The 57671-nt window shown below is 66.1% G+C and carries 46 protein-coding genes and 1 tRNA gene (1 of these 47 running past the window's edge); 18 read left to right on the top strand and 29 right to left on the bottom strand.

The annotated features are described in order from the left end of the window. Window positions 1–473: the 5' portion of a DUF421 domain-containing protein gene (locus A7V84_RS09710; protein ID WP_063491828.1), read on the bottom strand. The gene continues 52 nt to the left of window position 1, outside the view; only the first 473 of its 525 coding nucleotides appear in the window; its start codon is at window positions 471–473; the stop codon falls past the left edge of the window. A 407-nt stretch (window positions 474–880) separates the two neighbouring features. Between A7V84_RS09710 and A7V84_RS09705 the strand changes: the two genes are divergently transcribed. Both A7V84_RS09705 and A7V84_RS09700 read left to right on the top strand, forming a co-directional pair. Next, a complete protein-coding gene (locus A7V84_RS09705) occupies window positions 881–1825 on the top strand; it encodes a helix-turn-helix transcriptional regulator (RefSeq protein ID WP_063491827.1) in 945 nt (314 codons plus the stop codon). A gap of 108 nt (window positions 1826–1933) precedes the next feature. Then, window positions 1934–4042, top strand: a complete 2109-nt coding sequence (locus A7V84_RS09700; RefSeq protein ID WP_025513066.1) for a TonB-dependent siderophore receptor — start codon at window positions 1934–1936, stop codon at window positions 4040–4042. Window positions 4043–4147: 105 nt separating this feature from the next. Here the strand turns inward: A7V84_RS09700 and ychF are convergent, their stop codons facing one another. From ychF to A7V84_RS09655, 9 genes are all read right to left on the bottom strand, one after another. Beyond that, complete coding sequence (gene ychF / locus A7V84_RS09695; protein WP_025513067.1) at window positions 4148–5239, bottom strand: redox-regulated ATPase YchF; 1092 nt, start codon at window positions 5237–5239, stop codon at window positions 4148–4150. Between the two features lie 85 nt (window positions 5240–5324). Continuing rightward, entirely contained in the window at window positions 5325–6071 is a 747-nt protein-coding gene (locus tag A7V84_RS09690) for a CPBP family glutamic-type intramembrane protease (protein WP_033535494.1), read from the bottom strand. Next, window positions 6071–6658: an aminoacyl-tRNA hydrolase gene (gene pth / locus A7V84_RS09685; protein WP_033535495.1), complete on the bottom strand. Its 588-nt coding sequence runs from the start codon at window positions 6656–6658 to the stop codon at window positions 6071–6073. The genes A7V84_RS09690 and pth overlap by 1 nt, the downstream gene beginning before the upstream one ends. An 87-nt stretch (window positions 6659–6745) precedes the next feature. Next, window positions 6746–7339 carry a 50S ribosomal protein L25/general stress protein Ctc gene (locus A7V84_RS09680; protein WP_025513070.1) on the bottom strand — a complete coding sequence of 198 codons (594 nt, stop codon included), beginning with the start codon at window positions 7337–7339 and terminating at the stop codon, window positions 6746–6748. 119 nt (window positions 7340–7458) lie between these two features. Further along, the gene (locus A7V84_RS09675; RefSeq protein WP_025513071.1) at window positions 7459–8409 is read right to left on the bottom strand and encodes a ribose-phosphate pyrophosphokinase; all 951 of its coding nucleotides are present in this window, start codon (window positions 8407–8409) and stop codon (window positions 7459–7461) included. 165 nt (window positions 8410–8574) lie between these two features. Beyond that, window positions 8575–8651 (bottom strand) — tRNA-Gln (locus A7V84_RS09670). A gap of 1 nt (window position 8652) precedes the next feature. Beyond that, window positions 8653–9579, bottom strand: a complete 927-nt coding sequence (gene ispE / locus A7V84_RS09665) for a 4-(cytidine 5'-diphospho)-2-C-methyl-D-erythritol kinase (protein ID WP_063491826.1) — start codon at window positions 9577–9579, stop codon at window positions 8653–8655. Window positions 9580–9609: 30 nt separating this feature from the next. Continuing rightward, window positions 9610–10194: a lipoprotein insertase outer membrane protein LolB gene (gene lolB / locus A7V84_RS09660; RefSeq protein ID WP_051348186.1), complete on the bottom strand. Its 585-nt coding sequence runs from the start codon at window positions 10192–10194 to the stop codon at window positions 9610–9612. Between the two features lie 5 nt (window positions 10195–10199). Then, window positions 10200–12089 carry a tetratricopeptide repeat protein gene (locus A7V84_RS09655; RefSeq protein WP_025513074.1) on the bottom strand — a complete coding sequence of 630 codons (1890 nt, stop codon included), beginning with the start codon at window positions 12087–12089 and terminating at the stop codon, window positions 10200–10202. Here A7V84_RS09655 and mutM point away from each other — a divergent pair. The 4 genes from mutM to A7V84_RS09635 all read left to right on the top strand — a co-directional run bounded on the left by mutM (window position 12088) and on the right by A7V84_RS09635 (window position 16015). Next, window positions 12088–12915 carry a bifunctional DNA-formamidopyrimidine glycosylase/DNA-(apurinic or apyrimidinic site) lyase gene (gene mutM, locus A7V84_RS09650; protein WP_025513075.1) on the top strand — a complete coding sequence of 276 codons (828 nt, stop codon included), beginning with the start codon at window positions 12088–12090 and terminating at the stop codon, window positions 12913–12915. The genes A7V84_RS09655 and mutM overlap by 2 nt on opposite strands. 136 nt (window positions 12916–13051) lie before the next feature. Further along, on the top strand, window positions 13052–14005 hold the full coding sequence (locus A7V84_RS09645) for an MBL fold metallo-hydrolase (protein ID WP_025513076.1): 954 nt from the start codon (window positions 13052–13054) through the stop codon (window positions 14003–14005). Between the two features lie 118 nt (window positions 14006–14123). Continuing rightward, window positions 14124–15800 (top strand): FAD-dependent oxidoreductase, encoded by a 1677-nt coding sequence (locus A7V84_RS09640; RefSeq protein ID WP_025513077.1) that lies wholly within the window; start codon window positions 14124–14126, stop codon window positions 15798–15800. Between the two features lie 11 nt (window positions 15801–15811). Beyond that, window positions 15812–16015, top strand: coding sequence for a DUF2783 domain-containing protein (locus A7V84_RS09635; protein ID WP_025513078.1), 204 nt, complete (start codon window positions 15812–15814; stop codon window positions 16013–16015). Between the two features lie 17 nt (window positions 16016–16032). Here A7V84_RS09635 and A7V84_RS09630 read toward each other — a convergent pair whose 3' ends face one another. Continuing rightward, window positions 16033–16941 carry a LysR family transcriptional regulator gene (locus tag A7V84_RS09630; RefSeq protein ID WP_025513079.1) on the bottom strand — a complete coding sequence of 303 codons (909 nt, stop codon included), beginning with the start codon at window positions 16939–16941 and terminating at the stop codon, window positions 16033–16035. Between the two features lie 159 nt (window positions 16942–17100). Here A7V84_RS09630 and hmgA point away from each other — a divergent pair, with 159 nt between their 5' ends. The 3 genes from hmgA to A7V84_RS09610 all read left to right on the top strand — a co-directional run bounded on the left by hmgA (window position 17101) and on the right by A7V84_RS09610 (window position 22275). After that, window positions 17101–18399 carry a homogentisate 1,2-dioxygenase gene (hmgA, locus tag A7V84_RS09625; protein WP_063491825.1) on the top strand — a complete coding sequence of 433 codons (1299 nt, stop codon included), beginning with the start codon at window positions 17101–17103 and terminating at the stop codon, window positions 18397–18399. Between the two features lie 60 nt (window positions 18400–18459). After that, window positions 18460–19773 (top strand): fumarylacetoacetase, encoded by a 1314-nt coding sequence (gene fahA, locus A7V84_RS09620; RefSeq protein WP_063491824.1) that lies wholly within the window; start codon window positions 18460–18462, stop codon window positions 19771–19773. Between the two features lie 255 nt (window positions 19774–20028). Further along, window positions 20029–22275, top strand: coding sequence for a TonB-dependent hemoglobin/transferrin/lactoferrin family receptor (locus A7V84_RS09610; protein ID WP_063491822.1), 2247 nt, complete (start codon window positions 20029–20031; stop codon window positions 22273–22275). Window positions 22276–22315: 40 nt separating this feature from the next. Here the strand turns inward: A7V84_RS09610 and A7V84_RS09605 are convergent, their stop codons facing one another. The 6 genes from A7V84_RS09605 to A7V84_RS09580 all read right to left on the bottom strand — a co-directional run bounded on the left by A7V84_RS09605 (window position 22316) and on the right by A7V84_RS09580 (window position 29311). Further along, a complete protein-coding gene (locus A7V84_RS09605) occupies window positions 22316–24190 on the bottom strand; it encodes an LTA synthase family protein (RefSeq protein ID WP_101604595.1) in 1875 nt (624 codons plus the stop codon). A 170-nt stretch (window positions 24191–24360) separates the two neighbouring features. After that, window positions 24361–25086, bottom strand: coding sequence for a FadR/GntR family transcriptional regulator (locus tag A7V84_RS09600; RefSeq protein WP_063491821.1), 726 nt, complete (start codon window positions 25084–25086; stop codon window positions 24361–24363). Between the two features lie 77 nt (window positions 25087–25163). Further along, on the bottom strand, window positions 25164–26474 hold the full coding sequence (locus A7V84_RS09595; protein WP_025513085.1) for a sensor histidine kinase: 1311 nt from the start codon (window positions 26472–26474) through the stop codon (window positions 25164–25166). Continuing rightward, a complete protein-coding gene (locus A7V84_RS09590) occupies window positions 26471–27160 on the bottom strand; it encodes a response regulator transcription factor (RefSeq protein WP_025513086.1) in 690 nt (229 codons plus the stop codon). The genes A7V84_RS09595 and A7V84_RS09590 overlap by 4 nt, the downstream gene beginning before the upstream one ends. Before the next feature lie 9 nt (window positions 27161–27169). Then, window positions 27170–28585 (bottom strand): FAD-binding oxidoreductase, encoded by a 1416-nt coding sequence (locus tag A7V84_RS09585; protein WP_025513087.1) that lies wholly within the window; start codon window positions 28583–28585, stop codon window positions 27170–27172. Between the two features lie 114 nt (window positions 28586–28699). Next, window positions 28700–29311 (bottom strand): BPTD_3102 family carboxylase-like protein, encoded by a 612-nt coding sequence (locus tag A7V84_RS09580; protein ID WP_025513088.1) that lies wholly within the window; start codon window positions 29309–29311, stop codon window positions 28700–28702. A 196-nt stretch (window positions 29312–29507) separates the two neighbouring features. On the opposite strand from A7V84_RS09580, the gene A7V84_RS09575 reads away from it, so the two are divergent. Together A7V84_RS09575 and pgi are read left to right on the top strand one after the other, a co-directional pair. Beyond that, on the top strand, window positions 29508–30893 hold the full coding sequence (locus tag A7V84_RS09575; protein ID WP_033535613.1) for a phosphomannomutase/phosphoglucomutase: 1386 nt from the start codon (window positions 29508–29510) through the stop codon (window positions 30891–30893). A gap of 15 nt (window positions 30894–30908) precedes the next feature. After that, window positions 30909–32477, top strand: a complete 1569-nt coding sequence (gene pgi / locus A7V84_RS09570) for a glucose-6-phosphate isomerase (protein WP_033535501.1) — start codon at window positions 30909–30911, stop codon at window positions 32475–32477. An 8-nt stretch (window positions 32478–32485) separates the two neighbouring features. On the opposite strand, the gene A7V84_RS09565 is transcribed toward pgi, so the two are convergent. The 10 genes from A7V84_RS09565 to coq7 form a co-directional block, all read right to left on the bottom strand. Next, on the bottom strand, window positions 32486–33625 hold the full coding sequence (locus A7V84_RS09565; protein WP_025513091.1) for a glycosyltransferase family 4 protein: 1140 nt from the start codon (window positions 33623–33625) through the stop codon (window positions 32486–32488). After that, the gene (locus tag A7V84_RS09560) at window positions 33622–34764 is read right to left on the bottom strand and encodes a glycosyltransferase family 4 protein (RefSeq protein ID WP_063491820.1); all 1143 of its coding nucleotides are present in this window, start codon (window positions 34762–34764) and stop codon (window positions 33622–33624) included. Before A7V84_RS09560 ends, A7V84_RS09565 begins: the two co-directional genes overlap by 4 nt. Then, a complete protein-coding gene (locus tag A7V84_RS09555) occupies window positions 34764–35876 on the bottom strand; it encodes a glycosyltransferase family 4 protein (RefSeq protein ID WP_063491819.1) in 1113 nt (370 codons plus the stop codon). Before A7V84_RS09555 ends, A7V84_RS09560 begins: the two co-directional genes overlap by 1 nt. After that, the gene (asnB, locus tag A7V84_RS09550) at window positions 35876–37798 is read right to left on the bottom strand and encodes an asparagine synthase (glutamine-hydrolyzing) (RefSeq protein ID WP_025513094.1); all 1923 of its coding nucleotides are present in this window, start codon (window positions 37796–37798) and stop codon (window positions 35876–35878) included. Before asnB ends, A7V84_RS09555 begins: the two co-directional genes overlap by 1 nt. 15 nt (window positions 37799–37813) lie before the next feature. Then, the gene (locus tag A7V84_RS09545; protein ID WP_025513095.1) at window positions 37814–38944 is read right to left on the bottom strand and encodes a glycosyltransferase family 4 protein; all 1131 of its coding nucleotides are present in this window, start codon (window positions 38942–38944) and stop codon (window positions 37814–37816) included. After that, window positions 38945–40306 (bottom strand): murein biosynthesis integral membrane protein MurJ, encoded by a 1362-nt coding sequence (murJ, locus tag A7V84_RS09540; RefSeq protein ID WP_025513096.1) that lies wholly within the window; start codon window positions 40304–40306, stop codon window positions 38945–38947. It lies immediately after the preceding gene. A gap of 1 nt (window position 40307) precedes the next feature. Further along, complete coding sequence (locus A7V84_RS09535) at window positions 40308–41333, bottom strand: SDR family oxidoreductase (protein ID WP_025513097.1); 1026 nt, start codon at window positions 41331–41333, stop codon at window positions 40308–40310. 17 nt (window positions 41334–41350) lie between these two features. Continuing rightward, window positions 41351–42625: a Vi polysaccharide biosynthesis UDP-N-acetylglucosamine C-6 dehydrogenase TviB gene (gene tviB, locus A7V84_RS09530; RefSeq protein WP_033535504.1), complete on the bottom strand. Its 1275-nt coding sequence runs from the start codon at window positions 42623–42625 to the stop codon at window positions 41351–41353. 97 nt (window positions 42626–42722) lie between these two features. Then, entirely contained in the window at window positions 42723–43826 is a 1104-nt protein-coding gene (locus tag A7V84_RS09525) for an MraY family glycosyltransferase (protein ID WP_025513099.1), read from the bottom strand. A gap of 803 nt (window positions 43827–44629) precedes the next feature. Then, on the bottom strand, window positions 44630–45289 hold the full coding sequence (gene coq7, locus A7V84_RS09520; protein WP_025513100.1) for a 2-polyprenyl-3-methyl-6-methoxy-1,4-benzoquinone monooxygenase: 660 nt from the start codon (window positions 45287–45289) through the stop codon (window positions 44630–44632). Between the two features lie 125 nt (window positions 45290–45414). Between coq7 and A7V84_RS09515 the strand changes: the two genes are divergently transcribed. From A7V84_RS09515 to A7V84_RS09505, 3 genes are read left to right on the top strand one after another with little or no spacing between them, the layout of a single operon-like run. Beyond that, window positions 45415–45843: an OsmC family protein gene (locus A7V84_RS09515; RefSeq protein ID WP_025513101.1), complete on the top strand. Its 429-nt coding sequence runs from the start codon at window positions 45415–45417 to the stop codon at window positions 45841–45843. A gap of 40 nt (window positions 45844–45883) precedes the next feature. Next, the gene (locus tag A7V84_RS09510) at window positions 45884–46855 is read left to right on the top strand and encodes a thymidylate synthase (RefSeq protein WP_025513102.1); all 972 of its coding nucleotides are present in this window, start codon (window positions 45884–45886) and stop codon (window positions 46853–46855) included. Window position 46856: 1 nt separating this feature from the next. Further along, a complete protein-coding gene (locus A7V84_RS09505) occupies window positions 46857–47345 on the top strand; it encodes a dihydrofolate reductase (protein ID WP_025513103.1) in 489 nt (162 codons plus the stop codon). Here A7V84_RS09505 and A7V84_RS09500 read toward each other — a convergent pair. Further along, complete coding sequence (locus A7V84_RS09500) at window positions 47333–48751, bottom strand: aminotransferase-like domain-containing protein (RefSeq protein ID WP_025513104.1); 1419 nt, start codon at window positions 48749–48751, stop codon at window positions 47333–47335. The two genes, A7V84_RS09505 and A7V84_RS09500, sit on opposite strands and share 13 nt — an antisense overlap. 149 nt (window positions 48752–48900) lie before the next feature. Between A7V84_RS09500 and aptA the strand changes: the two genes are divergently transcribed. The 4 genes from aptA to A7V84_RS09480 all read left to right on the top strand — a co-directional run bounded on the left by aptA (window position 48901) and on the right by A7V84_RS09480 (window position 55439). Continuing rightward, window positions 48901–50223, top strand: coding sequence for an omega-aminotransferase AptA (gene aptA, locus A7V84_RS09495; RefSeq protein ID WP_025513105.1), 1323 nt, complete (start codon window positions 48901–48903; stop codon window positions 50221–50223). 75 nt (window positions 50224–50298) lie between these two features. Continuing rightward, window positions 50299–51792, top strand: coding sequence for a CoA-acylating methylmalonate-semialdehyde dehydrogenase (locus tag A7V84_RS09490; RefSeq protein ID WP_025513106.1), 1494 nt, complete (start codon window positions 50299–50301; stop codon window positions 51790–51792). Window positions 51793–51948: 156 nt separating this feature from the next. Next, on the top strand, window positions 51949–53385 hold the full coding sequence (locus A7V84_RS09485; protein ID WP_025513107.1) for a YdgA family protein: 1437 nt from the start codon (window positions 51949–51951) through the stop codon (window positions 53383–53385). A gap of 173 nt (window positions 53386–53558) precedes the next feature. Beyond that, window positions 53559–55439: a DUF945 family protein gene (locus A7V84_RS09480; RefSeq protein ID WP_033535506.1), complete on the top strand. Its 1881-nt coding sequence runs from the start codon at window positions 53559–53561 to the stop codon at window positions 55437–55439. 54 nt (window positions 55440–55493) lie between these two features. Here the strand turns inward: A7V84_RS09480 and A7V84_RS21460 are convergent. Next, on the bottom strand, window positions 55494–57671 hold a 2178-nt coding region (locus tag A7V84_RS21460), incomplete at its 5' end, for an Ig-like domain-containing protein (protein WP_235815951.1).

The raw sequence follows: 57671 nt of genomic DNA, 5'->3' as shown, positions 1-57671 counted from the left end.
GGAATGACGCTGATTTCCCCTGTTGATTCGATATAGGCGCGCCTGACGCCTTTCAGTGAGCCTATTCCCTTCAGGCGCAACTGCTCCATCAATTCCTGCCGACTGACATGCTCACGCCGCATGCCCGCGACATCGATGCGGCCATCGCGCACCAGGCACACCCGGCGCGGCTCGATCCAGCGCTGCAGGGCGGGAAAGCGGTAACAGAGCCGGTCCAGCAACCAACTCCATGCCACGATCGTCGTCACCACGATCAGGCCGTCGCCCAAGGAGTCCGAACTGCCGGACATCGCGTTCCCGGCAGCATCGGCGACCAATACCAGGACCAGCAAGTCGGCCGCCCCGAGTGAACCAAGATCGCGTCGTCCGGCAAGCCGCAGCAGGAGAAACAGCGCCCAATAGATCGTCGATCCCCTCAGGATCATTTCTGCAGGCCCGACCTGCAAAGCAAAGACATCAGTGATCAATGCCATCGTTGCCTCCTTTTCTCGCCACGGCCCGTGCAATCGGCAAGCACGATCCCGACCGCCTGCCGCTCCCCGGCAGGCGCAAAACTTGCCAGACAGGGCATGGCATTAACAGATGCTGGAGCAACCCAATAAGCCCGCACCGCCCAGAAAGCCCGGCAGAGAAGCTCGCCACCTAGCCTCAATAACCCTCCAGGTAGCAGAAGCGGCAAAAGGACAATCCCGACCCGGACGGCAACTCCGGCCACCCCGCCGGCGACGGACATGAACGCCCCGCCCGCAACGCCTATGAGAAACCATGGGCGCGCGACACAAAATGACGACCGGATCCCGGCGGATGCCCCAGCGGTTTATCCTGTATTTTGAGCATAGCAACGATTATCATTACGATCCCGCTCAAAGTGTTGCGACCGATGGAGCTTTCCACATCACCCCCCTTGCCGGCGCAACTGTCCATCGCCGATCTGCACGGCTTCGGCGAACGCTTCGGCATTGACTACCATTTCCCGAGGCAATCGGCCGCAGCGCGCCACGCCGTCGTGCTGCGCGGCAGCGTCCAGGAATTGATGCTGCCGTCCGGACTGCACGCGACCCATTCCCGCCTGGACGTCCTGCGGCCCTACGAAACACGCTCGACCGGCCACACCAACTGCTTTCTCCTGGTAGTACTGCAAGGCAGCGTGCAACTGGAGATCGCTGCCCGCCAGTACCAGGCGCAGGCGGGCACGGCACTCATTGCCCGCCTGGACAGCGATACCGCGTTGCGCGCCTTCCATGGCTGCGGACAGCATCTGCAAACCCTGACCCTCGCCCTGGACAGCCGCCTGGGCGCGGACGCCGCCCGCTGGCATGACATTGCCCTGCCTGCGCGCCCCCTGTGCCATTGCTGGCCCGTTCCCGCCGCCCTGCTGCAGTCGCTGCGACACTGGCAGGCGCGCCAGACCTCTGGCGGCCCGGCGCAGCGGCTCATGCTCGAGGGCCTGGCCCTGCAACTGCTCGCTCACGGCCTGCAAGCGGCTTGGCCGGCCGAGCCGGCCAGCCTCTCCCCCGGCGAGCGCGAACGCCTGGAGGCAATCCGCTTCCAACTCGACCATGCCCCGGCCCAGGCTTACACCGTGGAACAGCTGGCCGATCTGGCGGCCATGAGCGTCAGCAGTTTTCGCAGCAAGTTCCGCGCTCTGTTCGGCGCGCCGGTGTTCCACTATCTGCGTGAGCAGCGCCTGACCCTGGCCAGCCATTACCTCCAGCAAGGCTATTCGGTCCAACAGGCGGCCCATCTGTCCGGGTATGGGCACGCCACCAATTTCGCCACGGCCTTTCGCAAGCGTTACGGCACCTCTCCCAGCCGGCATACCTGAATCACGCCTGCCTTGCCGGCTCGCATACGCAATACGCCAGCTTGCATAGCCATTGGGCAGCACGAGAAGCAATAATTCTCATTCGCATAAATTCAGAACCTGGAAACCATGATTGCGCAGCACCGCAGCCCGTTCCGCCTGGCCATCGCCTTCCTGGCCACGGGCCTGGGCACAGCCAGCCACGCCCAGCCGACGCCCAGCCCCACCGCGGATGAAGCGCCTACCCTGGGTGCCGTCCGCGTCAGCGCGCAGCAAAGCGCCACCAAGCTGCTGACACCCTTGGTCGAAACCCCTCAGGCGGTATCGGTCATTTCCCAATCGCAGATGCAGCAGCAGGGCGCCGTCAGCGTCCAACGGGCCGTCTCCTACACGCCTGGCGTATTCAGCAACCAGGTTGGCGCCTCGAACCGGTTCGACTATCTGGTGCTGCGCGGCTTCTCCGATGGCAGCCTGGGCAACACCTATCTCAACGGGCTGAAGATCCTGGGCGACACCAATTCGCACAGTTCGCTGGTGATCGACCCCTGGTTCCTGGAGAGCATCGAGGTCGTGCGGGGCCCGGCGGCCGTGCTCTACGGCCAATCGTCGCCGGGCGGCATCGTGGCATTGCAGACCCGCAGGCCCGAGTTCGACACCTTCGGCGAAGTGGAGATCGGTGTCGGCACCAACCGGCAGCGCTACAGCGCCTTGGACCTCAACGACACCGCCGCCGACGGACGGCTTGCCTGGCGCCTGGACGCCAAGGCGCGTCGCAGCGACACCCAGGTCGACAAGGTCAGGGAAGAGCGCTACGTACTGATGCCGTCGCTCACCTGGAATGTCACGCCGGATACCACGCTGGATCTCATGGCCTATCTGCAGCGCGAACCGGAGGGCGGCTACCATTCCGGCCTGCCCTATGAGGGCACGGTCGTGCCACGCAACGGCCGCAAACTCTCACGTTCTTTTTATGAAGGCGAACCCGGCCATGAAGGTTTTCGCCGCAACCAGACTCTGCTTGCCTATGCCCTGGAACATCGTTTCGGCGACACGGCCGCGTTTCGCCAGAACGCGCAGTACCTCCAGTCCACCGTCAAGCTGGACCAGGTCTATGCCTATGGCTGGGCCTCGCCTACCGAACTGACCCGCTATTACTCCGGCAGCGACGAAAGCCTGCACGCCTTCACCGTCGACAACCAGATCGAGCTGAGTTTCGACACCGGTTCGATCAGCCACCGTGTGCTCACCGGGCTGGACTATCAACAACGCAAAAACGACGTCGACTGGCCATCCGGCGCCTTTCCTGCCATCGACGCCTTCGATCCTGTCTATGGCAGCGGGCCGAGCGCCCGCTACCCATCCACGCGTGAGCGGCACAAACTCAAACAGACCGGCCTCTACATGCAGGATCTGATGTCCTGGAATCAATGGCGCCTGACTCTGGGCGGACGCTATGACAGCGTTGATATCCGCAGCACCAACCGCGACACCGGCCTGAGCAGCACCCTGAAAGACCACCAGTTCAGCGGCCGCGCCGCCCTGCTCTACCTGTTCGACAACGGCGTGGCGCCGTATGTCAGCTATTCGACCGCCTTCACCCCCACCAACTTTGTCGACGCCGGCGGCAAGCTGCTCAAACCCATGCAAGGCGAACAGTGGGAGGCGGGGCTCAAATACCAGCCCGCAGACAGCCGCGACCTGTACGCCCTGTCGGTATTCAGCATCGAGCAGAAAAACGTCGCCACCAAGGAGCAGCCCACCGACCCCTACCGGGCCGTGGGCAAGATTCGCTCACGCGGTCTGGAAGCGCAAGCCGACACCTGGCTCACCCGCCAGTTGCGCCTGCAGGCGAACTACAGCTACAACGACATCCGCTACACCCGCAGCGACGATGGCAACCAGGGCAAACGCGCCGTCTATGCGCCCCGGCACATGGCCAACCTGTGGGCCGACTATCACCACAATGGCCGGCTGCAAGGCCTGAGCACCGCCCTGGGCGTGCGCCATGTCGCAGGCATTCAATCCGACCGGGCCAACACCCACACGCTGCCCTCGTACACGCTCGTCGACCTGGCCGTGGGCTACGATTTCGCCAACCTCGGCGCCAAGGGCCTGAGCGCCCGCCTCAATGTTCTGAACCTGTTCGACAAGCAATACGTCGCGGCCTGCAACTCGCTGGAGTTCTGCTACTTCGGCGCCGAACGCAGCGTCACCCTGAATGTGAACTACAGATTCTGACGTCGCAGCCGGCCCACGACAACGCACCATGAAAAAGCCCGGCCCGGAATGACTCCGGGCCGGGCTTTTCCTTCTCTGCCACCAAGGTGGCAGAGAGCGGGAAGATCAGACGTTGAACAGGAAGTTCATCACGTCGCCGTCCTGGACGATGTATTCCTTGCCTTCGGCGCGCATCTTGCCGGCTTCCTTGGCGCCCTGCTCGCCCTTGAAGGCGATGAAGTCTTCGTAGGCGATGGTCTGGGCGCGGATGAAGCCGCGTTCGAAGTCTGTGTGGATGACGCCGGCGGCCTGCGGGGCGGTGGCGCCGATGGCGACCGTCCAGGCGCGCACTTCCTTGACGCCGGCCGTGAAGTAGGTCTGCAGGCCGAGCAGCTTGAAGGCGGCGCGGATCAGGCGATTCAGGCCCGGCTCTTCCATGCCCATGTCGGCCAGGAAGGCCTGACGGTCTTCGTCGGGCAGGTCCACGATCTCGGACTCGATGGAAGCGCAGATGGCCACCACCGGCGCGTTGCGCTGCTTGGCGAATTCGACCAGGCGGTCCAGCATGGGGTTGTTCTCGAAGCCGTCGTCGCTGACGTTGCCGACATACATGGCGCGCTTGGCGGTGATGAAGCACAGCGGCTTGATGAGGGCCATGTCTTCATCCGACAACCCCAGCGAGCGCACGGGCTTGGCTTCGTTCAGGTGGGCGATGACCTTCTCCAGCACGCTCACCAGACGCTGCGCTTCCTTGTCGCCCGAACGGGCCGTCTTGGCGTGGCGGTGCAGGGCCTTCTCGGCGGTCTGCAGGTCGGCCAGGGCCAGCTCGGTTTCGATGACTTCAATGTCGGCGATGGGGTCGACCTTGCCGGCCACGTGCACGACGTTGGGGTCTTCGAAGCAGCGCACCACATTGACGATGGCATCGGTTTCGCGAATGTGCGAGAGGAATTGGTTGCCCAGGCCTTCGCCCTGGCTGGCGCCGGCCACCAGGCCGGCGATGTCGACGAACTCAACCGTCGCCGGCAGCACGCGCTCGGGTTTGACGATCTCGGCCAGCTTTTCCAGGCGCGGGTCCGGCACTTCGACAACGCCCACGTTGGGCTCGATGGTGCAGAACGGGTAGTTCTCGGCCGCGATACCAGCGCGGGTCAGAGCATTGAAGAGCGTCGATTTGCCGACGTTGGGCAGGCCGACGATGCCGCATTGCAGAGCCATGGAATTCCTGTCTGAGAGCGAAGCCCGCCAGGGCAGGCGGACGGAGTGATAAAGGGATAGGCTGGAGTTTAACCGCTGGGCCGCCTCAGGGAGCCAGCGACGGCTGCAGCGTCAGCAGCAGGCTGATCAGCAGCATGGGGCCGGCGTTGAAAACGGCATGCAGGGCGAAGCAGGCGCCGATGCCGCGTCGCGTGCGCATCCAGCCCAGTACCAGCCCGGTGAGCCATTGCGGCAACACCAGCAAGGGCAGCAGCCACAGCGGCATCTGATTGAGCGCGAAATTATTCAGGTGCACGCCCGCAAAGGCCAGCGCAGCAAGGTGAAAGACCCAGCCGTAGTGCGCACAATACGATCGGCCCAACGTCATCGACCAGCGGGCGCGTCGCCCGCTCAGCCAGACGGCGGCGAGCACGACGATGGCGGCGATGAACAGGGTCCAGTCGCGCGGCCCCCAATAGACGGCCAGCGCCATCAATGGCACGACCCACAAGGCCTGCAGAGGACGGCGCAAGCCGTAGCGAAACAGCATTTCCTCGACGACCGGCGCCCAGAAAATGGCCGCGACCCAGGGCAGATCGCGCAAATCCATGCGATGCTGCGCGCCTCCGGCGCCCGCGGCGCTGATGGCGATCGGCCCCAGCACGAAAAGATTCACCAGCCACAGCAAACCGGCCCAGGCCATCAGACGGCCCAGACCGATGTGCGGATACCAGTCGGCCCAGCGTCCGCCTTCGCGCGGCCCGAAGCGGCCGGCAAGCGTGGGGCGGCGCAGGAAACGCCAGAAATCGGCGATCTCCTGGCGCAGCGTCAGGCGCCTGGCAAAGGCCGTCATCAGGCCTCGCGCAGCTGGCGCGTGGCCGCAGCGAAATCGCCTCGCAGCAAGGCAGGCGTGGCGACGCGGCAGCGGTCGATCACGCGATCGATCTCGGCCTGCTCTTCGCGCCGCGGAGCATGCAGCACGAAGTCGGCAACCTGCTGCGCCAGGTTGAGGCTGCGCGGATGGCCGATGCCGATGCGCAAACGCCAGAAATTGGGCGAGCCCAGGGCCGCCTGGATGTCTTTCAGGCCATTGTGGCCGGCGTGGCCGCCACCCTGCTTCATCTTGACCTGGCCGGGCAGCAGATCGAGTTCGTCATGCAGCACCAGCACCTGCTCCGGCGTCAGCTTGTAGAAGCGCGCCAGCGCGCCCACCGACTGGCCCGAGCGGTTCATATAGGTGGCCGGCTTGAGCAGCAGCACGTTCTCGCCTTCGAAGCGGGCTTTGGCAACCAGGCCGAAAAAACCTTTCTCCGGTGCGAAGGTCGCACGCAGGTCATCAGCCAGATGATCGGCCAGCCAGAAGCCGGCATTGTGGCGGGTGGTTTCGTATTCGGGGCCGGGATTGCCCAGCCCGACGATCAGGCGTATCGGTTCGGACATGATGGCGTGTTTAGAACATAAAAAACCCTGCGCATGCAAATCGCAGGCGCAGGGTTCGGGGCAGCGGGAGGCTATCCCGCCGTCCGATCACTCGGCAGCAGCTTCTTCAGCCGCTTCGCCGCCACCCTTGGTGACGGCCGAGACGATGACCAGCTCATCGTTCGGGTGCGTGAAGGTCACGCCCTTGGGCAGAACGATGTCCTTCTGGTGCAGCGAAGCGCCGCCCAGCAGGTTGCCCAGGTCCACTTCGATGAACTGCGGCAGGGCTTGCGGCAGGCAGGTCACTTCGACTTCGTTGATGATGTGCGAAATGATGGCGCCGCTCAGCTTGACGGCCGGCGAGGTCTCGGCGTTGATGAAGTGCAGCGGCACCTTGGTGTGCAGCGCCTGGTTGGCGCTCACGCGCTGGAAGTCGACGTGCAGCACCTGTTGCTTGTAGGGGTGCCATTGAACGGCGCGCAGCAGCACCGGTTCGGTCTTGCCGTCTTCCATCGCCATGGTCAGGATGGAAGCGTGGAACTGTTCCTTGCGCAGGGCATGGTAGATCTCGTTGTGATCCAGTTCGACGTTCAGCGGGGCACCTTCACCACCATAAACAATGGCGGGGACACGACCCGCGCGGCGCAGGCGGCGGCTCGCACTCGTACCCTGGACGCTACGCGCAGTGGCATTGAATTTCATGGATGACTCCAAACTTTCTGGCGAAGAATTCGCCGGTTAACGACATGCCGGGCGACATGCCCGGCATGGGTTTGCCCCCCACCGCGACCAGTGGCGGGCAAATTCAGAACGCCGCAGAATCAGTCCGCAAACAGCGAACTGACCGACTCGGCGTTGGAAATACGCAGAATGGTCTCGCCCAGCAGCGCCGCGCACGACAGCTGGCGGATCTTGCCGCAACCCTGGGCTTCTTCGGACAGCGGAATGGTGTCGGTGACGACCAGCTCATCCAGCGACGAGGCGGCGATGCGCTCGATCGCGCCGCCCGACAGCACCGGGTGCGTGCAATAGGCATACACCGCGCCCGCGCCACGATCCTTCAGCGCCTGGGCGGCCTTGCACAGCGTGCCGGCGGTATCGACCATGTCGTCCATGATGATACAGGTGCGTCCGTCGACTTCGCCGATGATGTTCATCACCTCGGAGACGTTGGCGCGCGGACGGCGCTTGTCGATGATGGCCAGGTCGGCCTCGAGCTGCTTGGCCAGGGCGCGCGCACGAACCACGCCGCCGATGTCAGGCGACACCACGACCAGGTTCGAGAAGTTGCGGCGCCAGATATCGCCCAGCAGGATGGGGCCGGCATAGATGTTGTCGACCGGGATATCGAAAAAGCCCTGGATCTGGTCGGCGTGCAGGTCCATGGTGAGGACGCGGTCCACGCCGGCGACCTGCAGCATGTTGGCAACGACCTTGGCCGAGATGGCCACGCGCGCCGAGCGCGGGCGGCGGTCCTGGCGGGCGTAGCCAAAATAGGGAATGGCGGCGGTGATGCGGCCGGCCGAAGCGCGACGCAGGGCATCGACCATCACCATGATTTCCATCAGGTTGTCGTTGGTCGGCGCGCAGGTCGGCTGGAGCACGAAGACGTCCTTGCCGCGGACATTCTCGTTGATCTCGACCATCACTTCGCCATCCGAGAAACGCCCGACGGTCATTTTCCCCAGGGACATGTCCAGATGGTTGACTACGTCCACGGCCAAGCGGGTGTTAGCCGTGCCCGTGAAAATCATGAAGCTGTCGTTTGCCATGATGCTGTGATGGTCGTTCGAAACTGTGCCGGGCCGGGGCCTGCAGTCCAAATATTGTCTGCCGCGCGACGACTCAGAGCCGCGCAAGCCCCCGAAAACAAAAAAGCCGCTGAACCTGAGCCAGTTTCCATCGGCGGAGTTCAACAGCTTTTTTATGAATTTGGTTGGCTGGGGAGGAAGGATTCGAACCTTCGCATGCCGGAATCAAAATCCGGTGCCTTAACCAGCTTGGCGACTCCCCAACTAGTTTGCAATCCAGTGTTTTAGTGGATGTTCATTTAATCCGGCGCATGCCTTGATCAAACGAAATTCCAGTTTAACGCCGGTTTGCGTGTCGCTGATTTTTCTATCAGCGCCGCGCATTATAGCGGTATTTTCTAACTTTGCCAAATCGGCTTCTGTTTTTTTCGCAGCGGACAAATCCGCAAACTCAGCAAAAAGACAGGCGCCTGAACCTGACATGCGCACCGGAATTCCCAGCGCCGCCAGCGTTTCTGCTGCATCCCGGATAAGCGGGTAGCGCTGAAAAACTGCCGCTTGCATGTCGTTCTGGCCGAAGCCAGAAGTAGGCAAAGCAAGAAAGTCCGTAATTCTGACGCGTTTTGAATCGCGTGTCAAATCCGGGGCTGAAAATATTTCAGCCGTCGGCACGCTGACCGGCGGTTGCAGGACCAGATAGGCCGCCGGCGGCAGCGTCAGTGGCTGCAGATCCTCGCCCACGCCCTCGGCGAAGGCCGCCTGGCCGAATACGAATACCGGCACATCGGCGCCCAGCGGCAGAGCCAGCGCCATCAGCTCGCGACGCGACAGTCCGCAGCCCCACAGGCGATTGAGCGCCACCAGCGTGGTCGCCGCGTCGCTGGAGCCGCCGCCCAGTCCGCCGCCCTGCGGGATGCGTTTGCGCAAGCCGATCCGCGCGCCTTGCGACGTGCCGGTGGCAGCCTGCAGGCTGCGCGCGGCGCGCACGATCAGATCTTGGTCGGGCGTGACCCCTTCCAGCGTGTAGTCCCGCTCGATGACGCCATCGCCACGCGCCTCGAAGGACAGCTCGTCGCACAGGTCGATGAAGCGGAAGGCGCTTTGCAACAGGTGATATCCGTCGGCGCGCCGGCCAACGATGTGCAGGAACAGATTCAGTTTGGCCGGAGCCGGAACGTCGTAAAGCGTCACGATGGCGTACTCGGTGGCAGATGGCGCCGCTCAGGGCTGATCGACGACCAGGCGCACCAGAATGCGCCGGCCGGCGTCCTGGCGCTCCAGCACCAGCAGCCGCGGCCCCGCCGCGTCATAGCGCGACAGCCGCGCATGCCAGCCGTTCTGCACGAACTGCACCGGCTGACCGGCCTCGTTTCGTTGCACATCCGATGTCTGCGGCGCCACGCGGCCGCGCAACCAGTAGCGCAGATCCGACACCGGCACCGGACTGCCAAGGGCGTCCTCCACCAGGCTGTCGGGGTCTGGGGCCTGCAGCGTCGAGCCGTTGGCGCGCGTGAGCAGCGCGTGCCCCGGAGCGCCCTCGACCCGCGCCTCGATTGAGCCCAGCGGATTGGTCAGGTCCAGCACATAATCGCGGCCATTGTCCTGCCAGCGAAACCCGCCCTGCACCGCTTGCTGGCGGCCATCGAACTCGGTGGCCGAGATCGCGAACCGCCCGCCGCGGGCAAAGGCGTCGCCCGCCACGTCTTCGGACTTGGGCAGGCCGCTGCAGGCCGCCAGGGCCGCCACGCCCAAGGCAACGCTCAGGCGCAGGGCACGCGCCAAGCATTGGCGTCGAACGCCTGACAAAACGCTCACGGCTGGATCTCCAGGCGCTTCATGACTTCTTGCAGCAATGCATTGCGCGGATCGGCGCGCGAGGCGTCGCGCAGCAAGGCCTCGGCCTGCGCGCGCTCGCCCTGCGCAGCCAGCACTTCGGCCAGATGAGCGGCGATCTCGCTTTCGGGGCGCAGGCTGTAGGCGCGCTTGAGGTACTCGGCCGCCGCGCCCAGATCGCCCATGCGGAATTTCACCCAGCCCATGCTATCCAGGATGAAGGGATCGTCCGGCGCCAGTTCAAGCGCCTGGGTGATCAGGTCCAGGGCCTCGGGCAGACGCTGATTACGATCGGCCAGGGTATAGCCCAGGGCGTTGTAGGCGTGGGCGTGCTCCGGCTCCAGCGAGATCACTTCGCGCAGCAGTTTCTCCAGCTGGTCGATGCGGCCCAGACGCTCTTGCAGCATGGCCAGCTCATATTTGATCTCGACGCTGTCGGGATAGTCGCGATCGGCCTTCTCGAGCAGGGCCACCGCCTCTGGCACGCGCGACGCATCACGCAGGATCTGCGCCTGGGTCAGCAGGCCCAGCAATTGTTCTTCTTCGTCCTGGGCGCGGGCCGCGGCGATCAGCGCCAGCGCCTCGTCCACGCGGCCCTGGCGCGCACGCAGGGTGGCCTGCCGCATATTGGCCGCGTAGCGCATGCCCGGATCATCGATCTTGCCCAGCTCGGCGATGGCCTCGTCATAGCGGCCCTGATCCTCGGCGATGCGCGCCAGCAGCACGTGGGCATCGGCTGCCGCCGCACCGGCGTCGGTGGAGCCGGGCGCGGTGGACTGCTGACGCTGGTTCTGGACGTCCAGGTACTGGCGCAGCAGGGCGCGTGCGCGGTCCAGCTGACCGGCCTTGTAGGCCAGCTGCGCCTGCATGAAGAGCAGATCGAAATCTTCGGGCGCGCTGCGCGCCATGGCGGCCAGCTCGGCCTGCGCGGCCTCATAGTCGCCACGTTCGGCCATCTGGCCGGCCAGCATCAGGCGCAGCTTGCGGGCATTGGGATTACGGGCGATGAAGGCGCGCGCAGCCTCCTCGGCCTTGGCAGGATCGATATGCGAGCCGTACTCCAGCACACGCTGGGCGGCCGGTTCGGAACGCGGGTCGGCCGCCAGGGCGGCACGCGCCTCGGCGTCGGCACGCGAGAAGTCACCCGCCGCCTGGGCGGCATCGGACAGCGCCAGATGCGCCGTTGGCAGCTTGCGCACATTGTCGGGCAAGGCTTCGTCGAGGATACGCAGGGCCAGGCGGCGGTCGCTCATGCGGCTGAGTACCCCCATGGCCTGCGCGATGCCGCCGGCTTTGTCGGGCGTGGCGTCAATGCGTTCGCGCAGCGCACGCGCCAGGCCTTCGGTCTGCCCGTTGGCCGCCGCCAGCGCCAGCTCGGTGGAACTGGCCTCGATATCGCCGGGCGACAGGCTGGCCCAGGTGCGCGAGGCATCCAGGGCGCCGGCCAGGTTGCCAGCCGCCAGCTGGAATTCCAGGGCGCGCCGCGCCAGGCGCGGGTCGCCGGTTTCCTTGGCCAAACCGAGCAGCGTCATCGCTCCCCGTCCGTACAGCCCGCGTTGGGCGGCCACTTCGGCAACCACCAGGCGGTAAAAGAGATCGCCTGTCAGATTGACGTCGGGCAACTGCCCCGGATGCAGGCGGATGACCTGGGTTTCCGGCTCCTGAGGCATTTCCATCAGGCGCGGCCCGGTCGCGTCGCCGCTAGGACGAGGCCCTGCAGCCAAGAGGGGGGCTGCCTGCACGCTCGCCAGCGAAAGCGCCAGCAAGGCCAATCCATAATTAATGTGTTTGAACGACAACTTCACGCGGCCCGTCCGGTTGGTGGCACAATCTTCGTACACGTAATTGTCCATCTTACACTGGCTCATGCCGGAACTGCCTGAAGTCGAAACCACGCGTCGGGGAATCGACGCCGTCATCAGCGGCCAGACCTTGCGCGATCTGGTGCTGCGAGAATCCCGCATGCGCTGGCCGATAGCCGAGGGGCTCACCGCCCTGCTTTCCGGCCGGCGCGTGCTGGGTACCGGCCGCCGTGGAAAATACCTGTTGTTGCACTTCGAGCATGGCGTACTGATCGTGCACCTGGGCATGTCGGGCTCGCTGCGGCGCGTGCCGCTGGACGAAGCCCCGCGCAAGCACGATCACGTCGACTGGGTTTTCGACCATGCCATTCTGCGCCTGCACGATCCGCGTCGTTTCGGCGCCGTCCTGTGGCACCCGGCCCAGGCAGGCCCCATCGAAGCCCACCCCCTGCTCATCGGGCTGGGCATAGAGCCGTTCGACGAACGCTTCAATGGACAATGGCTGCATGACCATTTCCGCGGGCGGCGCGTGGCCGTGAAACAAGCCCTGCTGGCCGGCCATGCCGTGGTTGGCGTGGGCAATATCTACGCCTCCGAATGCCTGTTTCGCGCCGGCATCGATCCGCGCCTGGCTGCCGGCCGGGTGTCACGCCCGCGCTGCGAACGGCTGGCCCAGGCCATCCGCGCCACCCTGACCGACGCCCTGGAAAGCGGCGGCAGCACCTTGCGCGACTACGTCAACGCCACTGGCGAGCCGGGGGCCTACTTTGCCATCCATGCCGCCGTCTATGAGCGCGCCGGCCAGCCTTGCCGCCTCTGCGACACCCCCATCCGGCGCATCATCCAGGGCCAGCGCGCCACCTACTTCTGCCCCCGCTGCCAGAAGCGCTGATCCCGCCCGCGCCCCCCAGACGCCCCGGCGCGCCTAGGTAATTCGTTTATAGCAAACGTATTGCACAAAAACGAACGCCCCTCTATAGTCTTCACCTACCCGCTGCGCCCGCGCGCCCAAGGACATGGAGACAGCAATGAGCAAACAATTCGCCTCGCACGCCGACCTGGAAGACAAGGTCGTTTCCTTCGAGAAGCTTTCCGACAACGCCTATGCCTATACGGCCGAGGGCGACCCCAACACCGGCGTCATCATCGGCTCGGAGGCGGTGATGGTGATCGACACCCAGGCCACCCCGGTCATGGCCCAGGACGTCATCCGGCGCATCCGCGAAGTGACGGACAAGCCCATCAAGTACGTGCTGCTGTCGCACTACCATGCCGTGCGCGTCTTCGGCGCGTCCGCCTACCAGGCCCAGGAAATTCTCGCTAGCCGCGATACCTGGGACCTCATCGCCGAACGCGGCGAACAGGACAAAGCGAGCGAAATCGGCCGTTTTCCGCGCCTGTTCCGCAACGCGGAATCCATTCCGCCCGGGCTGGTGTGGCCCACCATGACCTTCCAGGGCGAGATGACGGTCAATCTGGGCGACCTGGAGGTCCGGCTGCTGCAGGTCGGGCGCGGCCACACCAAGGGCGACACCATTGCCTGGCTGCCTGAACAGAAGATCCTGTTCGCCGGCGACCTGGTGGAGTATCAATCCACGCCCTATTGCGGCGACGCCTACTTCCGCGACTGGCCCACCACCCTGGATGCACTGGCCGGCTTCGAGGCCGAGAAGATGGTGCCGGGCCGCGGCCCGGCCCTCAAGAACGCCACCGAGGTCCGACAGGCGCTGGCGGGCACCCGTGCCTTCCTGACCGATCTGTACGGCGCGGTCAACCGCGGCGTGGCCCAGGGCAAGGATCTCAAGACCATCTACCGCGAGGTCTATGACTTCATGAAGCCGCGCTACAGCGACTGGGTGATCTTCGATCATTGCATGCCTTTCGATGTGTCGCGCGCCTATGACGAGGCCAGCGGCATCGTCGATCCGCGCATCTGGACCGACAAACGCGATCTGGAGATGTGGCAACAGCTGGAAGGCTGAGCCCGGCCGGAGCGCCGCCTTTGGTTTTGGTATTACGCAGGCCCGCCGTCAAGAGCGGGCCGCGCCTGCGCGCGCCCATGCGCGGCCGCAACGATAAAAATCCACGCAGGAGATCGTCGTGGGAGACATTGATTACCAAGCGCTGGAGTTCGCCTACCAGCCCTGCGCCGACCAAGGGTCCGGCGCGCCTGTCCGCCATAGCATCGTCATCGTCGGCGCCGGGCCCGTGGGCCTGACCACCGCGCTGGACCTGGCGCGTCAGGGGTGCCGCGTGGTGGTGCTGGACGATGACTGCCGCCTGTCTACCGGTTCCCGCGCCATCTGCTTTTCCAAGCGCACGCTGGAAATCTGGGATCGCCTGGGCGTTGGCCAGCGCATGGTCGACAAGGGCGTGTCGTGGAACGTGGGCCGGGTGTTCTTCGGCGAGGGCGAGGTCTGTCATTTCGACCTGCTGCCCGAGAATGGCCATCGACGTCCGGCCTTCATCAATCTGCAGCAGTATTACGCCGAAGGCTTCCTGCTGGAGGCGGTGCAGGCCGAGCCGGCCATCGAGCTGCGCTGGAAGAACAAGGTCACCGGCGTGCAGGCGCTCGCCGACGGCGTGCGCCTGAGCATCGAAACCCCCGACGGCGGCTACAGCCTGCAGGCCGACTGGCTGCTGGCTTGCGACGGGGCGCGTTCGCCGGTGCGCAAGCTGCTGGGCCAGGAGGCCCATGGCCGCATCTTCAAGGACCGCTTCCTGATCGCCGATGTGAAGATGACCGCGCCCTTTCCGGCCGAGCGCTGGTTCTGGTTCGACCCGCCCTTTCACCCCAATCAGTCGGTGCTGCTGCATCGCCAGCCCGACGACGTCTGGCGCATCGATTTCCAGCTGGGCTGGAACGCCGACCCCGTCGAAGCGGTAAAACCGGCCAATGTGCTGCCGCGCATCCGCGCGCTGCTGGGCCCGCAGGCGCGCTTTGAACTGGAATGGGTCAGCGTCTACACCTTTGCGTGCGAACGCATGGACAGTTTCCGTCATGGCCGCGTGATCTTCGCCGGCGATGCCGCGCACCGGGTCTCTCCCTTTGGCGCCCGCGGCGCCAACAGCGGCGTGCAGGACGCCGAAAACCTGGCCTGGAAACTACGCCTGGTGCTCGATGGGCTCGCTCCGGACAGTCTGCTGGACAGCTATGCCGTCGAGCGCGAGCTGGCCGCCGACGAGAACATCCTGAACTCTTCGCGCGCCACCGATTTCATCACGCCCAAAAGCGACAACAGCCGCCACTTCCGCAATGCCGTGCTGAACCTGGCACGGCGCCATCCGTTTGCCCGCGGCCTGATCAACAGCGGCCGGCTGTCGCTGCCCTCCCGCTATGACGGCTCCCCGCTGAATACCGAAGACAGCGACGTCTTCACGGGCGGCATGCTGCCCGGCAGCGTCGCTGCCGACGCCCCCATCGAGACCGACGCCGGCCCCGGCTGGTGGCTGCAGCAACTCGACAGCGCATTCTCCCTGGTGCTCTTTTGCGGTAATGCCCCACCCATGGCGGCCTGGCTGGCCGACCTGAAAACGGTGGCGGCCAACCCGCTGGCGCCACGCATCCTGCTGGTGCGTCCCGCCGGTTCGTTCTGGCCGGCGCCGGCCGGCCTGAGCTGCGTGACCGACGTCCAGGGCGTGCTGAGACAGCGCTACGACGCCACGCCCGGAACCTGCTACCTCATCCGCCCGGACCAGCATATCGCCGCGCGCCATCGCAGCCCGGACGCCGAAACGCTGCGCCGCGCGCTGGCGCGTGCCGCCGGACACGCCTGAAAGGAGCTCCCATGTCCTTGATCCTGACCCCCAACCTGGCCGCGCCCGATGCGTTCTATCAGGCGCTGCTCGACGCTCACCAGGACCTGGAAGACACCCAGAGCCGGGAGCTGAACGCCGCCCTGATCCTGGTGCTGGCCAACCATATCGGCGACATGAAGGTGTTGCGCCAGGCCCTGGACGTGGCGCGGGAATCGGTTCAACCAGCCGCCTGAGCCCGGCTCGCCCGGCCTCAGGCGCGGTCGGCGAACGTATCGATGATGAGATGGCGCAGCCACTGGTTGGCGCCATCGCGCTGCAGGCGGCGGTGCCAGTAGAGGTTGGTCTGCAGGGCGGCCAGTTTCACGGGCGGCATCAGCCATTGCAGGCCAAAATGCGGCGCGGCGCTGGCCGCCAGCTTCTGGGGCACCGTGGCCAGCAGATCCGTGGTGCTCACGATATAAGGCACCGCGGAGAAATGCGGCACGCTGAACTGCTCTGCCAGCGCCAGGCCGGCGCGCTCCAGCGCCTGGTTGACCTGGCCTTCGGGCGCGGCACGCGAGACGATCAGATGCCGCTCGGCCCGGAATGCCCTGACGCTCATCCCGGCATGCGCACGCGGATGGCCACGGCGATAGAGCGTGGCGTAGCCCTGACGAAACAGCATGCGCTGGACCACCCCGCCGCCCAGTCCCTCGAAGGCGCCCAAGGCCAGATCCACCCGCCCGGCGTCGAGTTCGCGCTGCAGGTCGGCGCCGGCCAGGCGCAAGGAATCGATGCGCACTCCCGGCGCGTGACGCGCGCACAGCTCCATCAGACTGGGCATGAAATGGATCTCGCCCACGTCGGTCATGGCGATGCGCAAGCGGCGCTGGCTGACGGACGGATCAAAGGGCTGCACCGCGTCGGCCAGATGCGACAGCAACGACAGCGCCTCGCTCACCGGCCCACCCATGGCCTCGGCCAGCGGCGTGGGCTGCATGCCCTGCCCGGTACGCACGAACAGCTCATCGCCATAGGCCGCGCGCAAACGCCGCAAGGCATTGCTGACCGCTGGCTGGGAGAGGTCGAGGCGGCGCGCCACGGCCGATATGTTGCGCTCTTCGAGCAGGTGCTGAAACACCACGAGCAGATTCAGGTCGACCTTGCGCAAGCCATCCACGACGCCCCCTACTATTCATGAAATTTATATCTTCTATTTATACATTCCCATAGGCAGGGTGGGCAATTTTGCGCAGAATGGACAGCCTGCCGGGACCTGCCTTCCGGCCCACCCGAGAATACAAGGGGCCTTGCCGCCCGCCCCCGCCTGGAGACAACCATGCCGCTGAACTACCAATCCGGTTTCGGCAACGCCTGTGCCACCGAAGCCCTGCCGGGCGCGCTGCCCACCGGCCGCAACTCGCCCCAGCAATGCCCCTACGGCCTGTACGCCGAGCAGCTCTCGGGCAGCGCCTTCACGGTGCCGCGCGTCGAAAGCCGCCGCTCCTGGCTCTACCGCATCCGCCCGGGCGTCGTGCATCGTCCCTTCCTGCCTTATGAAGGCGCGCCGCGTTGGCTGGGCGGTTTCGGCCACGGCCCGGTCACGCCCAACCAGCTGCGCTGGAGCCCTCTGCCCATTCCCACCGCACCGACCGACTTCATCGAGGGGGTCCAGACATGGGGGGGCAATGGCGGCCCCGAGGAGCTCTCCGGCGTCGGCATCCATCTGTACGCGGCCAATCGCAGCATGCAGGGCCGGTTCTTCTACAACGCCGACGCCGAAATGCTGCTGGTGCCGCAACTCGGTCGCCTGCGACTGGCCACCGAGATGGGGCTGATCGAGCTTGCGCCGCTGGAGATCGCGGTGCTGCCGCGAGGCGTGCGCTTTCGCGTCGAACTGCTCGATGCCGAGGCGCGTGGCTACCTGCTCGAGAATTTCGGCGCGCCGCTGCGCCTGCCCGAGCTCGGCCCCATCGGCTCCAATGGCCTGGCCAATGCGCGCGACTTTCTCACGCCGGTGGCGTGGTACGAAGACATCGAAGGCGACTTCGAACTGATCGCCAAGTTCAGTGGCGGGTTCTGGCGCGCACCGCTGACGCATTCGCCGCTGGATGTCGTGGCCTGGCACGGCACCCATGCCCCCTACAAATATGATCTGCGCCGCTTCAACACCATCGGCTCGATCAGCTACGACCACCCCGACCCGTCCATTTTCACGGTGTTGACCTCGCCGTCGGACTCGCCGGGTACGGCCAACCTCGACTTCGCCATCTTCCCGCCCCGCATTCTGGCGATGGAGAACACCTTCCGTCCGCCCTGGTTCCATCGCAACGTGGCCAGCGAATTCATGGGCCTCATTCAAGGCATCTACGACGCCAAGGCCGAAGGCTTCGCACCGGGCGGCGCCAGCCTGCACAACTGCATGAGCGGCCACGGCCCCGATGCCGACACCTTCGAGAAAGCCAGTACGGCGGACACCAGCCAGGCGCATTACATCCGCGACACCATGGCCTTCATGTTCGAGACCCGCCGCGTGATCCGCCCGACCGAGCAGGCGCTGGGCTCGCCGCAGTTGCAAGCCGACTACTATCAATGCTGGCAGGGCCTGAAAAAGCACTTCAACCCCGAAAAGGCCTGACAGACGATCCGAGGCGCATACCATGCGCCCCCCCTTCCGCCATCGAGACCTGAGCGACGCATGACTCTGAACGAAACCCACGACGCCACCCTGAAAAGCTGGGTGAGCAGCGCCAATGACGGCGCCACCGATTTCCCCATCCAGAACCTGCCCTTCGCGGCTTTTCGCCGGCGCGGCACGAACGAGGCGTTCCGCCCCGGCGTGGCCATCGGCGAAGCCATCGTCGACCTGGGCGCGCTGCGCCAGGCGCATCCTTTCGAGGGCGCTGCCGCCGATGCCCTGCAGGCTTGCGCCGATACCCATCTGAACGCCCTGATGGCCCTCGGTCCCAAGGCCTGGAGCGCACTGCGTCTGGCGCTGTCGCGTGCGCTGCGCGAAGGGTCTGCCCAGCGCACGCTGATCGAACCGCTGCTGGTGCCTCAGGCGGACGCCGAGTTCACCACCCCGGCGCGCATCGGCGACTACACCGACTTCTACATCTCGCTGCACCACGCCACAGCGGTGGGCAAGCAGTTCCGGCCCGACAACCCGCTGCTGCCCAACTACAAGTGGGTGCCCATCGGCTACCACGGCCGCGCCTCCTCCATCGGCGTCGAACAGGTCTTCCCGCGCCCGGTCGGCCAGCAGCGCCCGCCCAGCGAGAACGCCGCGCCGGCCTTCGGCCCCAGCCAACGCCTGGATTACGAACTGGAGCTCGCCATCTTCGTCGGCCAGGGCAACCCGCAAGGCGAACGCATCGCGCTGGGCGACGCCGAAACCCATGTTTTCGGCCTGGGTATCCTGAACGACTGGTCCGCACGCGACCTGCAAGCCTGGGAATACCAGCCCCTGGGACCCTTCCTGGCCAAGAATTTCGCCTCCACGATCTCGCCCTGGATCGTGACGCTGGAAGCGCTTGCCCCGTTCCGGGCGCCCTGGAGCCGCCCGCAAGAAGATCCCCAGCCCCTGCCCTACCTGAGCGCGCCCGAGAACCAGGCGCACGGCGCCTTCGATGTGCAACTGGAAGTGTTGCTGACCACCGAGGCCTCGCGTGCCAGGCAGGCAGCGCCCGCCGCGCTGTCGCGCAGCAACTTCCGTGATGCCTATTGGAATGTGGCCCAACTGATCACCCACCACACCGTCAACGGCTGCAACCTGCAACCCGGCGACCTGCTGGGCACCGGAACGCTGTCCGGCCCGCAGGCCAGCGAAGCCGGCTCGCTGCTCGAACTGACAGCCGGGGGCAAGCAGCCGCTGACGCTGCCGTGGGGCGAGACGCGCACCTTCCTGGAAGACGGCGATCAGGTGATCATGCGTGCCGAGTGCATCAAGCCGGGCTATCCGCGCATCGGCTTTGGCGCCTGCGTCGGCACGGTCAGCGCCGCGCGCCCCTGAGCCAAGCGGGGCAAAGACTGCAGCCTGCGGGCTATGCAACAGCAGGCCTCGGGTTTGATCTGAATATCCCGGGGCGGGACGAACTGCCGCCCCGCCCCGGGGATGATGCCGGCATGTTCCTGTCCACAGCCGCCGTCATGCTCCTTCGGCATTGCGCCGCCCAGCGCCCGTTCTCGCTCCGCCCATTCTCGTTCCACGGTTTCGTACCGCCTGGTTTCTGTCGGGATATCCATCCCCCTCACCCCACAGAAAACCATGCGAAAACGCCACTCTCCCCCCCGCCTTCTTCTCCCTGCGCTGATCGCTTCGGCAGCCGCTTGCGGGCCGGCCACGGCCGACCCGATCTGGCAACTTCCCGCCATCCCCGTCCAGGGAAACTCGCCCGACGAGGGTCCTTCCTCCGCCCAGTACGATGCCGAGGAACTGTCCCGCAACAATGTCTTCGACAGCCGCGACCTGGTTCGGTATGAGCCCGGCATTGCGGTCAACGAAGGCAATCGCGGCAACAGCAACGGCTACGCCATGCGAGGCGTCGATGGCGCCCGTGTCGCCGTCACGGTCGATGGCATGCCACAAGCCGACCCCCTCATCCCGGGCATATACGCCAGCTATGGGTTTCTGAACGGCAACCGCAACGGCGTCGAACTCGAACACGTCAAAAGCGTTACCCTGCATAAAGGCGCCGACTCGGTGCAATCAGGCAGCGGGGGTATCGGCGGGTCGGTGCAGTTCGTCACCAAGGACATCGACGATTTCGTTTCGCCGGGCCATACCTTCGGCGCCTACGGAAAAGTCGGCTATGCATCGCGCAACCGTGAAAAGCTCGCCGTCACCGGCCTGGGCGCCCGCTTCGGCACCGGCAGCAGTGTCTTTCTTCAGTACACGCGGCGTGACGGACGCGAAACGCGCCACTACGGCGCCGGCCAGGACATCCTGGGAGATCAGCGCGGCATACCCGATCCGGTCCGGCAACGCTCGGAAGCCTTGCTGGGCAAGCTCGACGTGTGCATTCGCGTCGGCCATTGCGTCCAACTCACCTACGAGCAGCTCAGAAAGGAACGCCTGACCCGTGCGCTGTCGCGCGCCTCATGGGATATACGCAACATCCACGACCGCTCCCCCTACGACCGACAGGCCCTGGTCTATCGGGCCATGCTGCAGGACGGCTTGCTCCAGCGCTTCGAAACCGGGCTCTATCTGCAGCAGCAGTCCCAGCGCACCATCACCGATCGCTACCACGCGCGCAGGCAATCGCTTGACCGGCGCTACGACCGCAGCTCTCGTCAAGACGACATCCAGTGGCGCAGCACGTTCGAAAGCCGTCCTCTGACAGGTGCGCTGGGCATCCACGCGCTGTCAGTCGAGGCCAGCCTCGGGCGGCGGCGCTCCTCTGACCACAACGTAGACGCCTTCTTTGAACAACGCGGCACCCGAGTCCTGGCCTATCGCCTGATGAATCCGGTCTCGGTGTCATCGCTGTCGCTCAAGGCAAGCGACCGCTTTGCCTTCGGTGAGCACCTGGACGGCAGCGTCGGTCTGCGACTGGATCGCTATACGCACTCGCGCCAGGCGACGACACTGAGGGAGCCCAGACATGTCGATGTCGATGGCCGCAAGCGCTTCAGCGCTCTGAGCAGCTTCGCCCGCCTGGGTTACCGCCTGCCGGCCGGCCTCAAGCTGAGCTATGGCGTATCGCAGGGTTTTCGCGCCCCTTCCGCCGAAAACCTCTATTTCTACTTCGAGACCTTCGGCAACTTCTATGAGCCCAACCCCGACCTGAAGCCCGAACGAGCCCTGAACCAGGACCTCACCCTCTCGGGTCAGTGGCCGGGCGCCAGCGTGGCCGTCACCGTGTTCCGTACCCGCTACCAGGATTTCATCGAGGAGCGTTACAGCAAACGCCTCATCAAAAATCCGCAATGGGGCAGCGCCGGATGCGCAAAGCGCCGATGCAGAGAGTTTCTGAGCGAAAGCGTCTACAGCCCGCACAACGTCGATCAGGCGTGGGTGCAGGGCCTTGAACTGCGCGCGACACTCGATGCGCACAAGCTGCTGGGTCTGGCTGCGGGCCTGGGCGCGGAGCTACGGGTCACACGCGTACGGGGCGGCACGAGCACCGGAGACGGTCTGCGCGCGCTGCAGCCCGATGAGGCCCAGCTGAGGGTGTTCTATACCGCCGCGCAGGCGAAATGGGGGGCTACCCTCACGCTCACCCAACGATGGGCGAAGCGGGCGGCCGATACTCGGCGGACTGAATATGATTACGATGGCCCCAGCAGCAGTGAGGCCGAATTCCTCAGCAACGCGGTGCACCTGGTCGATCTGAGCGCCTTCTGGAGGCTGTCCGACGCCATCACCCTGAATGCCGGCGTCTATAACCTGCTGAATCGTCGCTACTTCGAATGGAACACCTTGCGTAACCTGGAGGTCGATCCCAAGGGCCTGAACCGCTACTCGGCCCCGGGACGCCACTTCGCGCTGAATCTGGTGGCCCGCTTCTGAGGATCACGGCTGCCGGCCCGGGGCCGGCAGCCGCCATCCCTTACTGCTGTTGCGCCGCCGTCTGCGGCGGCAGGCGATAACGCTCTTCGCGGTAGGCCCAGCTGGGCCACAGGGCGTACGCCAGCGCCACCTCGGTCAATGAGGGCTGGTTGGCGATAGGGTCATAGCTGTCGCTCTGATCATAGGGGCGACGGGTATAGCGATAAGTGGTCGGCTCCTTGCGCGGCTCGATCACGACCAGATCGTCTCCGCTCAGATAGCCGTAGTTATCGCCGTACTGCATCATGGCGCGATTGGGACTGCGTTGCGTCAGATCGGAGCCGAGCATGGGATTGACGTTATCGACCCCGATCAGCGAAAGCAGTGTGGGCGCCATATCCACCTGGCTCACCAGGCGATCATCCTGGCGCGGTTCGATGCCGGCGCCCAGGATCAGGGCCGGGATCTGGAAGTGGCGCACCGGCACCAGGTTGGCGCCGAACACGCGCGAGTCGTGATCGGCGATCACCAGAAAGACGGTGTTGTCCCAATAAGGCGCCTTGCGGGCTTTCTCGAAGAAGCGACCGATGGTCCAGTCCGCATAGCGCACGGTGTTCTCCACCGAGGCCGGATCACCTTGCGGCTCGATGCGCCCCGCGGGGTATTCCCAGGGCGAGTGATTGCTGACCGAGAAGGCCAGGGTGAAGACCGGTTTGTCGCTGTCGGTGCGCAACAGGCGATCGACCTGCGTGAACATATCCTCGTCGGACGCACCCCACGATCCCACGAACACCGGATCGACAAAGTCCTTGCGATCGACCACCTCATCAAAGCCGTTGCCCAGGAAGAAGCCGCGCATATTGTCGAAGTGCGACTCGCCGCCGTAGACAAAGCGCGAATGGAAGCCATGGGCCTTGAGCAAGGCGGCAAGCGTGAAGAAATTAGTCTGCGCCCGCGGCAGCTTGACCACCGCCTCGGCCACGGTCGGCAGAAAGCCCGCCGTCACGGCCTCGATGCCGCGCACCGAACGCGTGCCGGTGGCATAGGCCCGATGGAACATCCAGCCCTGCTGACCCAGCTTGTCCAGCTCAGGCGTCAGGTTCTTGCCGCCCAGGCTGGCGACATACTGCGCCCCCAGGCTTTCCTGCAGAATGATGACCAGGTTATAGGGCTTGTCGCGCCGCACCGTGGCCTTCTGCACGTGGGCGCTGGGCAGTTCGGGGTAGAGCTCGGGGCCTTCGATCCCGGAAGCCTCGCGCACGATCTGATTCATGCGGCTGACTTCCATCTTGGGATAGAGCGCCGCGGACGAGCGCTCATCGCGCATCCGGTAGGCCGCATCCGCCACGTTATAGAGCGAGTTCAGCGGCAAGGTATTGACCATGGCGTCGCCGCTGAAGGCCACCATCGACGGATTGATCGGGCGGTGCTGCAGCGTGCCGCGCGCGGCCAGCACCACGATGGCCAGGGTGAGCACCGTGGCGATGGGCCGCTTCCACCACTTCATGCGCGGGTCGAGCAGGCGGGTCGGGAACAGGCGCAGCGACAGCCAGGCGGCGATCAACAACACCACGAAAGCCCCCAGCAGCACCAGCTTGTACCCCTCCCAGAGCATGCCGGCGACTTCGCGCGGGTGCACCAGGTACTCGAAATACAGCCGGTTCGGCCGGGTGTCGTACTCCAGGATGAACTGCGGCGTGGAGACCTCCAGCAGCACATACAGCATCCAGCACAGGCGGAACCACCAGGCAGTGATCTTGACGGCCAGCGGACGATGCCCGAACCAGTAGGACAGCACGGCGGGCAGGCCCGACAACATGGCGACCAGCACCAGGTCGATGCGCCAGCCGCCGAAAATCACCGGCCACAGCCCGCCGGCAGCCTGGACACGGTCCCATTGCCAGAAGGCCAGCCCCAGACGGCTGGCAGTCAGCATCAACAAAACCGCGATTACGAATCGTAGGGTCAATCGTCGCACTATCCACTCCGTTAATCAGTAGGCGTGATGCATCCCCCCGCGGCCGGGGCACCACTGCGAAACAGGAGAATAACTGCGGCGGGTCAAATTTTGGTCAATTTTTGCAACGCGCCGCATGGCGGCGCGCCTCAGAGGCTTTGCGCCCGCCGCAGCCGTTCGGTGCTATTGCCCAGGTGCGAACGCATGGCGGCCCGGGCGCCATCGGCATCCTGGCGCTCGATGGCGTCGTAGATCATCTCGTGCTCGACCAGCAGACGCGCCAGATAAGGCTGGCTGGCCTGGGGCTGGATGCGCTGGGCGCTGATGCGGGTGCGTGGAATGATGGCTGCGCCCAGGCCAGCCATCAGCTCGGCGAAATAACGATTGCCGGTCGCCTGGGAGATCAGGAAATGAAACTGATAGTCCGGCGTGACGGTATCGCCGCCCTCGTCGATGGCCACGGCAAAGCGATCCAGTTCACGGCGCATGGCCTGCAGTTGCTGGACGGAGCGGCGCAGCGCAGCCAGGCCGGCGGCCTCGCTTTCGACCGGGATACGCAGTTCCAGCAGCACCATCACATCTCGTACCGTGGCGATATCGGCCGGGTCGATGCGAAAGTCCCCGTGAGGGGACTGCAAGGCATAGCTGCCCACGCCATGGTGGGTCTCGGCCAGACCGGCCGCCTGCAAGCGTGACAGTGCCTCCCGCACAACCGTGCGGCTCACGCCGAACTCCTGCATCAGGGCAGACTCGGAGGGAAGTTTGTGGCCGGGAAGAATATCGCCGCAGCGGATGCGCTGGGCCAGACTGGCCACGAGGGACCAGGCCAGATTGCGCGGCCGGGGAGCTGCCTCGGCCGGAGTATTCGAGGACATGATGACAATTACCCGCAAATGAGCGGGGTAATCCAGAAAAGCGAGCAACCAGTATACCGCCGTGCGGTCGCGGCGACTCAGGCCAGGCTGAGCGTGAAGCGGGTGCCACGCTCCGGCCCTTCGCAGTGGGACTCGACCGTCAGATGCCAGCCCTGCATATCGCAGACCTGCTTGGCGATGGACAGCCCCAGCCCATGCGGCAGCGCGTGCGCGGAGACCGCAGCGCTGTCGCGCAGCCGGCCGCTGTGATAGCGCTGGAACACGAATGGCAGCTCAGCGGCCGCGATGCCCCGCCCGTCGTCGGCCAGCACCAGCCGGCCCTGGTGGTCGAGACTGACGTACAGGGTGGCCGGCGCGGCATGCTCGATGGCGTTGCGCAGCAGGTTGCGCAATACGGTCAGCAAGGCATAGCGGTCCAGCTCGCGGCTGGCCTGCGGATCGATGGCGTTGATGAACACCAGGCCGGCCCGCTCGGCGCTGGCCTCGAGCCCTTGCCAGGCGGCCTGCATGCATTCGGCCAGCAGCACGGTTTCGGGCGCCAGCGGCTCATCGCGCGCCATGGCGCGGGCGCTTTCCAGCGAAGCGGAGATGCTGTCCACGTCGTCGATGATGCGTTGCAGGCGCCGTTGCATCTCGGGCGTGGCGGTCGCGCTCATTTGCAGCATTTCACTGTCGGAACGGATACTGGCCAGCGGGGTGCGCACCTCGTGGCTGAGGTTGGCGGCGAACTCTCGTTCGCGGGCGATCGAACGGTCGACCCGGTTCTGCACGCGGTTGAAGGCCTCGACCAGCCGTCCGGCCTCGTCATCGCGCGTGACCGTCATGTCAGGCGCGCCCGGCGCCCAGTTGACCAGCCGGTTGGTCACCTCGTTGAGCGGCCGCACCACATAGCCGGCCAGGCGGCGCGCCAGGCCATAGGCAATGATGATGCAAACGGCTCCCACGCCCAGCACGAACAGCCCGAAGTCCAGCACGCGGGCTTCGTTCTCGGTGGCGTCGTACAGCACATAGACCCGCCCGATGCCCTCTCCGGCGTCGGCCACCATCACGTGCCAGGTATCGGCCCCCGGCTCCAGCAGGTGCGGGCCGGTGTCCAGCCCGCGCAGCGGCTCGGGCAGATCGTCATTGGGCTCTCCCGGCGTCTGCAGCCAGGCGTGCATGGCGCCGCCCAGCTCGCGCGCGCCCCGCGCCGGGACGTAGTCCGGTTCAGTGGCCAGGTGCTGCAACACCCGCGCGGTTTCGGTGGCGAGGATATCGTCGACCAGCTCGTCTTCCATCTGATCGAAGGTCAGGTAGGAGAACAGGGCCAGCGCGGTGACGAACAGCGCCACGATGCTGGTCAGCGCCCAGACCGCTCGCTGGGTCAGCGTACCCTGCCGGGCGCTCATGCAGGCTCCACCAGCCGCCAGCCTTCGCCATGCACCGTCTCGATGCCATCAAAGCCGGCATCGGCGAGGGCGCGGCGCAGCAAGTGCATCTGGCTGCGCAGCGCATCGGAGGCCGGCGGCTCGTCGCCCCAGAGCGCGGCCTCCAGCGACTGCCGCGTCACCAGCTTGCCCGGATCACGCAACAGCATTTCCACGATGCGCACCGATTTGCGCGCCAGGTGCACCGGCCGCCCATGCACCGAGACTTCGCGACTGCGGCTGTCCAGCGCCAGCGGCCCGCAGCGAAACATCGTATCCACCACGGTGCCGCGGGCGCGCTGGTTCAGCGCCAACAGCCGCGCCTTGACCTCGGCCAAGGCGAACGGCTTGGTGAGGTAGTCATCGGCGCCATGCTCGAAACCGGCCAGCTTGTCGGAAAGGCCGTCGCGGGCCGTCAGCATCAGCACCGGCAAGGCCTTGCGCAGGCGCGTGCGCAAGGCATGCAGCACCGCATGTCCGTCCAGGCCCGGCAGGCCGATATCCAGGAGCAGCAAGTCGAAATCCTGCTGCTGCAGCATTGCCAGCGCCGCGTGGCCGTCATAGGCCACATCCGGAATGAACCCCTGCCCCTGGAGGTATTCATAGAGGTTGCCGGCAATCGTCAGGTTGTCCTCGACGATCAGCACGCGCAGGTTGGCGGTGTGCACGGCGTCGCCTCAGGCCTGCAGGACCTTGCCCGGGTTCATCAGGCGCTCGGGATCGAGCGCGGCCTTGATGCGCTTCATGAGCGCCAGTTCGACCGGGTCCTTGTAGCGCGGCAACTCATCGCGCTTGAGCTGGCCCACGCCGTGCTCGGCGCTGATCGAGCCGGCGTGCGCCTGCACGCTGTCGTGTACCACGTCATAGATGGCCGATTGCAGCGCCAGCACCTCGGCCTCGGTCTGCCCCTGCCCGCGGGTCACGTTGTAGTGCAGGTTACCGTCGCCCAGATGACCGAAGATCACATTGCGCACACCGGGAAAGCGCTCCTGGAGCTCGGCGTTGGTCACGCGCACGAAATGGGCGATGGAAGAGATGGGAATGGAGACATCATGCTTGACCGACTTGCCCAGCTCCGCCTCGGCCAGCGGGATGCTCTCGCGCAGGTGCCACAGGGCATGGCTTTGCGCCAGGTTCTCGGCGATGGCGGCATCGCCGACCAGGCCGTCTTCGATCGCCTGACCCAGCACCGCCTCGAAGCGTTCGCGGGCATGGGCCTCGCTTTCGCTGTCGGACAGTTGCAGCAGCGCATACCAGGGAGACTCGAGCGACGCGCCCTCGAAAGGCAGGCGCTGCTGCGGGAACAGGCGCACCACGGCTTGCAGGCAATCGCCGGCCATCAACTCGAAACCGGTGAGCGAGGCCCCGAATCCGGCGCGGGCGCGCGACAGCAGTTCGACCGCGTCATCCACGCTGGCCAGCGTCAGCAGCGCGGTGCAGCTGGCCACAGGCAGCGGATACAGTTTGAGGGTGGCGGCGGTGATGATGCCCAGCGTGCCCTCGCTGCCGATGTACAGGTCGCGCAGGTCGTAGCCGGTGTTGTCCTTGCGCAGCCCGCGCAGCCCGTGCCAGATCTCGCCCTCGGCGGTCACGACCTCAAGGCCCAGGGCCAGGTCGCGCGCATTGCCGTAGCGCAGCACCTGGGTGCCACCGGCATTGGTGGCGAGATTGCCGCCGATGGTGCAGCTGCCCTCGGCCGCCAGGCTGAGCGGGAACAGGCGCCCGGCCTGCTCGGCGGCGTCCTGGACGGCCTGCAGGATGCAGCCCGCCTCGACCGTGATGGTGTCGTTGTCGGTGTCGATCGCCCGCACGCGGTTCAGACGCGCCGTGCTGACGATGACGGCGGTGCCGCTGTCATCCGGCGTGGCTCCGCCGCACAGGCCGGTGTTGCCCCCCTGAGGCACCACCGGCGCGCCGTGCCGGCGGCACAGGCGCAGCACGCTGGCGACCTCTTCGGTCGAGCCGGGACGCACGACGGCCAGCGCCCGGCCATGGTAGCGATGCCGCCAGTCGGTGGCATAGGGGACGGCATCCTCGCCGGTAAGCACGTGGGCAGGGCCCAGGAGGGACTGGAGATCTTGCAACAGTGTCATGTCAGGCGCTCTCGCGGTAGCACCCGGCGCAATGCCGGGCGTCGATGCAGAAACAGCGCCTTATTGTAGGGTCAGCGCGGCCTGACCGGGAGGCGCAATGCCACCCCCGGCGGCCTAGCTGGCGGCGCGGTGATCGCTCCAGTCGGAGATGCGCGCCAGGCGGGCGCCGGTCAGGCCGGAGCAGAACGCCGGCGATGCGATGCGGTTGAGCAGAAAGGCCCTCTCGGGCACGACCAGCCCCGGCATGTCGGTGATGGCCTTGTAGGCCCGCCGCAGGGCATCGCCGCGCGTGGTGCCCCAGACCAGCAGATTGGCGCCGGGGCGGCCCAGGGCGGCGCAAGCGCCGATATGGACTTCCAGGGCATGGGCGGCCAGCGGCTCCATGAGGGCGGCTTTGCCGCTGCTGGGCTGCAGGGTGGCCTCGATGAGGCGGAACAGGCCGCTGACGTCGTCGAGCGAGAACACCACGGTGCCCAGGCCCATCCAGCCGCGGTCGGCGGCAATGCGCATGGCGACATCGCGCAGGGTTTGTTCCATGCGGGGCGCCAGCCGGGGCGCAGGGCATTCGGCGATCAGGACACGTTGGTCACGCCATACGCAGCGTTCCCAGGCCCGGCCGGCATCGATGCGGCCATCCTCATGCACCACGACATGGATATCGAGTCGGCGTTCTGCTGCGCCGGCCCCGCTGGCCAGCGAAGTCTCGAACGAAGTCTTGGCATCCATATGCCACCTCCCGTTCAAATTCATGCAATAAGCGTAGCACTTCTACAAAAGTTTCATTTTCACGCAGCTGCCGGGCGTGGCCCGTTACCTGCGGCAACCTCATGATGAATGCCCGACGGTATATCCACACAGACTGCAATGGAAATAGGGGATAATCACGCCAATAATGCTGCCCCGCAAGTCAAAAGGATTTTCCGTGAATCAAACCTTCCCTGCTTCGGTTTTCAAAGCCTACGATATCCGCGGCACCGTACCCGATCTGATCGACACGGTTTTCGCCCGCGCGCTGGGCCGTGCTCTGGCCGAACGTGCCAAACAGGAGGGCAACCAGGAACTCGTCATTGGCTACGACGGGCGGCTCAGCAGCCCGGAGCTGTCCACGGCGCTCCAGGAAGGCATTCTCGAGGGCGGGGTAGATACGCTGGATATCGGCCGCGTGCCTACGCCGCTGGTTTATTTCGGCGCGTTCACGCGTGAAACCGGCGCCGGCGTGGCGATCACCGGCAGCCATAACCCTCCCAAGTACAACGGCTTCAAGATGATGCTGGGCGGACGCGCCATCTATGGCGACGACGTGCTGGCCCTGCGCGAGGCCATGCAGGCCGCCGAGGCGCCGGCTGCGGCCCGCCCCGGCACGCGCCGCAGCCTGGATCTGGTACCCGACTACATCGCACGCGTGGCCGCCGGCGTAAAGCTCGCGCGCCCGATGAAAATCGCCATCGATTGCGGCAACGGCGTGGCCGGCGCCATCGCACCGGCGCTCTTTCGTGCCCTGGGCTGCGAAGTCACCGAATTGTTCTGTGAGGTCGACGGCAGCTTTCCCAACCATCACCCGGACCCGGCCGACCCGGCCAACCTGCAGGATCTGATCCATTGCCTGGCCACCACCGACTGCGAACTGGGCCTGGCCTTCGATGGCGACGGCGACCGACTGGGCGTGGTGACCAAATCCGGCCAGATCATCTGGCCTGACCGCCAGCTCATCCTGTTTGCGCGCGACGTGCTTACCCGCTGCCCGGGCGAGACCATCATCTATGACGTCAAGTGCAGCCGCCACGTGGGGCTGGCCGTCGAAGCCGCTGGCGGCAAGCCGCTGATGTGGCAGACCGGCCACTCGCTGGTCAAGGCCAAGCTGGCCGAAACCGGCGCGCCGCTGGCCGGCGAAATGAGCGGCCACATCTTCTTCAAGGAACGCTGGTACGGCTTTGACGACGGGCTGTATACCGGCGCGCGCCTGCTGGAAATCGTCTCGCGCGAGGCCGATCCGTCGTCCGTGCTCGAAGCGCTGCCCACGGCGGTCTCCACCCCCGAGCTCAAGCTCGAAATGGAGGAGGGCCAGCCGCATGCGTTGATCCGCGAACTGCAGGCCGGGGGCCGCTTCGACGACGCGCTGCAGCTGATCACCATCGACGGCGTGCGCGCCGAATTCAAGGACGGTTTCGGCCTGGCCCGCGCCTCCAACACCACACCCGTGGTGGTGCTTCGGTTCGAGGCAGAGGATGCCGCCGCCCTGTCCCGGATCCAGGATCTCTTCAAGCGCGAATTGCTGCGCCTGGCCCCCAACGCCCAACTGCCTTTCTGAGCCATTACTCCCATCATGAGCGTGCCGCTTGATTCGACTCCGGCGTGGCAGGATTTTGCCGATGCCGTGCGCGATGCTTCGCTAAGCGGCGAACATCTGCGCCTCATCGAAGCCGCCAGCCTGACCGTGGACCTGACGGCCCAGGTGCAGTCGCCCGACCTGGAGCGCGCGGCCCAGGCCTTGTGCGAACAACAGGGGCTGAATGCGGCCCGCCGCGCCCTGTTCGACGGCGGCGAGGTCAACTGGACCGAACATCGCCCGGCCTGGCACACCGCCCTGCGGGCAGCCCAGCCGCCGGCTGCCGTGGCCGAGGCCGTGCTCGGCGAGCGCGAGCGCATACGCCGCTTCGTCGCCGATGCCAACGCCCGGGGCGCCTACCAGAACGTGCTGCACCTGGGGATAGGCGGCAGCGACTGGGGCCCGCGGCTGGTGGCCCGCGCCCTGCGCCACCAGGGCCTGCAACGCGAAGTGCGCTTTGCTTCCAACGTCGACTCGCACGCCGTGGAAGACTCCACGCTGCACCTGGATCCGCACAGCACGCTGGTGATTGTGGCGTCCAAGTCCTTCACCACCACCGAGCCGCTGGCCAACGCGCAGGTCGCCATCCAGTGGCTGCGCGAAGCCGGCGTGGCCGACCCGCTCAAGCAGGTCGTGGCCATCACCGCCAATGTCCAGGCGGCCGAGGACTTCGGCATCGCGCCCGAACGCATCTTCCGCCTGTGGGACTGGGTGGGCGGGCGCTATTCGCTCTGGTCGGCCATCGGCCTGCCCATCGCCCTGGCGCTGGGCTGCGACACCTTCGACGAGCTGTTGGCGGGCGCCGCCGACATGGACCAGCACTTCCTGAATGCGCCGCTGGCGGAAAACGCCCCGGTCCAGATGGCGTTGGCCGGACTGGCCAACCGCAGTGTGCTGGGATTCAGTTCGCTGGCGCTGGCGCCCTACGACTCGCGCCTGGCGCACCTGATCGCCTGGGCCCAGCAACTGGAAATGGAATCATTGGGCAAGGTCGCCACGCGCGACGGCAGCCCGGCCGGCGTGCCCACCGGGCCGGCCGTCTGGGGCATGACGGGCACCGACTGCCAGCACACCTTCTTCCAGTGGCTGCACCAGGATACGGCCGGCGCGCCGGTCGACTTCATTGTCTGCGCCCGTCCCGACCACCTCTACCTGGACCACCACCGCCTGCTGATCGCCAACTGCCTGGCCCAGCGGGCGGCGCTGCTGCGCGGCACTTCTTTCGAAGAAGCGCTGCATGACACCCGCAAGCGGGTCTGCGACGAGCACGAAGCCCATGTCCTGGCCCAGCACCGCGTGCATCCGGGCCGACGCCCCTCGACGCTGATCGTGATGCCCGCCATGACGGCCCACCACCTCGGCGCCCTGCTCGCCCTGTACGAGCACAAGGTGTTCACCCAGGGCGTGCTGTGGGGCATCAACCCCTTCGATCAGTGGGGCGTGGAGTTCGGCAAGGTCCTGGCACGCGGCATCATGAACGAGCTGGACAAGCCCAGCGGCTCGCTCTCGGCCGAAGACCCCTCGACCCGCCACTGGATCGAGACGCTCTCGCGCCAGCGCGACTGAAACGCCCCTCAGCCGGCCTGCGCCAGCAGGCTGGCGTAGATATCCAGATGGCGGCGGCAGACATCCTGCAGGGAAAATTCGCGCTCGGCGAGCTCGCGCGCGGCCTGCCCCATGCGTTCGCGCAACCCGTCATCGACGGCCAGGCGGGCAATGGCCGCGGCCAGCGCCACCGCATCGCGCGCCGGCACCAGCAAGCCGGTCTGGCCCGGCTCGATCGCGTCCCGGCAGCCCGGCACATCGGTGGTGACCACGGCGCGGCCACAGGCCGCCGCCTCGATCAACGACTTCGGCAAGCCTTCGCGGTATGACGGCAAGACGGCGATGTGGGCCTGGGCATACAGGCTGGCCACGTCTTCGCACTCCCCCAGCAGTTCGACCGTACCGGCCTGTTGCCAGGCTTGCAGCGTCTCGGCGCTCACGGAGGTGGGATTGCCCGGATCGATGCCGCCGGCCAGCCGCAGCACCACCTGCAGACCCTGCTGGCGCAGCAGCGTGGCTGCGGCGACAAACTCATCGACCCCCTTGTCGCGCAGCAGGCGCGCCACCATGAGCGCCACCACCGGCGGGGTGGGTGGCGCGGGCGTGGCGCGGAACTGCGTCAGGTCCACGCCCGAGCCGCGGATCATTTCGACCTGCCCTGGCCGCACCGCGCCCAGGCGTTCGAGGACGTCGCGGTCGTTGCGGTTCTGGAAAATCACCCGGCTGTTGCGATGCCCCAGCGCCAGGCGATAAAGCCGGACCACGACGCTGCGCACCGGCCGGGCCAGCCAGCCTTCGGCCATGAAGATGTAGCCCAGGCCCGAGATCGCGGCCACCATGCCCGGCACCCGGGCCAGACGCGCGGCGATCCCGCCGTACAGCACCGGCTTGATGGTCACCAGATGCACCAGATCGGGCTTCAGCCGCCGGAACAGGCGGTACAGGGCCCACAGCGTCCCCAGCTCCTGCAAGGGCCGTTTGCCACTGCGGCTCATGGGAATGGGATGATGCACCATGCCCAGCGCCTGGATACGCGCCACGGCCGGACCATCCATGGTGGCGACATGGACGTCATAGCCCTCGGCCTGGGCCGCGGTGGCCAGCGCCACGCGATGCGACAGGAAAAAGGCGGGATTGTTCACCACGAAGAGCAAGCGTTTGGCGCTCATGCGCGTCCCCCTGCGATACGCCGCCATACGGCTTCATAGGCCTGCACCATGCGCGCCAGATCGAACATCGACAACACGCGCTGGCGGCCCGGCTCGCCCGTGGCCGCCCGCCCATGACCGGCAACCCGGGCCAGCATCTGCGCCAGGCCGTCGGCCAGCGCCTGCGGCTGCTGCGGCGGCACCACCACGGCCGTCTCACCGACGATATGGGCCGCATCGCCCACATCCGTCACCACGCAGGGCGTGCCGCAGGCCATGGCCTCGGCCACCACATTGGGAAAACCCTCCGCGCAGCTGGAGAGCACGTGCACATCAAGGGCGTTCATGACGGCCGGAATATCATCGCTGGGGCCGGCCAGCAGCACGCTGCCGGTCAATCCTTGGGCCTCAATCAAGGCCAGCAGTTCGCCGTTGGCCGGCGTCATGCCGCGCCCGACCAGCACGCAGCGCACCGCGGCGCCGCCCTGCTGCTGCCGCAAGGCGGCCAGCGCCCCCAGCAGATTGGCATGATCTTTCAGCGGATCCCAACGGGCCACGCACCCGACCAGCGCCACATCCTGCGGCACCTCCCAGCGCGCCCGCATGCGCGCACCGGCCTCGGGGTCGGGCGCATAGCGCGACAGGTCATAGCCATTGGGGATCACCACCATCTTCTCGCCCCGGTAACCCAGCGCCTGATGGCGCCTGGCTGCGTCCTGGGCAGCACACACGATGGCGCGCGGCACCCAGGCCGACAACCGGGCGCACAACCCCAGCACCAGACGAGCCGAGCGACTGCTGCGATCCAGATGATTGCCGGAGTTGCGGATGCCCCAGGCCACGGCACGGATCCCCGCCAGCCGGGCTGCCACGCCCCCGATCAGGTCGGCGTGATACATCCAGGTCTGCACTGCGTCGGGTGCCTCCTCGCGCAGCAGCGCGCGCAATTGCAGCATGGCGCCCAGCGTGATGCGGCCTCGCGCCAGGCCCAGCGCATGAACCGTGATGCCGGCTGCACGCAGGCGCGGGCCGTAGACGCCCTCATCGGTCAGCGAGATCACGACATGGCGCGTGGGCGTATCGGCCCAGGTGGCCAGCCGGAACAACACCGCCTCGGCCCCGCCCTGCCCCAACCCGGTAATGATATGAGCGATGCGCATCAACGTTTCCTTTGCGCCCGGGCAATCAAGGTGTCCCACTCGGCCAGCACGGCAGGCAAGGCGTAGCGGCGACGCACCGAGGCGGCGCCCTGCGCACCCAGGCTGGCGCGCAAGGCAGCGTCCCCCATCACGCGCTCCAGGGACTCGCCCAGCGCCTGGCGGTCTGCAGCCGGCACCAGCAAGGCATCCTGACCGCCACGACTCATCTCGCGCGGGCCGCTGGGACAATCGAAGGCCACGCAGGGCAAGCCCAGCGACATGGCTTCCAGCAAGACGTTGGGGAAACCTTCCACGGCCGAGCACAGCACAAAGGCGCTGGCCTGTGACAATGCCTCCCAGGGCGCGTCGGTGCGCCCCAGCAAGGACACGCGCGAGGCCAGGCCAAGCCCGTCGATGCGCGCCTGCAGCGCCTCGCGTTGCGGCCCCTCGCCCCAGATCCAGAGATCCCAGTCGGGATGGCGTGCCGCGAGATCAGCGAAGACATCGATCAGCAGATCAAACTGCTTGTCCGGCACCAGCCGACCCATGGCGCACAGACGGCGCCGGCCCTGGGCATCTGGCGCAAGCGGCGCATGCGGGGCATCGAGCAATTCGGGTGGCAGCGGATTGGGGATCACGGCCAGATCCTTCAGGCCGGGCACCTGAGCGGCGAATGGCGCCACCGTGGCCTCGGCCTGCACGGTCACGATCTCGGCGCGGGGATACAGCCAACGACGCAGGCGCCGCCACACCTGGCTGGTGTTGGTTTCTACCGCCGGGTTGGTACGCTCGCAGACGATCAACGGCACGCCCAGGCCGCGCGTAGCCAGGATGGCCGCCACGTTCACGTTGGTGAGAAAGGACACCACCACATCGGGGCGCCGCTCGCGGATCAGGCGCCGCAGGCCCAGCAGGCGCTTGAACGCGCCCCACAGGCCGCGCGCCGGCACCTCATCGGCGAGCCACAACAGCTCGACCTCATCTGACAAGGGATAGAAACAAGTGCCACCGCCAGAGAAGGTGGGCAACAGCGTCACATGATCGCCACGCGCTGACCAGGCATTGGCCAACGTCGCGGCCACCCTTTCGGCGCCTCCTGCCTGCATCGAACTGACGGCGAGCACTATTTTCATTAATCCCGTTCCTTATCGGTCATGCCTTGTTGATAACGGTCCAGCCAGGCCTGCATCATCAGCACGCCCCACAGATGGCTGTCCCACTTGCGGTGTCCACTGGTGTGCTCGCGCCACTTGCGCAGAATGGGCTCGGGCTCGAACCAGCCCTGCTGGCGCAGGCGCACGGGGTCCAGCAACGCCTCGGCCCAATCGCGCAGCGGGCCGCGCAGCCAGCTGGCCAGCGGCACGGCAAAGCCGCGCTTGGGCCGGTCGACCAGCGCCTGCGGCACATGGCGGTACAACACCTGGCGCAGCAACCATTTCCCGCTGCCGCCACGCACCTTGTATTTGAAAGGCAGGCTCCAGGCGAATTCATAGACCCGGTGATCCAGCAGCGGCACACGCGTCTCCAGGCTGACCGCCATGGCGGCGCGGTCAACCTTGACCAGAATGTCGTCGGGCAGATAGGTGATCGTATCCAGCTTCATCATGGACTCGAACAAGGGCCCCGTCATGGGCTGCTCGAAGACCGAAGACGGCTCGGTCGCGCCCAGCACCACCCGCGCCGGGTCGTTCCAGTACGACACGAAACGGCGGTAAAACTCGCCATCGGAGTCCGCGCCCAGCAGTTCCCCCATCTTTCCCACCTTGCCGCGCCAGGCGCCGCCGCCCGGCAGGCTGGCCGAAGCGCGCATGGCCACGCCACCCAGGCGACGCAGCGGCCGCGGCACGCGCGCAAAACGGGCCTGCCATCCGGAGACGCGGAAATAACGCGAATAGCCGCCGAAGAGCTCATCGCCGCCATCACCGGAGAGCGCCACCGTGACGTGCTGACGCGCCATGCGGGTCACCAGCGCAGTCGGAATCTGCGACGAATCGGCGAACGGTTCGTCATAGATGTCGGCCAGCTTGGGCACCATCGCCAACGCGTCCTGCGCGGTGACGTACATCTCCGCGTGGTCCGTGCCCAGATGCGCCGCCACCGCCTTGGCGTAAGGCGCCTCATCGTATTCGGGTTCCTCGAAACCGATGGCGAAGGTGCGCACCGGCGCCGAACTCTGGCTCTGCATGAGCGCGGCGATGGTCGAGGAGTCGACCCCGCCGGACAGGAAAGCGCCCAGGCTGACATCGGACAGCATCTGGCCACGCACCGCCTGCGACAACACGCCCTGCAAGGCGTCGGCCGCTTCGTTATCGTTGGCAAAGCTGCGCGGCGCATCCTGGCCCTGGCGGGCGACATCCAGCGCCGACCAGTAGCTCACGGGCTCGGGCAGCTCGTGCGCGCGCAATTGCGCCTGCGTGATAGACAGCCAGGTGCCGGGGGGCAGTTTGCGCACGCCGGCGTAGATCGAGTGCGGCGCCGGCACATAGTTGTGCCGCATGAAGGCCGCCAGCGCATGGCGATCGATGTCGCGCTGAAAGCCCGGCACCGGCATCAGCCCGCCGAGTTGCGAGGCGAACATCAGCGAGGCGCCCGCATAGCCGTAATACAGCGGCTTCTCGCCCAGCCGGTCGCGCGCCAGGACGAGGCTGCGCGCCTGGCGGTCCCACAGGGCGATGGCCCACATGCCGACGGCAGCCTGCAGCATCGCCGCCACGCCGCGCGCCGCCGCATAGGCCAGCAGGGTTTCGGTATCGGAATGGCCGCGCCATGCCGGCGCCTGCCCGGTCTGCTCCAGGTCGGCGCGCATGTCCATGTGGTTGTAGACCTCGCCGTTGTACGACAGGACATAGCGCCCGCAGGCCGAAACCATCGGTTGATGACCGGCTTCGGTCAGGTCCTGGATCGCCAGGCGTACATGCCCGAGCGCCACGCCTGCGTCATTGTCTTCCCAGAATCCTTGGCTATCCGGTCCGCGCTGACGAATGCGCTGGCAGCTTTCCGCCAGGATCTGCGCCTTGCCTTCAAGCGGTCCCCAAAGACCGACGATTCCGCACATGATGTGTTCTCTAGTTCACTGTTTCGAGGGGCGCCCCAGGACGTCGTCAAACAGCCGCCGCCACAGAGACAGGATATGTTGGGCAGAAAAACGCTGCCGCACGCTGACGGCCTGCCCGGCCATCCGCCTGCGTTCGACATCATCGGACATCACCGCATCCAGGGCCCCGGCCAGGGCGTCGGCGTCGCCGACAGGGCGCACCAGCACCCCATCCTCGCCATCGCGGATGATTTCGCGCGGCCCCGTATCGCAATCAAAGCTGACCGCGGCCAGGCCGCTGGCCATGGCTTCCTGCAGGGAATTGGACAAGCCTTCGAAGCGCGAGCTCAGCACATACAGATCGGCTGCCTCGTACCAGTCCGCCACGTTGCCGGCCCGGCCCGGCATGACGACACGCGCCTGCAGCCCATGGCCGTCGACGCGCGCCTGCAGCGCGGTGCGCTCTTCGCCCTCGCCCAGAATCACCAGATCCCAGTCGGCATGACGCGCCGCCACCCGGGCATAGGCATCGACCAGTACGCCGAATCCCTTGTCGGCATGCAGGCGGCCCACCGCCAGCAGATAACGTCGCCCGGTCACGGCCGGCGGCGCCAGCTGGGGCGTGCCGCGCGGCAGAGGCCAGTTCACCGGATTAGGGATGACCGCCAGGTTCGAGCCCGGCACGTGTTCGCGCAGCCAGTCTGCTGTGCCCGATGTCAGCGCCACCACGCGGGCCGCACGCGGGTAAGCCCAGCGGCGCAGACGCCACCACAATCCCGAGATCTGCTGCGACGGCGGATGGGTATGTTCGGTGGCGATCACCTTCAGGGGCAACCCCCAGCCGGCCAGCACCGCCAGGATGGACGAGGTGGTCATGATGCCCAGCACGAGATCGGGCCGGAAGTCACGCAGCACGGCGCGCAATGCGCGCACCCGGCGCAGGTTGGCCAGCAGGCCGCGCAGGCCGCCGCCTGCGCCATCGGTGCCCAGCACCCGGCGCTGCACGCCGGGCGGCACGGCATAGGCCTCGCCGGCGGCCTGGGTGACGATCATGACCTCATGGCCGGCGGCTACCCAGTGGCCCGCCAGATCGACGGCGACACGCTCGGCCCCGCCGCCATGCAGCGAATGGATGAAAATCAGGATACGCGGCGCGGCTTGCGACATCTAGGCGGCCTCCGGAGGCGACGCAGGCGGCACCGGACGCCGCGCTGCCACCACATAGCAGATGAAAGACAGCAGATACATCAGGCTGGTGGCCAGCATGATGCCCTCCACGCCCAAGCGTGGGGCCAGCACTTCATTGAGCACGGCCTTGAGCAGAAAGTTGGCCACCGCAATGGCGGCCATGATGCGATAGCGGTTCTGACTGGCAAGCAACTGCACCAGGATCAGCACCCCGAAATAGAACGGCAACTGCAGCAGGCCCCAGCGCATCACGCTGGCCACCGCGGCGGTGTTCTGGGCAGTGAACGCGCCGCGCTCGAACAACAGCGCCACGCCCCAGGGTGCCAGCAGCCAGCCCAGCGCCACGGCCACCAGGCCCGCGCCCACCATCATCCACGACCATTTCAGCGCCATTGCGCGTGCGCGCACACCATCGCCGCGATGCTGCACGTCGGCCAGCACCGGCAGCGCGGCGCGCCCCACGGACACCGCACCGATGCCCAGCACCAGCGACAGCAGCCGGCTCGCATAGCCAAGCGTGGCGTTGGCGTTGCCGCCCAGATTGGCGGCGGCATACTGATCCAGCGGATTGACGAAACTCATGGCGACCTGGCCGATCAGCATCACGCCGGCGGCGGCCGCCAGTTCGGGCCAGTGCGGCGAACGCCAGGACAGCCTGGGCGCTCCCCAGAATCCCTGATCGGCACGTGCAGCCAGCCAGGCCAGCCAGGCCGCCTGGATGGCGTAGCCCAGCAGCGTCCCCCACAGCAGCGGCCCCACCTGGCCGGCGCTGCCGGCCGCCAGCATCACCCAGGCCAGCGTCGTGACGGCCGGCAGACTGTCCAGCAGGGTATTGACGTGGCGCTCGTGCGAACGCAGACGTGCCGCGCTGATGCCGGCCATGAGCACCAGGGCGCTGACGGGCACGAAAGCCCACAACAGCTCGTAGCTCATGGCGGCAACCGTGGGCGACAGGCCCTGCCCCAGCCAGGCCAGCACCTGCGGCCAGGCCAGCCAGGTCAGCCCTGCCAGCAGCAGGCCGGCCACCAGGGTCCAGCCCTGCAGCTCACGGATGAAAAGATCCCGGTCGGCGCCGCCTTCGCGACGCAGCCGCACCAGCACCGGGATGAGCACCACCGACAGCACGCCCACGATGGTGACCGGCAGCCAGTTGGCCATCGTCATGGTGAACTGATAGGCGTCCACGGCATCGCTGATGCCATAGCGGTAGGCGACCGCCATCTCCTTGATGGCGCCGGCCGCCTTGCCCAGAAGCAAAAAGGCCGCAACCCGGAAAGCGCCCTTGAAAATGCGCTGATGGTCCGGGTGCAGCGAGCCGAGTTTGCGCAGCAGGGCTTTCAAATCAACGCAGGAATTGCGTGTACCAGGGCATGGCGGCTTCCAGGCCCTGCAGGATGCTGAACGCCGGCTGGTAACCCAGCAGGCGCTGACCCTTGCCGATGTCGGCCTGAGAGTGGCGCACGTCGCCGGCGCGGAAGTCCGCGTACTGCGCTTGCTTGTCGTACGTCACACCCTGCTGGCCCAGGGCCTCGCGCAGGAAACCGAACAATTGGTTCAGCGTCGAGCGCCCGCCGTAGGCCACGTTGTACACCTGGTTGCGGCCCTCGGCCGGCGCCATGGCGCCCAGGATGTTGGCCTGCACCGCATTGTCCACGTAGCAGAAGTCGCGGCTGGTCTCGCCGTCGCCGTTGATCGTGACCGTCTCGCCACGAATCATGGCGGCGGCCCACTTGGGAATCACCGCCGCATACGCGCCGTTGGGGTCCTGGCGGCGGCCAAACACGTTGAAGTAACGCAGCCCCACCGTCTCGAACCCGTACGAGCGCGCAAACACCTCGGCATACAGCTCGTCGACCAGCTTGGTCACCGCATAGGGCGACAGCGGACGCCCGATGTTCTCCTCCACCTTGGGCAGCGCCGGATGGTCGCCGTAGGTGGAACTGGACGCCGCATACACGAAGGCGTCGACCTGCGCGTCGCGCGCGGCCACCAGCATGTTCAGAAAACCGCCGATGTTCACCGCGTTGGTCGTCGCCGGGTCCTTCAGCGAACGCGGCACCGAGCCCAGCGCGGCCTGGTGCAACACCTTGTCCACGCCTTGCACGGCCCGCTGGCAGGTATCCGGGTCGCGGATATCGCCTTCGATGAAGGTAAAGCGCGCCCATTGCTCGGGCGTCACCAGCGTGCGCACCTCGTCCAGATTGCGCTGATGGCCGGTCGCAAAATTGTCCAGGCCCACCACGCTCTGATCCAGCTTGAGCAAGGCTTCCAGCAGATTCGAGCCGATGAAGCCGGCGCAGCCGGTCACCAGCCACTTGCGCGGCTGCGCGCGCAATTCGGCTTGTACGGTTTCGTAGCGCGTCGTCATGCAGGTCCCTCCGGCGCTTACAGGCGCAGATCCGATTCGTCAGCCTTGAGCAGGTATTTCAGGTCGTACAGCACGTGCTCGGCCTTGCCCAGCTTGCGGATCGCCGCCGCCCCCATTTCGGCAAACTGCGTGTGCGCCACGGCCAGAATGATGGCGTCATAGCTGCCTTCGGCGGGCTGGGCCACCGGCGTGATGCCGTATTCATGCTGGGCCTCGGCCACATCGACCCACGGATCGTAGACATCGACATCGACGTTGTAGTCGCGCAGTTCCTGAACGATGTCGACCACGCGCGTGTTGCGCAGATCGGGGCAGTTTTCCTTGAAGGTCAGGCCCATCACCAGCACCTTGGCGCCCTGCACGTGCAGACGCTTCTTGGTCATGCACTTGACCAGCTGCGACACCACATAGCCGCCCATCGAGTCATTCAGGCGACGGCCGGCCAGGATGATTTCCGGGTGGTAGCCGATGGACTGCGCCTTGTGCGTCAGGTAGTACGGATCCACGCCAATGCAGTGCCCGCCCACCAGGCCCGGACGGAAGGGCAGGAAGTTCCACTTCGTGCCCGCCGCCTGCAGCACCGCCTCGGTGTCGATGCCCAGCTTGTTGAAAATCAGCGCCAACTCGTTGATCAGCGCGATGTTCACGTCGCGCTGCGTGTTCTCGATCACCTTGGCCGCCTCGGCCACGCGGATGCTGGACGCCTTGTGCGTGCCCGCGACGATGATCTCCTTGTAGATCTGGTCCACCAGCTCGGCGACTTCCGGCGTCGAGCCCGAGGTCACCTTCTTGATCGTCGAGACGCGGTGCGCCTTGTCGCCCGGGTTGATCCGCTCCGGGCTGTAGCCGGCGAAAAAGTCCACGTTGAACTTCAGACCCGAGACCCGCTCGAGCACCGGCACGCAGTCTTCCTCGGTGGCGCCAGGGTATACGGTCGATTCGTAGACCACGATGTCGCCGCGCTTGAGCACCGCGCCGATCGTCTCGCTCGCCTTGATCAGCGGCGTGAGATCCGGCTGCTTGTACTCGTCGATCGGCGTCGGCACGGTCACGATGAACACATTGGCGCGGCCCAGCTCGGCGCGATCGGTCGTGTAGCTCAGGTGCCGGGCTTCGGCCAGCTCCGCATCATCGACTTCCAGCGTGTGGTCATGCCCGGCGCGCAACTCGCTGACGCGGCGCTCGTTGATGTCAAAACCGATCACCGGACGCTTCTTGCCAAACTCGACCGCCAGGGGCAGACCCACATAGCCCAGGCCGACCACGGCCAGCTTCACATCTTGGATACGCAAGATAAATCTCCCAATTACCGTATGGCGGTTACGGAATCTATGAACGTTTCAGGAAGGCATTGGACAGACCCGCCGCCACCGCGGCGGGCGTGCGATATCAGGGCGTGCGCAACACGGAGGGCAACAGCAGCCACCCCGGCCTGCGCCAGGACACCAGACGCACATACAACCAGGTGTAGACCAGCGCGAAGACCAGCAGGCTGGCGCACAGCACCCAGGCGTTGTCCCACCAGATGGTGGCGGGCACCAGGCCGATCAAGGCCAGCACCCACATGTACGGCGAGGCCAGGGCATTGCACAGGGCCGGCACCGCGTGTCGGCTGCGACGGCTGAAGGTCACGCGGACCAGACGGCGGAACACCAGCTGATGCAGGTGCAGCGCGTCCGGCTGATCGACCGGCACGCCACGCTTGAAGCGCCGGCGCCAGATCGAGAAACCGGTTTCGAACACCGGGTAGAACAGCACCGCCAGCGCGTAGAACGGCGACACCGAGGGGTTGCGCACCACCAGCAGCACAGCCAGCTCGGCCAGCATGAAGCCCAGGAAATACGCGCCGCCGTCGCCCAGGAACACCCGCCCGAAGGGGAAGTTCCAGACCAGAAAGCCCAGCGTCGCCGAAGCCAGCGCGGCCGAAATCATGAAAATGGGTACGTCGCCGACCTGCAACGCCACCAGGCCGATGGACACGGCCATCAGGGTGGCGATCATGCCGGCCAGGCCGTTCATGCCATCCACGATGTTGAGCGCGTGCGTACAGCCCCCCACGGCGAACACCGTGAACAGCAGGGAAACCGGCCAGAACGACAGCACCCAGTCGACCGGGGCGATGCCCACGCGGGACACCCCGCCGAGCAGCCACCATGCGATCGCCGCCGAGGCAAAAGCAGCCAGCAGTCGTTTGCTGGCGCCGATGTCCTTGGTAATGTCTTCCAGAAGACCGGCCACGAATACCGGCAACGACGCCATGAAAAGCGCCGGCCAGAGCCAGTTCAGGGTCATGTTGCTCGGCCCCAGGACGAGCAGCCCGGCCAGGGAACCGGCCAGAACCGCCAAGCCCCCCACGCGGGGAGTGGCTCGCGTATGTGAGGCCTGGGGCTTGCTGAGATCGCTGTCGCCGGTAAATGCGCCATGCCAGCGCTCCGACGCGACGATGAGTCCCCCCACCATGAACGCGACCACGCAGATATACAGCCAGGTCACAGAATCACCTTTGGTTGGTCTATCGAGACAGGTCCGCCATTATGTTTGGCAGGTGTAACGCCCATATATGGCAGAAATATTCAAGTGCAAGTCGCAGGTACAGAAGGTAACAAGCCTCTTGCCACCTGGCCGGCCTGGGAAAACCCTGGCCGCTTGGGGTCTGATTGTAGAGCTTTCCCGCCCGATGTGCCGGGGAATTTAGGGGAAAACACGGAGGTTCGCAGGCGGAGCCTGACAAACAGTCACGATTGGGCTTACGCCAAACAGGGGCGGATTTACGTCCGGAGCATGAGGCTCAAGCTCCAAAGCGCATGGCAGGCCGGATTTGAAATAAAAAAAAGCCCGAGATCTGACGATCTCGGGCTAAATCCACCAAAGGAGGAGGGTGGAGGAGACAACCGTGGCATGTCGGGCGAGAGGCCCAGCAATCCGGGGAGCGGGCGGCTGATGCCGTGTTTTTGCTCTACCTTGGATTGCCCGCCAGGCTCTTGGCCTATGCGTTTTGACATCCGATGTGTGAATATTAACCCATAATTTTGTGCGATGCAAGATTTTTTTCGGGCCGGACTTCCACGATATGCAATTGTTGGAAATAAGCCGCATAGACATCGCAAACCCATGCTGCATAACGCTTTCCTGGCGATGAGCGAAGACGCCCGCCTCGACCCTCCCGGCCTCCGCGAGGGGAAACCCTTGCGTAAAAACCCCAAGTGATTTCAATATTTTAGGAAGATCGGGCAAGAGGCGGGGCTTTTATTGCTGCACTGCAATATGCCACTAAGCGCCCCGACGGCAAAAGCCGCTCAGACGTAATAGGCGCTGCGCGTCATGACCTTGGACATGGCCCGCATGATGCCGCGCACCGGCGCCGGCAGGGGCACGCCGCCAGCCCGTTCGGCGCTCTCGCGATGGCCGGCCTCGTCATCCTTCATCTGGCGCACGATCTGGCGCGAGCGCTCGTCGGCCGGCGGCAGGGTCGAGAGATGTTCCTCAAGGTGGGCCTCGACCTGGCGCTCGGTTTCCGCCATGAACCCCAGGTTGCGCGGCACGCCGGCCACGCTGGCAGCCACGCCCAGGGCAAACGACCCCGCATACCAGAACGGATTGAGCAGGCTGGGACGGCTGCCCAGTTCCTGCAGGCGCGAGTCGCACCAGGCCAGATGATCGACCTCTTCGGCGGCAGCCTCGCGCAACAGCTCGCGGGTCGCCGCATCGCGGCATACGCTGGCCTGCCCCCGATAGAGTGCCTGCGCGCAGACCTCGCCCACATGATTCACCCGCATCAGACCGGCAGCATGACGTTTTTCGGCGTCCGTCAGGGTATCGGGAGCTTCGGTCGCCGTCGCCGGATAGGCGCGCGAGGCCAGCGCCGAGCGCGACAACACCTGCAAGGCACGGTCGACTTCGGTCAGCAGGCCATCGAGCGGGCCGGCGCGGCGGACAAGCGGGGGGGCTGAGATCATGGGGCGACTCCTTCTGAAACACGCGCGCCGGCAAGGCGGCGCCTACAGCCTAAAGTGTACCCAGGGGCGTTATCATCGCCCCTTGACCGGGCGCAAGCGCCCCTTTTTGCTCAAGGATGACTGAAATGGAATGCACGATCGACTGGGGCGGCCCGTCCGGCATGCTTTTTGTGGCTTCTACCGGCAGCGGCCACATTGCCGCCATGGATGGCGCGGTCGAGGGCGGCGGCAACAACCTGGCGCCACGCCCGATGGAAATGCTGCTGGCCGGCACCGGCGGCTGCACCGCCTATGATGTCGTGCTCATCCTCAAGCGCGGCCGCCACGATGTGACCGGTTGCAGCGTGAAGCTGCAGGCCGAGCGCGCCGATACCGAACCCAAGGTGTTCACGCGGATCCATTTCGCCTTCACGGTGACCGGCAACAAGCTGCCGCGCGCCGCCGTCGAACGGGCCGTCCAGCTGTCGCATGAGAAGTACTGCTCGGCATCGGCAATGCTGGAAAAAACCGCCGAACTGAGTTTCTCGGTCGACATCGTCGATACCGCCGCCTGACTTTCCCCGTTTTACCGCCGGGCGCTTGCCCGCCACCGCCATGAAACAGTATCTCGACCTCGTCCAGTCCATCCTTGACCACGGCGCCTGGCAGGAGAACCGCACCGGCGTGCGCACCCTGTCGCTGCCGGGCGCCATGCTGCGCTTCGATTTGCAGCAGGGCTTCCCGGCGGTCACGACCAAAAAGCTCGCCTTCAAGTCGGCGATCGGCGAAATGGTGGGCTTTCTGCGCGCCACGCGCAGCGCGGCCGAGTTCCGCGCGCTGGGCTGCAAGGTCTGGGACCAGAACGCCAACGAAAACCAGCAATGGCTGGCCAACCCCTATCGCGCCGGCCCGGATGATCTTGGTCCGGTCTATGGCGTGCAGTGGCGCCAATGGCCCGCCTACAAGCAACTGCCCGCCGCGCAGTCGGCGCGCATTGCCGACGCGCTGGCGCGCGGCTATGCGCAGGTGGCCCAGTTCGACGCCGAAGGGCAGTCGCAGGTGCTGCTCTATAAGGCGGTCGATCAGCTGCGCCAGTGCCTGGACACCATTCATCAGAATCCGGCTGACCGCCGCATCCTGTTCCACGGCTGGAACTGGGCGCAGATCGAGGAAATGGCGCTGCCGCCCTGCCATCTGCTGTATCAGTTCCTGCCCAATGCCAGCACGCGCGAGATTTCGCTGTGCCTGTACATCCGCTCGAACGATGTCGGCCTGGGCACGCCCTTCAACCTCACCGAGGGCGCAGCACTGCTGCACCTGGTGGGCCGCCTGACGGGCTATACGCCGCGCTGGTTCAGTTATTTCATCGGCGATGCGCACATCTACGAGAATCACCTCGACATGCTGCGCGAGCAGCTCACGCGCACCCCCTACCCGGCGCCGCGCCTGCTGCTGTCCGACCGCATCCCCGACTTCTCGGTGACGGGCAAGTACGAACCGCAGTGGCTGGAACAGGTCGAGCCGGGCGACTTCACCCTCGAAGGCTACCAGCACCACGCCCCCCTGACCGCACCCATGGCCGTCTGACATGCCCGCTACGCCCCGCCTCACCCTCGTCGTCGCCTACGCCCGCAACCGCGTCATCGGTCGCGATAACGCCCTGCCCTGGCGCCTGCCGGGCGACCTCGCCCACTTCAAGCGCACGACCCTGGGTCACCCCATCATCATGGGGCGCAATACCTGGGAATCCCTGGGCCGCCCCCTGCCCGGACGCCACAACATCGTGATCAGCCGCAACCCGGATTACCGGGCCGAGGGCGCAACGGTCGTCGACAGTCTGCAGGCCGCGCTGCAGGCCGTGCAGGGCGACGAAGCCTTTGTGATCGGCGGCGCGCAGATCTATACCCAGGCGCTGGCGCTGGCCACACGCATCATCGCCACCGAGATCCAGGCCGACGTGCCGGGCGATGCTTTTTTCCCCCTGTTGCCGGCCTTTGCCTGGCGCGAAACCGCCCGCCAAGCGCAACCCGAAGAAAACGGCCTGCGCTACGACTTCGTCACCTATCAGCGCGCCTGAGCGCAGGCCTGGCGCAGAAAACGCCACAAGGCGTCCTGCCCGGCATAGGCCACGTTGAAACGCAGCCAGGGCGTATCCGCCTCGCCCGCATCGAAGTAGCAGCCGGGCGCCAGCCAGATGCCGTCGCCCAATGCCCGCTCGGCGAGCTCACGCCCGCCCGGCGCACCGGCGGCCGGCCGCGCCCACAGGAACAGCCCGGCCTGAGGTCGCGCTGCAATCTCGAAACCGGCCTCCTCCATCTGGCGCACCACCTGCCCGTGAGCCTGGGCAAGGCGCTCGCGCGTGCGCAGGATGTGGTTGCGATAGCGACCGTCGCCGATCACCTGGTGCACCACGCGCTCCATGATTTCCGGCGAGGTCAGCCCGGCCGCCATCTTGCTGCGGGCGAGATCGCGCGCCAGATCGCGGTGGGCGGCGATATAGCCGACCCTGACCGAGGGGCTGATGACCTTGGAATAACCGCCCAGGTAGATCACGCGCTCGCCACCGTCGAGCGCGGCCAGCAACGGCGCCATCCCCGGCAGCAACTCGCGCGATATGTCATCTTCGATGATCCAGTAGTCATGCTGGCTGGCCGACTGCAACAGGCGAAAGGCATTGGCCATGCCAAGGGTGGTGCCGGAAGGGTTCTGCAGCACCGTGTTGACGAACAGGGCCCGCGGCCGATGTTGCAGCACGGCCTGCTCCAGCGCCGCCAGATCCAGGCCGGCTTCGTCGCGCGGCACCGCGACGGCCCGCATGCCGGTCAAGCGCAACAACTGCAGCAGGTTGGCGTAACACGGCGCCTCGACCAGCACCACGTCGCCCGGGCGCAATAGCGTGCGTATCACCAGATCGAGCCCGTGCGTGACCCCCTGGGTCAGCACGATCTGCTCGCTCTCCAGCGGCAGGCCATGCAGAGCCAGGGCCGCAGCAATGCTCTCGCGCAGCGGCGCGTAGCCCTGCGGATGCCCATAGCCGGAGATCCGCAGCGCCGGCACCCGCCCCATGTGACGCAAGGCCTGGTGCAGGCCCTCTTCGTTGAGCCACTCCCCCGGCAACCAGCCGCAGCCCGCCTTGATCGGAATGGAATGATCCGCATAGATGTCCGACAGCAGCCAGCCGGTATTGAGACGTGGCGGCGCCCAGCCCGCCGGCTGAGGCGTGCGCACGGCTCGCCCCGCCCCCGACACCCGATAACCGGAACCGGCTCGCGCGCCAAACCAGCCCTGCGCCACCAGCCGGCCATAGGCGCTGGCCACCGTGAAGGTGCTCAGGCCATGCTGGCGCGCAAACTCGCGCACGGACGGGATGGCCATGCCCGGACGCAGCGTCTGCCGGGCAATCGCATCGGCGAAGGCCTGAACGATCTGCTCGACCAGCGTGGGCGCGCCTTTACGCTTGCGGATGGGCTGGAAATCAATCATTTCTGTACAGTTGGCAAAAATGGATCAATACGGTCAGCTTGATATCGCCAGATTGTATATGTCCATTCCCCCTGCGAGCGCCGAGAATCCCAGCTTCCCCAACACGGAGCCCGTCTCCGTCCGTTTGACTGACCGCCCTGGAGGCTGCCATGAACGCACCCGCGCACCCGGATCTCTCGCATCTCTGGATGCCCTTTACCGCCAACCGCCAGTTCAAGGCCCAGCCGCGCATGCTGGCGTCGGCCAAAGGCATGTACTACACCTCGCTGGACGGACGCCAGATTCTGGACGGCACGGCGGGCCTGTGGTGCGTGAACGCCGGCCACTGCCGCGAGGAGATCGTCCAGGCGATCGCCCGCCAGGCGGCCGAGATGGACTATGCACCGGGTTTCCAGTTCGGCCATCCGGCCGCCTTCGAAGCCGCCACCGCCGTGGCCGGCTTCATGCCGCAGGGCATGGACCGGGTATTCTTCACCAACTCCGGCTCCGAGTCGGCCGACACCGCCCTGAAGATCGCGCTGGCCTATCACCGGGCCCGCGGCGAAGGCCAGCGCACGCGCCTGATCGGACGCGAACGCGGCTATCACGGCGTGGGTTTCGGCGGCCTCTCGGTCGGCGGGATTTCCGCCAATCGCAAAGCCTTCTCGGGCGCGCTGCTGCCCGCCGTGGACCACCTGCCGCATACCCACAACCTGGAGCACAATGCCTTCAGCCAGGGGCAGCCGGAGTGGGGCGCCCACCTGGCCGACGAGCTGGAGCGCCTGGTGGCCCTGCACGACGCCTCTTCGATCGCCGCCGTGATCGTCGAGCCCATGGCCGGCTCGACCGGCGTGCTGGTGCCGCCCAAGGGCTACCTGCAACGCTTGCGCGAGATCACCGAACGCCATGGCATCCTGCTGATCTTCGACGAGGTCATCACGGCCTGGGGCCGGGTGGGCGCGGCTACCGCCGCCGAAGCCTTCGGCGTGACGCCCGACATCATCACCCTGGCCAAGGGCGTGAGCAACGCGGCGGTGCCGGCCGGCGCCGTGGCGGTACGCCGCGAGATCTACGACAGCGTCGTCGACGGCGTCCAGGGCGGCATCGAGTTCTTCCATGGCTACACCTACTCGGCCCACCCGCTGGCAGCCGTCGCCATCCAGGCGACGCTGGACATCTACCGCCGCGACCGGCTGTTCGAGCGCGCACAGGCGCTGGCCCCGGCCTTCGGCCAGGCCGCCCACAGCCTGCGCCAGGCGCGGCACGTGATCGACATCCGCAACATCGGCCTGGTGGCCGGCATCGAGCTGGCGCCACGCGCTGGCGCCCCCGGTGCGCGTGCCGGGCAGGTCTTCCAGCGCTGCTTCGAACAGGGTTTGATGGTTCGCTATACCGGCGATACCATCGCCGTGTCGCCGCCGCTCATCATCGATGAAGCGCAGATCGGCCAGATCTTCGAGACCATCGGCCAGGTGCTCAAAGAGATCGACTGAACCGCCGGGGCCGCCTGGCCCCGCCCCTTTTCCCGCCCGCGTCCGCCGCGGGCCCTGCCTGCCTTTGCCCCCCTCATGAATACCCTGCACCACTACGTCAACGGCCAGCCCTTCGCAGGACGCTCCGGCCGCTACACCGAAGGCTACAACCCCGCCACCGGCGAAGTCATCAACCGCATCGCCCTGGCCAGCGCCGAGGATGTCGAGACCGCCGTGGCCGCCGCCGGCGCCGCCTTTGCCGCCTGGTCGGAAACCCCGGCGCTCAAGCGCGCGCGCATCCTGTTCAATTTCAAGGCCCTGCTGGATCGCCACCAGGACGAGCTGGCCGCGCTCATCACGCGTGAGCACGGCAAGGTGTTTTCCGATGCCAAGGGTGAAGTCACGCGCGGCATCGAGGTGGTCGAGTTCGCCTGCGGCATCCCGCAGTTGCTCAAGGGCCAGTACAGCGACCAGATCGGCGGCGGCATCGACAACTGGAGCCTGCGCCAGCCCCTGGGCGTGGTGGCAGGCATCACGCCGTTCAACTTTCCGATGATGGTGCCCTGCTGGATGTTCCCGGTGGCCCTGGCCTGCGGCAACACCTTCGTGCTCAAGCCCTCCGAGCGCGATCCCTCGGTATCGCTGCGCCTGGCCGAACTGCTCAAGGAAGCCGGCCTGCCCGATGGCGTTTTCAACGTGGTGCAGGGCGACAAGATCGCCGTGGACGCCCTGATCGCCCACCCCGAAGTGCAGGCGCTGTCTTTCGTGGGCTCGACTCCGATCGCCGAATACATCTATGCCGAAGGCACCCGCCGCGGCAAGCGCGTGCAGGCCCTGGGTGGCGCCAAGAACCACCTGGTCGTGATGCCCGATGCCGACCTGGACCAGGTGACCGATGCGCTGATGGGTGCGGCCTATGGCTCGGCCGGCGAACGCTGCATGGCGATCTCGGTGGCCGTGGCCGTGGGCGATGTGGCCGACCAGGTGATCGAACGCCTCAAGCCGCGTGTCGCGGCGCTGGTGGTCAAGGACGGCATGCAGCCCGACGCCGAGATGGGGCCGCTGGTCACCGCCCAGCATCGCAAGAAAGTGCTGGGTTACATCGAGGACGGCATCGCCGCCGGCGCCACCCTGGTGGCCGACGGGCGCGAGCTCAAGGTGCCCGGGCACGACAACGGCTTTTTCCTGGGCGGCACGCTGTTCGACCACGTCACCCCGCAGATGAACATCTACCGCGAGGAGATCTTCGGCCCGGTGCTGTGCGTGGTGCGCGTGCCGGACTTCGCCGCCGCCGTCGAGCTCATCAATCGCCACGAATTCGCCAATGGCGTGTCCTGCTTCACCTCTGACGGCGGCATTGCGCGCGCCTTCGCGCGCCAGATCAAGGTCGGCATGGTCGGCATCAATGTGCCCATTCCGGTACCGATGGCCTGGCACTCTTTCGGCGGCTGGAAACGCTCGCTGTTCGGCGATCATCACGCCTACGGCGAGGAAGGCGTGCGTTTCTATTCGCGCTACAAGAGCGTGATGCAACGCTGGCCCGACAGCATCGACAAGGGCGCCGAGTTCACCATGCCGGTGGCGAAGTAAGCCGCCGCGCAAGGCGGTCCGCACAGACGAAGGTGTAATATCTGATTACGGCTGCCGTGGGCAGCCGTAATCGCGTCCGCCTGGCCTCGTTATACTCGCCACGCATCAGAATGAAGGCGCAGTGCGTACCTGCGCCAATCACTCAGGAAACAACACATGAAGAAAAGCGTAGCGATCACTGCCGGAGTGATCATTGTGGGAGCGGCCGCCTGGTTGGGCGGCACCTGGTACACCGGGCAACGTCTCGCCGAGGAAAGTACCGTCCGTCTGGAGCGTCTGAACGCCGAGCTGGCGCGTGCCTTCCCCGACCTGCAGCTGCGCTTCGATGAGCTGTCGGCCGAACGCGGCTTTTTCTCCACCCATGCCCGCTACGCCCTGACCGGCAAGACGGCATCGGCGCGCAACGCCAAGGACGAAGCGCTCGAATTCGACGCCCGCATCGACCACGGCCCGCTGCCGCTGGGCGCGCTGGCGCGCGGCCACTTCCTGCCCAGCATGGCTTTCGTGCAGACAGAGATGGTGCCCACGCCGAGCAGCCAGCCAGCCTTTGACGCGGCCCAGGGCAAGAACCCCCTGTCCGGCAACGTCGTGCTGCATTACGGCGGCGACGCCTCGGTGCAGGCGGAAGTCCCCGCCATGAAATACCCCGAGGAACGCGCCGAATTCGGCGGTGCGCGCTTTGACGGCAAGATCCTCAAACGCTTCGAAGGCGTGCAGGGCGAACTGGTCACCGAGCCCCTGAGCGTGATCGCAAGCAAGACCGACGATGCCGCCGATACCCATATCGAACTGGGCAAGATCACCATGACGGTCGACAGCCGCGAAGGCCCCTCCGGCCTGCAGCTGGGCACCGGCAGCCTGAAGCTGGCGAGCATGACGGTCAAGCGCGAGAACGACAGCACCGTGCAGGTGAAGGACTTCGTCTACCACGGCGTCAATAAGGAAAGCGACGGCCTGCTCAATGGCGAGCTGGGCTATACCGCGGCGTCGATTCTCGTGGATGGCGCCGAGCTGGGCAGCCAGCAGGTCACGTTCAAATATGCACGCGTGAACGCCGCCAAGTTCAAGGCCGCCATGGACCTGTCCGCCAAGCTGACCGAACAGAACCAGCGCGACGGACAGGCCAGCAACGGCCTGACCGCCGAACAAAGCCGCCAATTGGCCGCGCTGGGCATGGACATGCTGGCCGACAACCCCACGCTGGCGCTGGACCCGGTCATCTGGAAAAACGACAAGGGCGCCAGCCAGTTGAATCTTTCTGTGACGCTGGTCGCGCCGCAAAACCCGCAGGCCACCGGCCTGGAGCTGGTGCGCCAGGTGATGCAGCCGCTGGATGCCAAACTGGTGCTGTCCAAGCCCATGATGACGGCGCTGGGCACGAACGTGCTCCAAAGCCAGGGCTTGAGCCCGGAACAGGCCGCCCAGCAGGTTGGCCGCCAGATCAACACGATGGCGGGAATGGCGCAGATGCTCAACCTGGCCCAGCTTCAAGGCGAGGACCTCGTCACCTCGCTGCTCATCAAGAATGGGGCGCTGACGCTCAACGGCAAGGAACTGCCGCTGGACGCCCTGCAAGGCATGCTGCCGCATTGATGCCGGGCCGGCCCCGCCACGGGGCCGGCCGGACGCGACGCGATCAGGATTAGCATTTTGATACGGCTGGTAACGGCCGTGGTAAACCCTGACTTCTGGCCTCGCTATACTCGCCGCGCATCGGAATGAATGCGCAACGCTGCTGCCTGCGCGAATCACTCAGGAAACAAAACATGAAAAAAAGCGTCGCGATCACCACTGGGGTGGTCATTGTGGGAGCGGGAGCCTGGCTGGGCGCCACCTGGTACACCGGCCAACGTATTGAACAACAGAGCCAGCAATACCTGGCCCAGGCCAACGAGCAACTGGCTCGCGCCATCCCCGGCTTCCAGCTGCGCCTGGAGCAGGAAAGCTACGAACGCGGTTTCTTCAGCAGCAAGTCGCGCTACACCCTGGTGTTCGGCAAGAAGGGCGATGACGAAGAACAGATCCGCGTGTCGTTCAAGAACGACATCGGCCACGGGCCCTTCCCTGGCGGCGCCATCTCGCGCGGCTATCTGATGCCCAAGCTGGCCTATGTGCACTCCGAACTGGAAAGCAGCGAGCTGCTCAAGCCGCTGTTCGAGATGTCGCAAGGCAAGGCGCCGCTCTGGAGCGACGCCATCATCAGCTATGACGGCCAGGCCAATACCGAGGGCGGTATCGCGCCCTTGAGCTACAAAAACGACGACGCTTCGTTCACGTTCAGTGGCGCCACCCTGGATTCGGTCTACGACCACCGCAAGCAGGCCGTCAAGGGCAGCCTGACCGCCAAGGAACTGCTGGTCCAGGACGCCGACCAGGATTCGCCGGTAAACCTGCGCATGGCGGGCATGGAAGTCAATCTGGATAACCGCATGGGCAAGTTCGGCCTGTCCGTGGGTACGACCGGCATGCTGATCAAGTCCATCGAAGTCAGCGATAGCGAGAATGACCGCTTCGTGAAACTGGACAAGCTGGGCTATAGCGTGGCGGTGTCCGAAGATGACACCATGGTCAACGCCCTGGCGACCTACAGCCTGGAAAAACTGCGCATCGCCGAAGACGACTTCGGCAGCGGCGAGATCGCCGTTTCGATCAAGCGCCTGGACGGCCCGGCCCTGAAGGCCCTGACCGAAACCTACCAGCAACTGATGCGCCAGGCCCTGGGCAGTGAGCCCAGCACCGGCATGCAGCAGGCCGACATCGAGGCCGTGCTGGCCAATGGCCAGAAGGTGCTGGCAGGCAATCCCGTCATCGCCATCGACAAGCTGGTGTGGCGCAATGCCGCCGGCGACAGCCTGCTGACTGCCGACGTGGAGTTCACCAAGCCGGTCAACGAAGACGGCACGCCCATCTCGCTGATCGAAGACCACAAGCAGTTCGCCATCAAGGCGATCAAGCGCATCAACGCCGATCTGCGCCTGTCCAAGCCCATGGTGGCGACGATGGCCGAACAGGTGCTGCGCCTGCGCGGCATGCCGGCCGAACAGGCCAAGCAGGAAGCCGACGAACAGGTCCAGACCATGGCCGGCCTGGCCGAGATGATGAACGCCGGCAAGAACGACGGCGACAACATCGTCAGCAAGTTCAGCTATGTCGATGGCCGCGGCGAGCTCAACGGCAAGGAAGTGCCGGTTGCCGAAATGCTGGCCGAACTGGTCAGTTCGGGCGGCGGCATGGACGACGAAGACGAGATGATGTACATCGAGTCCTTCGACGACGAATCGCTGGCCTACCTGCTCGACTCGACCGGCTATGAGTATGCGCTGGATGCTTCCGGCCGCATGTTCACGCTCGATGCCGACGACCTGCCCCCGACCGAGATCAAGGGCACGCTGGTATGCGACCCGGATTGCACGGTGCTGCGCATGACGGCCGTCTACGGCGACCAGAAGGCGCCGTCGGCCGCCCGCCTGAAGGAATGGAACGAGGAATATGGCGAATTCGCCCCGGCCTCGATCACCAAGAAGGGCGTGGCCGAGCTGCACTTCGAAGTCGATGCCTCGCAGATCCTCGATCTGGAAACCATCGAAAGCCTGCTGCAGGCCTTCCTGGGCACGACCGACGAGTTCGGCGACTTCATTCAGCAGTAAACCGGACCCCGCCCGCCCTCCACGGGCGGGCGGGGTCTATCAGACCCTGGCGCATCAAGACCACCTGATCACCCCAGGGATCACCACCTGGGCTTCGGGGATCCCTGGGTCGGTGAAGATGATGTTGACCGCATAGTCCCCCGGCGGAACCGTGCCTTCGGGACCCGTGCCGGCAGGCTTCTCCAGGTACATCGTGCCCGCCTTCACACCACGGCGCCAGCCCTGTAGCCGCACCTGCAACAGGTCGATCAGCTTGCGAACATTCGCATCGGCCGGATTCACCGGCTCGATCCGGACCAGCGGCTTCGCTACGCCGATCACGTCAAAGTACGCAGCCAGCGTGGCGCTTGCCCTGGATATTTCAATCGGTCGGAATGTCCCTGCTTCGGCAAGCAGGCTGACGATATTCCCCATGGACAGGGCTTTCCTCTCATCCCTGTAGGGCTGGTCGATTTCTTCGCCCTCATTGCCCGCCGCGTCCGTGGCGAGTACCTTCACCATCCCCGACGGCACGTCCTTATCCGACGTCGCCGTGTACGTGCCCTCCGTGTCGGCCTTGACCTTCTTGCTCGTATTGTCCGGGAAGGTCACCGCCACATCGGCTCCGGGCTCGGCTTTGCCTGTCACCGTCACCTGCCCCGAGGTGGCATTGGTCGTGATGGACGTGATCGAGGGTTCCTCGGGCGGCGTCTTGTCCACCGTGTCGACGTATGCATGCCGCGCCTCGGCGCTTGAATTGCCTGCTTCGTCGACGGCCCGCGCCAGGATCGACCCCGAAGGCAGATCCCCGGCGGAAGTTGCCGTGTAAGCGCCATCATCGCCGGCCACCACCGTTTTGCTCGACCCATCGCTGAACGTGACGGTCACCCGGGATCCCGGCTCGCTATCGCCTCTTACGGTCACCTGGCCCGTATCCAAGTTCTCGGTCACGGCCGTGATGACCAGCGGCGGCGGTGTCTTGTCCACACTGTCCACGTAGGCCTTGCTGACTTGCGGCCCCTTGTTGCCCGAGGCATCGCTAGCGGACACCGTGATGTCGCCCGCCACCATATCGCCCTCCGAAGTCACGCGATAGGCGCCGTCGGCGCCAGCCACGACGGTCTTGCCCGTGCCATCCGGAAAGCGCACCGTCACCTGGGCCCCCGGCTCGGCCGTCCCCGTCACTGTCACCTGGCCCGACGTCTCATCGGTCGCCACGTCCGCGACCTTGGGCGCAGGCGGCGGCGTTTTATCCACCAGATCGGTATAGGTGCGCATAAGCTCGGGACTGTTGTTGCCGGCGGCATCGGTCGCCCAGATCCTGATCGGCCCCGACGACATGTCGCCGTCCGAAACTACGGTATAGCCGCCCGTCGTGCCCGCCTTGACGGTCTTGCGCGTGCCGTCCGGGAGCGCCACGGTCACGTTGGCTCCGGGTTCGGCCGTGCCGCTTACCGTCACCCGGCCCGACGACTCATCGGTCACTACGTCTGCGACCGTGGGGACCGGCGGTGGCGTCTTATCCACCAGATCGGTATAGGTGCGCATCACCTCGGGACTGTTGTTGCCGGCGGCGTCGGTCGCCCGGATCGTGATCGAGCCCGACGGCATGTCGCCGTCTGAGACCACGGTATAGCTGCCCGTCGCGCCCGCCTTGACGGTCTTGCTCGTGCCATCCGGGAAACTCACTCTCACCTCGGCCCCGGGCTCGGCCGTGCCGCTCACCGTGACCTGGCCCGAGGCGGGATCGGTCGTCACTTCCGTATCCGCCGGCGCATCGGGCGCGGTCTTGTCCACTGCGTCAACGTAGGCATGGCGGGTCTCGGGGCTCCTGTTGCCCGCGGTGTCCGTGGCCTGCACCGTGATCATCCCCGAGGGCACATCGCGTTCCGAAGTCACCCTATAGCTTCCCGCCGCGCCGACCTTGACGGTCTGATCCGTGCCGTCCGGGAAGCTCACCCTCACCTCGGCCCCGGGTTCGGCCGTGCCTGTCACCGTCACCCGGCCCGAGACGGAGTCGGTCGTCACCCCGGCAGCCACCGGCGCGGCCGGCGGGGTCTTGTCCACCGTGTCGGTGTACTCATGCCGCAGCTCGGGCCCCGTGTTGCCCGCGGCATCCGTGACCCGCGTACTGATGACGCCCGAAGGCACATCGGCATCCGAAGTCACCGTGTAGCGCCCGTGCGTGTCGGCCTGCACCCGTTTGTTCGAGCCATCCGGAAAGGTCACCGTCACATGGGCGGCCGGCTCCGT

Source organism: Bordetella trematum (assembly GCF_900078335.1).
Taxonomy (GTDB): Bacteria; Pseudomonadota; Gammaproteobacteria; order Burkholderiales; family Burkholderiaceae_B; genus Bordetella; species Bordetella trematum.
This window is presented reverse-complemented; position numbering and strand designations above follow the sequence as displayed.

Coding starts and splice junctions, on each gene's coding strand:
- A7V84_RS09500 (WP_025513104.1), bottom strand. CDS start 48,751: ATGATTGATTTCCAGCCCATCCGCAAGCGTAAAGGCGCGCCCACGCTG.
- A7V84_RS09635 (WP_025513078.1), top strand. CDS start 15,812: ATGTCCTTGATCCTGACCCCCAACCTGGCCGCGCCCGATGCGTTCTAT.
- A7V84_RS09535 (WP_025513097.1), bottom strand. CDS start 41,333: ATGACGACGCGCTACGAAACCGTACAAGCCGAATTGCGCGCGCAGCCG.
- A7V84_RS09555 (WP_063491819.1), bottom strand. CDS start 35,876: ATGAAAATAGTGCTCGCCGTCAGTTCGATGCAGGCAGGAGGCGCCGAA.
- A7V84_RS09705 (WP_063491827.1), top strand. CDS start 881: ATGGAGCTTTCCACATCACCCCCCTTGCCGGCGCAACTGTCCATCGCC.
- ychF (WP_025513067.1), bottom strand. CDS start 5,239: ATGGCTCTGCAATGCGGCATCGTCGGCCTGCCCAACGTCGGCAAATCG.
- A7V84_RS09690 (WP_033535494.1), bottom strand. CDS start 6,071: ATGACGGCCTTTGCCAGGCGCCTGACGCTGCGCCAGGAGATCGCCGAT.
- pgi (WP_033535501.1), top strand. CDS start 30,909: ATGAGCGTGCCGCTTGATTCGACTCCGGCGTGGCAGGATTTTGCCGAT.
- A7V84_RS09605 (WP_101604595.1), bottom strand. CDS start 24,190: ATGCTGACTGCCAGCCGTCTGGGGCTGGCCTTCTGGCAATGGGACCGT.
- pth (WP_033535495.1), bottom strand. CDS start 6,658: ATGTCCGAACCGATACGCCTGATCGTCGGGCTGGGCAATCCCGGCCCC.
- A7V84_RS09700 (WP_025513066.1), top strand. CDS start 1,934: ATGATTGCGCAGCACCGCAGCCCGTTCCGCCTGGCCATCGCCTTCCTG.
- hmgA (WP_063491825.1), top strand. CDS start 17,101: ATGCCGCTGAACTACCAATCCGGTTTCGGCAACGCCTGTGCCACCGAA.
- A7V84_RS09680 (WP_025513070.1), bottom strand. CDS start 7,339: ATGAAATTCAATGCCACTGCGCGTAGCGTCCAGGGTACGAGTGCGAGC.
- A7V84_RS09595 (WP_025513085.1), bottom strand. CDS start 26,474: ATGAGCGCCCGGCAGGGTACGCTGACCCAGCGAGCGGTCTGGGCGCTG.
- A7V84_RS09515 (WP_025513101.1), top strand. CDS start 45,415: ATGGAATGCACGATCGACTGGGGCGGCCCGTCCGGCATGCTTTTTGTG.
- A7V84_RS09675 (WP_025513071.1), bottom strand. CDS start 8,409: ATGGCAAACGACAGCTTCATGATTTTCACGGGCACGGCTAACACCCGC.
- A7V84_RS09580 (WP_025513088.1), bottom strand. CDS start 29,311: ATGGATGCCAAGACTTCGTTCGAGACTTCGCTGGCCAGCGGGGCCGGC.
- A7V84_RS09505 (WP_025513103.1), top strand. CDS start 46,857: ATGCCCGCTACGCCCCGCCTCACCCTCGTCGTCGCCTACGCCCGCAAC.
- A7V84_RS09560 (WP_063491820.1), bottom strand. CDS start 34,764: ATGCGCATCGCTCATATCATTACCGGGTTGGGGCAGGGCGGGGCCGAG.
- A7V84_RS09565 (WP_025513091.1), bottom strand. CDS start 33,625: ATGAGCGCCAAACGCTTGCTCTTCGTGGTGAACAATCCCGCCTTTTTC.
- coq7 (WP_025513100.1), bottom strand. CDS start 45,289: ATGATCTCAGCCCCCCCGCTTGTCCGCCGCGCCGGCCCGCTCGATGGC.
- A7V84_RS09585 (WP_025513087.1), bottom strand. CDS start 28,585: ATGACACTGTTGCAAGATCTCCAGTCCCTCCTGGGCCCTGCCCACGTG.
- A7V84_RS09655 (WP_025513074.1), bottom strand. CDS start 12,089: ATGAGCCAGTGTAAGATGGACAATTACGTGTACGAAGATTGTGCCACC.
- A7V84_RS09490 (WP_025513106.1), top strand. CDS start 50,299: ATGAATACCCTGCACCACTACGTCAACGGCCAGCCCTTCGCAGGACGC.
- fahA (WP_063491824.1), top strand. CDS start 18,460: ATGACTCTGAACGAAACCCACGACGCCACCCTGAAAAGCTGGGTGAGC.
- A7V84_RS09545 (WP_025513095.1), bottom strand. CDS start 38,944: ATGTCGCAAGCCGCGCCGCGTATCCTGATTTTCATCCATTCGCTGCAT.
- A7V84_RS09600 (WP_063491821.1), bottom strand. CDS start 25,086: ATGTCCTCGAATACTCCGGCCGAGGCAGCTCCCCGGCCGCGCAATCTG.
- A7V84_RS09610 (WP_063491822.1), top strand. CDS start 20,029: ATGCGAAAACGCCACTCTCCCCCCCGCCTTCTTCTCCCTGCGCTGATC.
- A7V84_RS09480 (WP_033535506.1), top strand. CDS start 53,559: ATGAAAAAAAGCGTCGCGATCACCACTGGGGTGGTCATTGTGGGAGCG.
- asnB (WP_025513094.1), bottom strand. CDS start 37,798: ATGTGCGGAATCGTCGGTCTTTGGGGACCGCTTGAAGGCAAGGCGCAG.
- A7V84_RS09645 (WP_025513076.1), top strand. CDS start 13,052: ATGAGCAAACAATTCGCCTCGCACGCCGACCTGGAAGACAAGGTCGTT.
- A7V84_RS09485 (WP_025513107.1), top strand. CDS start 51,949: ATGAAGAAAAGCGTAGCGATCACTGCCGGAGTGATCATTGTGGGAGCG.
- A7V84_RS09510 (WP_025513102.1), top strand. CDS start 45,884: ATGAAACAGTATCTCGACCTCGTCCAGTCCATCCTTGACCACGGCGCC.
- aptA (WP_025513105.1), top strand. CDS start 48,901: ATGAACGCACCCGCGCACCCGGATCTCTCGCATCTCTGGATGCCCTTT.
- mutM (WP_025513075.1), top strand. CDS start 12,088: ATGCCGGAACTGCCTGAAGTCGAAACCACGCGTCGGGGAATCGACGCC.